The organism is Streptomyces sp. NPDC001108, from assembly GCF_053598535.1.
Map to the genome: position 1 here is coordinate 115,343 of NZ_JBSFKL010000009.1, position 53,075 is coordinate 168,417.

General features: G+C 71.4%; 58 protein-coding genes, 1 tRNA gene, 1 pseudogene and 1 riboswitch (2 of these 61 running past the window's edge). Of the genes and pseudogenes, 36 read left to right on the plus strand and 24 right to left on the minus strand.

Annotated features, from left to right (window positions below):
- A protein-coding gene (hppD, locus tag ACWC97_RS21060) for a 4-hydroxyphenylpyruvate dioxygenase (protein ID WP_352273712.1) crosses the window boundary here: on the plus strand, positions 1-401 show its 3' end. 745 nt of this gene lie to the left of the window's left edge; 401 of the gene's 1,146 nt are visible here — the last part of the coding sequence; the start codon falls outside the window, past its left edge; its stop codon occupies positions 399-401.
- A 127-nt stretch (positions 402-528) separates the two neighbouring features.
- Here the strand turns inward: hppD and ACWC97_RS21065 are convergent, their stop codons facing one another.
- Positions 529-2,046, minus strand: a complete 1,518-nt coding sequence (locus ACWC97_RS21065; RefSeq protein WP_450650847.1) for a tetratricopeptide repeat protein — start codon at positions 2,044-2,046, stop codon at positions 529-531.
- Between the two features lie 97 nt (positions 2,047-2,143).
- Between ACWC97_RS21065 and ACWC97_RS21070 the strand changes: the two genes are divergently transcribed.
- Entirely contained in the window at positions 2,144-3,511 is a 1,368-nt protein-coding gene (locus tag ACWC97_RS21070) for an FAD-binding oxidoreductase (RefSeq protein WP_450650849.1), read from the plus strand.
- Between the two features lie 53 nt (positions 3,512-3,564).
- Here ACWC97_RS21070 and ACWC97_RS21075 read toward each other — a convergent pair whose 3' ends face one another.
- Positions 3,565-4,041, minus strand: coding sequence for an SsgA family sporulation/cell division regulator (locus tag ACWC97_RS21075; RefSeq protein WP_352273715.1), 477 nt, complete (start codon positions 4,039-4,041; stop codon positions 3,565-3,567).
- A gap of 211 nt (positions 4,042-4,252) precedes the next feature.
- Here ACWC97_RS21075 and ACWC97_RS21080 point away from each other — a divergent pair, with 211 nt between their 5' ends.
- Together ACWC97_RS21080 and ACWC97_RS21085 are read left to right on the plus strand one after the other, a co-directional pair.
- Positions 4,253-5,875, plus strand: coding sequence for an RDD family protein (locus ACWC97_RS21080; protein WP_450650851.1), 1,623 nt, complete (start codon positions 4,253-4,255; stop codon positions 5,873-5,875).
- 92 nt (positions 5,876-5,967) lie between these two features.
- Positions 5,968-6,627: an RDD family protein gene (locus ACWC97_RS21085; RefSeq protein WP_352273717.1), complete on the plus strand. Its 660-nt coding sequence runs from the start codon at positions 5,968-5,970 to the stop codon at positions 6,625-6,627.
- A gap of 85 nt (positions 6,628-6,712) precedes the next feature.
- Here the strand turns inward: ACWC97_RS21085 and ACWC97_RS21090 are convergent, their stop codons facing one another.
- Entirely contained in the window at positions 6,713-7,075 is a 363-nt protein-coding gene (locus ACWC97_RS21090; RefSeq protein ID WP_450650852.1) for a hypothetical protein, read from the minus strand.
- A gap of 400 nt (positions 7,076-7,475) precedes the next feature.
- Between ACWC97_RS21090 and ACWC97_RS21095 the strand changes: the two genes are divergently transcribed.
- Both ACWC97_RS21095 and ACWC97_RS21100 read left to right on the plus strand, forming a co-directional pair.
- Positions 7,476-9,872 carry an immune inhibitor A domain-containing protein gene (locus ACWC97_RS21095; protein WP_352273719.1) on the plus strand — a complete coding sequence of 799 codons (2,397 nt, stop codon included), beginning with the start codon at positions 7,476-7,478 and terminating at the stop codon, positions 9,870-9,872.
- Between the two features lie 124 nt (positions 9,873-9,996).
- A complete protein-coding gene (locus tag ACWC97_RS21100) occupies positions 9,997-10,338 on the plus strand; it encodes a hypothetical protein (protein ID WP_385209818.1) in 342 nt (113 codons plus the stop codon).
- 43 nt (positions 10,339-10,381) lie between these two features.
- On the opposite strand, the gene ACWC97_RS21105 is transcribed toward ACWC97_RS21100, so the two are convergent.
- Positions 10,382-10,966, minus strand: coding sequence for an isochorismatase family protein (locus ACWC97_RS21105; protein WP_352273721.1), 585 nt, complete (start codon positions 10,964-10,966; stop codon positions 10,382-10,384).
- A gap of 159 nt (positions 10,967-11,125) precedes the next feature.
- Positions 11,126-12,454, minus strand: coding sequence for a nicotinate phosphoribosyltransferase (locus tag ACWC97_RS21110; RefSeq protein ID WP_450650854.1), 1,329 nt, complete (start codon positions 12,452-12,454; stop codon positions 11,126-11,128).
- Positions 12,455-12,532: 78 nt separating this feature from the next.
- On the opposite strand from ACWC97_RS21110, the gene clpS reads away from it, so the two are divergent.
- From clpS to ACWC97_RS21145, 7 genes are all read left to right on the plus strand, one after another.
- Entirely contained in the window at positions 12,533-12,847 is a 315-nt protein-coding gene (gene clpS, locus ACWC97_RS21115) for an ATP-dependent Clp protease adapter ClpS (RefSeq protein WP_352273723.1), read from the plus strand.
- A 67-nt stretch (positions 12,848-12,914) separates the two neighbouring features.
- Positions 12,915-13,499, plus strand: a complete 585-nt coding sequence (locus ACWC97_RS21120) for a DUF2017 domain-containing protein (RefSeq protein WP_352273724.1) — start codon at positions 12,915-12,917, stop codon at positions 13,497-13,499.
- Positions 13,500-13,733: 234 nt separating this feature from the next.
- Complete coding sequence (locus ACWC97_RS21125) at positions 13,734-15,182, plus strand: amino acid permease (RefSeq protein WP_450650857.1); 1,449 nt, start codon at positions 13,734-13,736, stop codon at positions 15,180-15,182.
- Positions 15,183-15,262: 80 nt separating this feature from the next.
- The gene (locus ACWC97_RS21130) at positions 15,263-15,694 is read left to right on the plus strand and encodes a M67 family metallopeptidase (RefSeq protein ID WP_366296309.1); all 432 of its coding nucleotides are present in this window, start codon (positions 15,263-15,265) and stop codon (positions 15,692-15,694) included.
- A 133-nt stretch (positions 15,695-15,827) separates the two neighbouring features.
- Entirely contained in the window at positions 15,828-15,953 is a 126-nt protein-coding gene (locus ACWC97_RS21135) for a putative leader peptide (protein WP_352273727.1), read from the plus strand.
- A 117-nt stretch (positions 15,954-16,070) separates the two neighbouring features.
- Positions 16,071-16,382: a MoaD family protein gene (locus tag ACWC97_RS21140; RefSeq protein WP_352273728.1), complete on the plus strand. Its 312-nt coding sequence runs from the start codon at positions 16,071-16,073 to the stop codon at positions 16,380-16,382.
- Positions 16,382-17,332, plus strand: coding sequence for a PLP-dependent cysteine synthase family protein (locus tag ACWC97_RS21145; protein ID WP_385209833.1), 951 nt, complete (start codon positions 16,382-16,384; stop codon positions 17,330-17,332). The genes ACWC97_RS21140 and ACWC97_RS21145 overlap by 1 nt, the downstream gene beginning before the upstream one ends.
- A 75-nt stretch (positions 17,333-17,407) precedes the next feature.
- Here ACWC97_RS21145 and ACWC97_RS21150 read toward each other — a convergent pair whose 3' ends face one another.
- On the minus strand, positions 17,408-17,920 hold the full coding sequence (locus ACWC97_RS21150) for a type II toxin-antitoxin system PemK/MazF family toxin (protein ID WP_352273730.1): 513 nt from the start codon (positions 17,918-17,920) through the stop codon (positions 17,408-17,410).
- Between the two features lie 177 nt (positions 17,921-18,097).
- Between ACWC97_RS21150 and ACWC97_RS21155 the strand changes: the two genes are divergently transcribed.
- Positions 18,098-18,850 (plus strand): MBL fold metallo-hydrolase, encoded by a 753-nt coding sequence (locus tag ACWC97_RS21155; RefSeq protein ID WP_352273731.1) that lies wholly within the window; start codon positions 18,098-18,100, stop codon positions 18,848-18,850.
- 77 nt (positions 18,851-18,927) lie between these two features.
- On the opposite strand, the gene ACWC97_RS21160 is transcribed toward ACWC97_RS21155, so the two are convergent.
- Together ACWC97_RS21160 and ACWC97_RS21165 are read right to left on the minus strand one after the other, a co-directional pair.
- Positions 18,928-20,193 carry a PTS transporter subunit EIIC gene (locus ACWC97_RS21160; RefSeq protein ID WP_385209839.1) on the minus strand — a complete coding sequence of 422 codons (1,266 nt, stop codon included), beginning with the start codon at positions 20,191-20,193 and terminating at the stop codon, positions 18,928-18,930.
- Positions 20,194-20,466: 273 nt separating this feature from the next.
- Entirely contained in the window at positions 20,467-21,777 is a 1,311-nt protein-coding gene (locus ACWC97_RS21165; RefSeq protein ID WP_352273733.1) for a PTS transporter subunit EIIC, read from the minus strand.
- A 233-nt stretch (positions 21,778-22,010) separates the two neighbouring features.
- On the opposite strand from ACWC97_RS21165, the gene ACWC97_RS21170 reads away from it, so the two are divergent.
- The 4 genes from ACWC97_RS21170 (at position 22,011) to rdgB (ending at position 24,299) form a co-directional block, all read left to right on the plus strand.
- Complete coding sequence (locus ACWC97_RS21170; protein WP_014156020.1) at positions 22,011-22,244, plus strand: glucose PTS transporter subunit EIIB; 234 nt, start codon at positions 22,011-22,013, stop codon at positions 22,242-22,244.
- 167 nt (positions 22,245-22,411) lie between these two features.
- The gene (gene rph, locus ACWC97_RS21175) at positions 22,412-23,149 is read left to right on the plus strand and encodes a ribonuclease PH (RefSeq protein ID WP_352273734.1); all 738 of its coding nucleotides are present in this window, start codon (positions 22,412-22,414) and stop codon (positions 23,147-23,149) included.
- 136 nt (positions 23,150-23,285) lie between these two features.
- On the plus strand, positions 23,286-23,675 hold the full coding sequence (locus ACWC97_RS21180) for a hypothetical protein (RefSeq protein ID WP_352273735.1): 390 nt from the start codon (positions 23,286-23,288) through the stop codon (positions 23,673-23,675).
- Positions 23,676-23,696: 21 nt separating this feature from the next.
- Complete coding sequence (rdgB, locus tag ACWC97_RS21185; protein ID WP_450650862.1) at positions 23,697-24,299, plus strand: RdgB/HAM1 family non-canonical purine NTP pyrophosphatase; 603 nt, start codon at positions 23,697-23,699, stop codon at positions 24,297-24,299.
- Positions 24,300-24,352: 53 nt separating this feature from the next.
- On the opposite strand, the gene ACWC97_RS21190 is transcribed toward rdgB, so the two are convergent.
- From ACWC97_RS21190 to bcp, 4 genes are all read right to left on the minus strand, one after another.
- Positions 24,353-24,428, minus strand: a tRNA-Leu gene (locus ACWC97_RS21190).
- Between the two features lie 12 nt (positions 24,429-24,440).
- Positions 24,441-25,280 carry an HNH endonuclease signature motif containing protein gene (locus ACWC97_RS21195; protein WP_450650864.1) on the minus strand — a complete coding sequence of 280 codons (840 nt, stop codon included), beginning with the start codon at positions 25,278-25,280 and terminating at the stop codon, positions 24,441-24,443.
- On the minus strand, positions 25,277-25,903 hold the full coding sequence (locus tag ACWC97_RS21200; RefSeq protein ID WP_450650866.1) for an HNH endonuclease signature motif containing protein: 627 nt from the start codon (positions 25,901-25,903) through the stop codon (positions 25,277-25,279). The genes ACWC97_RS21195 and ACWC97_RS21200 overlap by 4 nt, the downstream gene beginning before the upstream one ends.
- A 163-nt stretch (positions 25,904-26,066) precedes the next feature.
- Entirely contained in the window at positions 26,067-26,534 is a 468-nt protein-coding gene (bcp, locus tag ACWC97_RS21205; protein ID WP_352273739.1) for a thioredoxin-dependent thiol peroxidase, read from the minus strand.
- A gap of 128 nt (positions 26,535-26,662) precedes the next feature.
- Here bcp and ACWC97_RS21210 point away from each other — a divergent pair, with 128 nt between their 5' ends.
- From ACWC97_RS21210 to ACWC97_RS21220, 3 genes are all read left to right on the plus strand, one after another.
- Positions 26,663-26,983, plus strand: a complete 321-nt coding sequence (locus ACWC97_RS21210; RefSeq protein WP_352273740.1) for a DUF3618 domain-containing protein — start codon at positions 26,663-26,665, stop codon at positions 26,981-26,983.
- A 61-nt stretch (positions 26,984-27,044) separates the two neighbouring features.
- Positions 27,045-27,383, plus strand: coding sequence for a GroES family chaperonin (locus tag ACWC97_RS21215; RefSeq protein ID WP_352273741.1), 339 nt, complete (start codon positions 27,045-27,047; stop codon positions 27,381-27,383).
- A 72-nt stretch (positions 27,384-27,455) separates the two neighbouring features.
- Positions 27,456-27,526: riboswitch (guanidine-III (ykkC-III) riboswitch) on the plus strand.
- Positions 27,527-27,566: 40 nt separating this feature from the next.
- Positions 27,567-27,887, plus strand: a complete 321-nt coding sequence (locus tag ACWC97_RS21220; RefSeq protein WP_385209857.1) for a DMT family transporter — start codon at positions 27,567-27,569, stop codon at positions 27,885-27,887.
- On the opposite strand, the gene ACWC97_RS21225 is transcribed toward ACWC97_RS21220, so the two are convergent.
- A complete protein-coding gene (locus ACWC97_RS21225) occupies positions 27,881-30,355 on the minus strand; it encodes a transglycosylase domain-containing protein (RefSeq protein ID WP_352273743.1) in 2,475 nt (824 codons plus the stop codon). The two genes, ACWC97_RS21220 and ACWC97_RS21225, sit on opposite strands and share 7 nt — an antisense overlap.
- Before the next feature lie 181 nt (positions 30,356-30,536).
- Between ACWC97_RS21225 and ACWC97_RS21230 the strand changes: the two genes are divergently transcribed.
- From ACWC97_RS21230 to ACWC97_RS21245, 4 genes are all read left to right on the plus strand, one after another.
- Entirely contained in the window at positions 30,537-31,337 is an 801-nt protein-coding gene (locus ACWC97_RS21230; RefSeq protein ID WP_352273910.1) for an ABC transporter permease, read from the plus strand.
- Between the two features lie 19 nt (positions 31,338-31,356).
- Positions 31,357-32,226, plus strand: coding sequence for an ABC transporter permease (locus tag ACWC97_RS21235; RefSeq protein WP_450651064.1), 870 nt, complete (start codon positions 31,357-31,359; stop codon positions 32,224-32,226).
- 169 nt (positions 32,227-32,395) lie between these two features.
- Positions 32,396-33,364, plus strand: a complete 969-nt coding sequence (locus ACWC97_RS21240; protein WP_352273911.1) for an ABC transporter ATP-binding protein — start codon at positions 32,396-32,398, stop codon at positions 33,362-33,364.
- A 31-nt stretch (positions 33,365-33,395) separates the two neighbouring features.
- Positions 33,396-34,094: a DUF1707 SHOCT-like domain-containing protein gene (locus ACWC97_RS21245; protein ID WP_385209866.1), complete on the plus strand. Its 699-nt coding sequence runs from the start codon at positions 33,396-33,398 to the stop codon at positions 34,092-34,094.
- Positions 34,095-34,188: 94 nt separating this feature from the next.
- On the opposite strand, the gene ACWC97_RS21250 is transcribed toward ACWC97_RS21245, so the two are convergent.
- On the minus strand, positions 34,189-35,442 hold the full coding sequence (locus tag ACWC97_RS21250) for an SGNH/GDSL hydrolase family protein (protein ID WP_450650870.1): 1,254 nt from the start codon (positions 35,440-35,442) through the stop codon (positions 34,189-34,191).
- 160 nt (positions 35,443-35,602) lie between these two features.
- Between ACWC97_RS21250 and ACWC97_RS21255 the strand changes: the two genes are divergently transcribed.
- Complete coding sequence (locus tag ACWC97_RS21255) at positions 35,603-37,006, plus strand: DUF445 domain-containing protein (RefSeq protein ID WP_352273747.1); 1,404 nt, start codon at positions 35,603-35,605, stop codon at positions 37,004-37,006.
- 164 nt (positions 37,007-37,170) lie between these two features.
- On the opposite strand, the gene ACWC97_RS21260 is transcribed toward ACWC97_RS21255, so the two are convergent.
- Positions 37,171-37,473 (minus strand): hypothetical protein, encoded by a 303-nt coding sequence (locus ACWC97_RS21260; protein WP_352273748.1) that lies wholly within the window; start codon positions 37,471-37,473, stop codon positions 37,171-37,173.
- Positions 37,474-37,657: 184 nt separating this feature from the next.
- Between ACWC97_RS21260 and ACWC97_RS21265 the strand changes: the two genes are divergently transcribed.
- From ACWC97_RS21265 to ACWC97_RS21275, 3 genes are read left to right on the plus strand one after another with little or no spacing between them, the layout of a single operon-like run.
- Positions 37,658-39,163: an MFS transporter gene (locus ACWC97_RS21265; RefSeq protein ID WP_450650872.1), complete on the plus strand. Its 1,506-nt coding sequence runs from the start codon at positions 37,658-37,660 to the stop codon at positions 39,161-39,163.
- On the plus strand, positions 39,160-39,801 hold the full coding sequence (locus ACWC97_RS21270) for a TetR/AcrR family transcriptional regulator (RefSeq protein ID WP_352273750.1): 642 nt from the start codon (positions 39,160-39,162) through the stop codon (positions 39,799-39,801). Before ACWC97_RS21265 ends, ACWC97_RS21270 begins: the two co-directional genes overlap by 4 nt.
- A gap of 3 nt (positions 39,802-39,804) precedes the next feature.
- Positions 39,805-40,662, plus strand: coding sequence for a PhzF family phenazine biosynthesis protein (locus ACWC97_RS21275; RefSeq protein WP_352273751.1), 858 nt, complete (start codon positions 39,805-39,807; stop codon positions 40,660-40,662).
- 33 nt (positions 40,663-40,695) lie between these two features.
- Here ACWC97_RS21275 and ACWC97_RS21280 read toward each other — a convergent pair whose 3' ends face one another.
- The 5 genes from ACWC97_RS21280 to ACWC97_RS21300 form a co-directional block, all read right to left on the minus strand.
- A complete protein-coding gene (locus ACWC97_RS21280; protein WP_352273752.1) occupies positions 40,696-41,049 on the minus strand; it encodes a hypothetical protein in 354 nt (117 codons plus the stop codon).
- A gap of 303 nt (positions 41,050-41,352) precedes the next feature.
- A complete protein-coding gene (locus ACWC97_RS21285; protein ID WP_450650875.1) occupies positions 41,353-41,829 on the minus strand; it encodes a GNAT family N-acetyltransferase in 477 nt (158 codons plus the stop codon).
- A 143-nt stretch (positions 41,830-41,972) separates the two neighbouring features.
- Positions 41,973-42,788, minus strand: coding sequence for a hypothetical protein (locus ACWC97_RS21290; RefSeq protein ID WP_450650876.1), 816 nt, complete (start codon positions 42,786-42,788; stop codon positions 41,973-41,975).
- A 112-nt stretch (positions 42,789-42,900) separates the two neighbouring features.
- Entirely contained in the window at positions 42,901-44,133 is a 1,233-nt protein-coding gene (locus ACWC97_RS21295) for an MFS transporter (RefSeq protein ID WP_450650878.1), read from the minus strand.
- Positions 44,134-44,227: 94 nt separating this feature from the next.
- Positions 44,228-44,539: an ArsR/SmtB family transcription factor gene (locus ACWC97_RS21300; protein ID WP_352273756.1), complete on the minus strand. Its 312-nt coding sequence runs from the start codon at positions 44,537-44,539 to the stop codon at positions 44,228-44,230.
- 240 nt (positions 44,540-44,779) lie between these two features.
- Between ACWC97_RS21300 and ACWC97_RS21305 the strand changes: the two genes are divergently transcribed.
- Positions 44,780-45,523 carry an LPXTG cell wall anchor domain-containing protein gene (locus tag ACWC97_RS21305; RefSeq protein ID WP_450650879.1) on the plus strand — a complete coding sequence of 248 codons (744 nt, stop codon included), beginning with the start codon at positions 44,780-44,782 and terminating at the stop codon, positions 45,521-45,523.
- 157 nt (positions 45,524-45,680) lie between these two features.
- On the opposite strand, the pseudogene ACWC97_RS21310 reads toward ACWC97_RS21305, so the two are convergent.
- The 4 genes and pseudogenes from ACWC97_RS21310 to ACWC97_RS21325 all read right to left on the minus strand — a co-directional run.
- Positions 45,681-46,061, minus strand: a pseudogene (locus ACWC97_RS21310) (DUF5753 domain-containing protein); the annotation flags it as partial.
- 159 nt (positions 46,062-46,220) lie between these two features.
- On the minus strand, positions 46,221-46,955 hold the full coding sequence (locus tag ACWC97_RS21315; RefSeq protein ID WP_450650880.1) for an HNH endonuclease: 735 nt from the start codon (positions 46,953-46,955) through the stop codon (positions 46,221-46,223).
- Between the two features lie 20 nt (positions 46,956-46,975).
- Positions 46,976-47,530, minus strand: a complete 555-nt coding sequence (locus ACWC97_RS21320) for a GNAT family N-acetyltransferase (RefSeq protein WP_450650882.1) — start codon at positions 47,528-47,530, stop codon at positions 46,976-46,978.
- Between the two features lie 104 nt (positions 47,531-47,634).
- Positions 47,635-48,636: an SEC-C metal-binding domain-containing protein gene (locus tag ACWC97_RS21325; protein ID WP_450650884.1), complete on the minus strand. Its 1,002-nt coding sequence runs from the start codon at positions 48,634-48,636 to the stop codon at positions 47,635-47,637.
- A gap of 78 nt (positions 48,637-48,714) precedes the next feature.
- On the opposite strand from ACWC97_RS21325, the gene ACWC97_RS21330 reads away from it, so the two are divergent.
- The 6 genes from ACWC97_RS21330 to ACWC97_RS21355 form a co-directional block, all read left to right on the plus strand.
- The gene (locus ACWC97_RS21330; protein ID WP_450650886.1) at positions 48,715-49,521 is read left to right on the plus strand and encodes a class E sortase; all 807 of its coding nucleotides are present in this window, start codon (positions 48,715-48,717) and stop codon (positions 49,519-49,521) included.
- Positions 49,522-49,576: 55 nt separating this feature from the next.
- Positions 49,577-49,735, plus strand: a complete 159-nt coding sequence (locus tag ACWC97_RS21335; protein WP_124723383.1) for a DUF3311 domain-containing protein — start codon at positions 49,577-49,579, stop codon at positions 49,733-49,735.
- Entirely contained in the window at positions 49,732-51,231 is a 1,500-nt protein-coding gene (locus ACWC97_RS21340; protein ID WP_450650888.1) for a sodium:solute symporter family protein, read from the plus strand. Before ACWC97_RS21335 ends, ACWC97_RS21340 begins: the two co-directional genes overlap by 4 nt.
- A gap of 136 nt (positions 51,232-51,367) precedes the next feature.
- Positions 51,368-51,700, plus strand: a complete 333-nt coding sequence (locus ACWC97_RS21345; RefSeq protein WP_450650890.1) for a DUF6412 domain-containing protein — start codon at positions 51,368-51,370, stop codon at positions 51,698-51,700.
- 143 nt (positions 51,701-51,843) lie between these two features.
- Positions 51,844-52,614 (plus strand): YidC/Oxa1 family membrane protein insertase, encoded by a 771-nt coding sequence (locus tag ACWC97_RS21350; RefSeq protein WP_352273775.1) that lies wholly within the window; start codon positions 51,844-51,846, stop codon positions 52,612-52,614.
- 160 nt (positions 52,615-52,774) lie between these two features.
- Positions 52,775-53,075 carry the 5' portion of a fumarylacetoacetate hydrolase family protein gene (locus tag ACWC97_RS21355; RefSeq protein WP_352273776.1) on the plus strand. Its footprint extends 557 nt past the window's final position, so 301 of the gene's 858 nt are visible here — the first part of the coding sequence; its start codon is at positions 52,775-52,777; its stop codon lies beyond the right edge, outside the window.

Here is a 53,075-nt window from a genome sequence, read left to right on the forward strand (position 1 = left end):
TCGCCAAGAAGAAGTCCCAGATCGACGAGTACCTGGAGTTCTACGGCGGCGCCGGTGTCCAGCACATCGCGCTCGCCACGAACGACATCGTCGCCTCGGTACGGGCGATGCGGGCGGCGGGCGTGCAGTTCCTGGACACCCCCGACTCGTACTACGACACCCTCGGCGAGTGGGCGGGCGAGACCCGGGTGCCGGTGGAGATCCTGCGCGAGCTGAAGATCCTCGTCGACCGCGACGAGGACGGCTACCTGCTCCAGATCTTCACCAAGCCGGTCCAGGACCGTCCGACCGTCTTCTTCGAGATGATCGAGCGCCACGGTTCGATGGGCTTCGGCAAGGGCAACTTCAAGGCCCTGTTCGAGGCGATCGAGCGCGAGCAGGAGAAGCGCGGCAACCTCTGACGCCTCGCGGCGGGGGTACCCCTGCCGTCCGGATGTGACACTCCCGTGCCGAGTGTCACATCCGCGAACGGCCCCGCCCCGCCGGGCCCCCAGCCTCCCCGCGAAGGCGCCCGGCGGTCGGGGCGGCCTACGCGTCCTGCGGGCCGTCCGCCGGCGGGGCGGCCAGGTCGTCCAGCGCCTTACGGGCGACCGGTCCCCCCAGCGGCGAGAACCCCGGACCGGCGCTCAGCGCCCGTTCCAGACTGCGGCGCGCCGGACCGTACTGCCCCAACTCCCGTTGGACCATCCCCAGGTGGTACGCGTACGAGGCGTTCCCCCCGCCCGCGTCGACCGCCCGTCCCGCGTACTCCAGCGCCCCCGAGGGGTCGCCCGCGCGGTAGCGGGCCCACCCCAGCGCGTCCGCCACCGCGGCACTGCGGTGCCCGCGCGCCCACTCCGCCTCCAGCAGCCCGACCGCCGCGTCCGGATCACCGTGGTCGGCCTCGAACCGCCCCCTCAGCAGCGCGTTGTCCACGCCGCGCTCCTCGTCCCGGTCGAGCGCGTCGCGCAGCCGCGCGTACTCCTCGTCGGCCTCCCGGTGCCGCCCCAACGACTCGTAGAACTCACCCAGCTCCAGCAGGTACGCGGGGCGGGGCTGCCGGGCCAGCACCGCCCGATAGGCGCGCAGCGCCTCCTCGGTGCGGCCGAGCGCCGCCAGCGCCCCGGCCCGGCCCGCGAGCGCCGGACCGTGGTCCCGCTGCGCCCGCAGCGCCGCGTCGTACCGGGCCAGCGCCTCCTGCGGCTCGCCCCGGTCCCGGGCCAGCTCCCCCAGGAGCGACAGGCACTCCGCCTCCTGCGCGGGCGTGGCCGCCCGGCCCGCCGCGGCCAGCGCACCGTCCAGCGCCTCCGCGGTCCGGCCCCGGTCCCGGGCCGTCCGGGCGGCCCGGACCAGCGCGGGCGTCCCCGCGCGCAGCGCCGCGAACCTCGCCACCGCCGCGTCCGCCGCCCGCCGGTCCCCGAGACCGTCGTACGCCTCGATCAGCGCCGGGTACACCGTCCACCGCTCCGGCTCCCGGGTCCGCACCGCCTCGCCCCACTTCCGGGCCTCGGCGAAGTCGTTGCGGGCGTCGGCGAGCGCCGCGAGCCCCGCCCAGGCCGCGGTGTTGCCCCGCTCGCCCGGCTGGACCTCCAGCGAGCGCTCCAGCGCCCGCTCGGCCCGCCCGTAGTACGAGGAGTCCGCGGAACGCCGCCCCCACTCCACGTACGCCGTACCGAGCACCGCCCAGGACCCGGCGTCGGCGGGGTGCGCCTCCACCCACCGCCGCCGGTCCCCGATCAGCGCCGTCAGATCGGAGAGCGAGGCCGGCGCCCCCGCCGCGGCCGCCGCCATCGCCCGCGAGACCGGCCCGCCCGGAACGGGCGAGGCGGAGGTGGCGGGCCCGCCCCCGTCCGGCACGGCCACCACCGCCCCCGTCAGCAGCACCGCCCCCGCCACCACACCCAGCGCCGTCCTGCGCAGCGCCGTACGCAGCGTGAGCGGCGGCGGCTCGGACGACGGCGGACCGGTGAGCGCGGAGAGCGCGGTCGCACCGGAGAACGCGGAGGCGTCGAGAGGCGGACGGTCGGGGTCGGAGGGGCGCGGAGGCTGCTGCGGCATGACATCCATGCCGATCACTCTGCGTCAGTCATACGAGCACACCACGGTGTGCGAAGGGCACGGCAGACGGGTTCACACCAATGGGCCCGGGTGCCACGCTTGGATCATGAACGGACTTCTCGAAGCACTGCGCGCCGGGCTGCCTGCCGAAGCCCTGATCGCCGACCCCGACGTCACCGCCTCCTACGCCCACGACATGGCGAGCTTCTGCGAGGCGGGCGCCCCGGCGGTCGTCGTGCTCCCGCGCACGGTCGAACAGGTCCAGCACGTCATGCGCACCGCCACCGCCCTGCGCGTCCCGGTCGTCCCGCAGGGGGCCCGGACCGGCCTGTCGGGCGCGGCCAACGCCACCGACGGCTGCATCGTGCTGTCCCTGGTGAAGATGGACCGCATCCTGGAGATCGACCCGGTCGATCGGATCGCCGTCGTCGAACCCGGAGTCGTCAACGCGGTGCTCTCCCGGGCGGTCGACGAACACGGCCTGTACTACCCGCCGGACCCCTCCAGCTGGGAGATGTGCACCATCGGCGGCAACATCGGCACCGCGTCCGGCGGCCTGTGCTGCGTGAAGTACGGGGTCACCGCCGAGTACGTGCTCGGCCTGGAGGTCGTGCTCGCCGACGGGCGCCTGCTCACCACCGGCCGCCGCACGGCCAAGGGCGTCGCCGGGTACGACCTCACCCGGCTCTTCGTCGGCTCCGAGGGAAGCCTCGGCATCGTCGTCCGGGCCTTGCTCGCGCTGAAGCCCAGGCCGCCGCGCCAGCTGGTCCTGGCCGCGGAGTTCCCGAGCTCGGCCACCGCCTGCGACGCGGTCTGCCGGATCATGGAGCGCGGTCACACCCCGTCACTCCTCGAACTGATGGATCGCACGACGATCCAGGCCGTCAACCGGATGGCCGGCATGGGCCTCCCCGACACCACCGAGGCGCTGCTGCTCGCCGCCTTCGACACCCCCGACCCCACGGCCGACCTGGCCGCCGTCGCCGAACTCTGCGCCGCGGCGGGCGCCACCGAGGTGGTCCCGGCGGAGGACACCGCCGAGTCCGAACTGCTGCTCCAGGCGCGAAGGATGTCGCTCACCGCGCTGGAGACCGTCAGCTCGGCCACGATGATCGACGACGTCTGCGTACCCCGCTCGCGGCTCGGCGCCATGCTGGAGGGGACCGCCGCCATCGCCGGGAAGTACGGCCTCACCATCGGCGTCTGCGCCCACGCGGGCGACGGCAACACCCATCCCGTCGTCTGCTTCGACCACACCGACGCCGACGAGTCCCGGCGGGCCCGCGAGTCCTTCGACGAGATCATGGCGCTCGGCCTGGAACTCGGCGGCACGATCACCGGCGAGCACGGCGTCGGCGTCCTGAAGAAGGAGTGGCTGGCGCGCGAAGTCGGCGAGGTGGGCGTCGAACTGCACCGGGGCATCAAGCAGGCGTTCGACCCCCTGGGCCTGCTCAACCCGGGCAAGGTGTTCTGACGGGCCCGCGGGGGCGGGACCCCGCGCACCGCCCGCCCCCCGCCGCCGGCCCCTCACGCCTCGCCGTCCTGCGGCTCGTCCGAGGCCCACGGGTCGCGCATCCACAGGTCGTCGGCCGGCAGCGGGGCGAGGAGCTCGGCGAGGGCCTCGTCCAGCCCGAGCAGTTCCGCCTCCGTACCGGGCGGGACCACCCGCAGCGTCCGCTCCACCCAGGCGGCCACCTGGGCCGACGGCATCTCCAGCAGGGCGTCGCCGTCGGGCGAGGTCAGCGCGACGAAGATGACGTTGCGCCGGTCGACCTTGGTCGGCCAGATCCGCACGTCCCCGTGGCCGCAGGGCCGGAAGACCCCCTCGACCAGCAGATCGCGGGCGAACGTCCAGTGGACCGGGCAGTCGGAGCCGATGTGGAAGGTGATGTGCACGGCGTACGGGTCCGCCGCGCGGTACATCAGCCGGGCGGGTACGGGGATGCTCCGCTCGGGCGACAGGACCAGCTTGAGTTCCAGCTCGCGTTCCACGACGGTGTTCATGAGTACGTCCTTCCGGTGCCTGTGGACCGGTCTCCTGACCGGCCCGCACAGGGAGAGAGCGCCCTTCCCGCGATCCATTACGCGACTTCCGGAAAAAATTTCCGGGCGGCGGGAGAGCGGCCAAAGCCCCGGAGTGGCCCGGCGGTACGCGGGTGTCTGGTAGATGTGGACCCCTTGCAATCAGGCCTCGAAGAGATACGGGACCACGGTGATGAGCGCCCCAACCCCGGCACCCGGTGAAGAACGCCCCCACGAGGGGTACTACCCCGATCCCTCCATCCCTGGATATGTCCGGTACTGGAACGGTGCCTCGTGGGTGCCCGGCACGAGCCGTCGCGCGCCCCAGCAGGGCGAACCGATGCCTGAGACACCACCCGCGACGCCTGATCCCGAACCCGGGCCCACCGCACCGGAGGCCGCCGCCGGGCCCGTCGGCGGGCCCGCCGCGCGGACGGCCGAGCCGGATCCGGCGCCGGTGGAGGAGACCGGTCCGGTCTTCCTGGACGAGGGGCCGTCCGGGAACGACCGCCCGGAACCGGCCACCGCCTGGCAGGCCGACGCCTCCCGGCAGACCGGCTTCGGCGCCGACCGCGACCGCCGGGTCTCCTGGGGCGGTACGGCGGACTCCCCGGCCCCGGGCGCATCCGCGTCCCCCGCAACCCCCGTGGCCCCGGGCGCCCCTGACGGCCCCGCGGCTCCGGTCGACCCCCGGCGGCCCACCGCACCGGCGCCCACGCCCGCCCCCGAGGCCGCCCCCGCCGCGGCGGCCGGGCCCACCCCGCCCGTCGTACCGGCCCCGGCCCCCGCCCCCGAGCCGGCTCCGGAACCGGCCCCCGGCCCGGCCGCGGGCCAGGCGCCCGAGCACACGGTGGCGATCCGGATGACCCGGCCCGGCCGCCGGGACGCCGAACCGGCCTCCTCGGACGGGACGATGTCGATCCGCGCCGTCAGCCCGGGCGCGGCCCCGCAGCCCCCCGCCGCCCCCGTACCGAACCAGGCCCCGGTACCGAACCAGGCACCCGCGCCGCACCGGCCCCCGGCGCAGGGCCAGGTACCGCCCCAGGGCCAGGCCCCCGCCCCCTGGGCGCAGCAGGCCGGTCCCCCCGCCCCGTACGCGGGCCCGCCCGCCCAGCAGGCCCGCCCGCAACTCCCGGCCCAGCAGCAGCACTCCCAGCTCCCGGCCCAGCAAGTCCCGCAGCCCCCTCAGCCCCAGCAAGCCCACCCGTTCCAGCAGCCCCCGCAGTCCGTCCCGCCGCAGTTCGGTGCGCAGGCGGCCGGGCCCGACCAGCCGGTCGTCCCGTGGAAGCCGCCGGTCGACGACCCCTTCCAGCAGCTCGCGCGGGCCCAGGCGGCGGCCCGGCCCGCCGGGCTCGGCAAGCGGCTCGCCGCCCGGCTGATCGACTCCGTCGTCCTGATGGCGCTCGTCGGCGCGGTCGGCTTCCCGCTCGTCACCCGGGCGCTGGACCACATCGACGGGAAGCTCGAGGCGGCGCGGCGGTCCGGCGAGACGGTCACCGTCTGGCTGGTGGACTCCACCACGGCCGTCCTGTTCGGTGGTGTGCTCGCCGCGTTCCTGGTGCTCGGCGTCCTGCTGGAGGCGCTGCCCGTGGCCAAGTGGGGCCGTACGCTCGGCAAGAAGCTCTGCGGGCTCGACGTGCGGGACATCGAGTCCCACGACACCCCGTCCTTCGGCGCCGCGCTGCGCCGCTGGCTGGTCCACGGCGTGCTGGGGCTGCTCGTGATCGGGGTGGTCGACATGGCCTGGTGCCTCGTCGACCGGCCGTGGCGCCAGTGCTGGCACGACAAGGCGGCGCACACCTTCGTCGCCGGCTGATCCGCGCCGGGGAAGGGGCGACCCGGGCGGGCCGGTCCCTCGAACGCACCTGAGCCGTTGCGGGCACCCCCGGACCGGGGTGCACTGCCCCCATGAGCAACGATCAGCCGGCGTCCGGTCAGCCGCCCGAGGACGACCCGTTCCTCAAGAAGCCGCACGAGCAGCCGCCGTCATCGGGATCGCCGTACGGCAGCGGTCCGCCCCCGCCGCCGCCGTACGACCCCGGTCCCTACGGCGGCGGCCCGTACGGCGGTGCGGACCCGCTCGCCGGGATGCCCCCGCTGGCGGAGCCGGGCAGGCGCATCCTGGCCCGGCTGATCGACTTCCTGATCATCTCGATCCCGCTCTACCTGATCTCCCTGCCGTGGGGCGGCGCGGTCGAGGTGACCAACGACAACGGCAACGGCAGCGGGGTCGGCGACGTCTTCAGCCAGACCTACAGCGGGCACCAGCTGATCTGGTCGCTGATCGGCCTGGTCGCCTACGTCGCGTACGACACGTACTTCACGCACAAGGACGGCCGCACCCTCGGCAAGCGGATGCTGAAGATGCGGGTCGCCATGCTCAACGACGGCCGGGTCCCGGACAGCGGCACGTCGTTCCTGCGCGCCGTGGTGCTGTGGCTGCCGGCGCTGCTGTGCTGCCCGTGCCTGTGGTGGCTGATCAACATCGTGCTCATGTTCACCGACAAGCCGTACCGGCAGGGCCTTCAGGACAAGGCGGCGAAGACGGTGGTCGTCCAGACCAACTGAGTCCCCAGGAACCGGTCGTGACGCCGGGTCCGGGCCCGTGGCCGTACACCCCCGTGGCCCCGTGGCCCGCGACCGGGCGCCCGGCTCAGCGCCGCAGGGACGACGACCGGTCCACGGGCTTCGCGGAGGGGGCGGTGGGCCCCGGCGCGGGCTCGGCGGCCGGGCCCCGCTCCCCGTCGCGCGCGAGCCCCTCGGCCGCGACGGCCTCGGAGACCGGGTCGGGCTGCACGGGCACCGCGCGCCGCCGCGCCCCGGCGCGCCGCGCGGCCGTCGAGGGGACCGGCCGGGGCACGGTCATGGCCACCAGCAGGCCGAGCAGTAACCCGGCCGTACCGGCGACGGCGATGCCTGCGGTCGAATCCGTACGGGAGAGCAGCAGCATCGCGACGGTCGAGAGGACCACGGTGAGCGAACCGTAGGCGAACTGTGCGGGGGTGGGACGAGGCATGGCGGAATCCGTCCTCGGGGCGACGAAGGCCGGTCGCCCGACACGGTCACCCGGCCAAGCGGCGCGGGAGGACGCCCGATCGGCCGGGCATCCCCTACGACGGTGGATGCCCGGGGGCGGCATTGGATAAGCCCGGCCCACCCCCTGGTTCCGGTGCACGGGGGGCGCACGGAGTCATGTCCGGCCCCGATTCCGGCCCCTGACGCGCTGGCCACCCGTGCGACCGGCGTCCGGATAGCGGAAGGGCGCTCCTGCATAGTGCACTTGGCCTGCACAAGTCAAGGTCTGTCTTTTCTCGCTTAACTCCGGTCGAATGTCGTCACTTGTGACGCGTATTCGCGCGCGCGGCCCCACACCTCACCCTGGCCGCAGCGGCGAGTGCCGGGGAGGACTACATCAAGTGACCACAAACAGACGTGCGCTTCGCGCTGCCGCGGTTGTCGTGACCATGGCCGCGACCGTCGCCACGGCCTCGGCCTTCACGGCCCAGGCGGACGACCAGGCGCCGGGTGCCAAGGGCACCACGGTCGAGCGCCGCGACCCGGGTTCGGCCAAGGGCAACGAGCACGACCTCAAGGGCCCGTTCACCAAGCAGCAGGACGCACAGCGTCAGGCGGCCCTGGAGAAGGTCATATCCGGCGACAAGAAGGTCGCGAAGCGCGGCGGCTCCAAGGTCGTCAAGCTCGACGACAAGAAGTACGTCGAGCTCGGCCGCGAGAAGACCGACAAGATCTTCACGGTCCTCGTCGAGTTCGGCGACAAGGTCGACAACAGCACCATGTACGACCCGGACGGCGAGGGCCCGAAGCCGCCCGTCGTGAAGTACGGCGGCACCCCCGGTCCGCTCCACAACACGATCGCCAAGCCGGACCCGAAGAAGGACAACAGCACCGCCTGGCAGGCCGACTACAACCAGGCCCACTTCCAGGACCTGTACTTCGGCGAGGGCGCGGGCAAGAACTCCCTGAAGACGTACTACGAGAAGACGTCCTCCGGGCGCTACTCGGTCGACGGCGAGGTCTCCGACTGGGTCAAGGTTCCCTACAACGAGGCGCGCTACGGCTCGAACTACTGCGGTTCGACCAACTGCGCCAGCGTCTGGGACATGGTCCGCGACGGCGTGAACGCCTGGGTCGCCGACCAGAAGGCCAAGGGCCGTACGCAGGAGCAGATCAAGACCGATCTCGCCCAGTACGACCAGTGGGACCGGTACGACTACGACAACGACGGCGACTTCAACGAGCCCGACGGCTACATCGATCACTTCCAGATCGTCCACGCCGGCGAGGACGAGTCCGCGGGCGGCGGCGCCGAGGGCACCAACGCCGTCTGGGCCCACCGCTGGTACGCCTACGGCACCGACGCCGGTGCGACCGGCCCGTCCTACAACAAGGCCGGCGGCACCCAGATCGGTGACACCGGCATGTGGGTCGGCGACTACACCGCGCAGCCCGAGAACGGCGGCCTGGGCGTCTTCGCCCACGAGTACGCCCACGACCTCGGTCTGCCGGACCTCTACGACACCACCAACACCGCCGAGAACTCGGTCGGTTTCTGGTCGCTGATGTCGGCGGGTTCCTGGCTCGGCACCGGCAAGAACGAGATCGGTGACCTGCCCGGCGACATGACCGCCTGGGACAAGCTCCAGCTGGGCTGGCTCGACTACGCCGAGGCCAAGGCCGCGACGAAGTCCACCCACAAGCTGGGCGTCTCCGAGTACAACACCAAGAACAAGCAGGCGCTCGTCGTCACGCTGCCCGAGAAGGCCGTCACCACCGCCGTCACCAAGCCGGCGGAGGGCTCCAAGCAGTGGTGGAGCGACATGGGTGACAACCTGAACAACACCCTGAGCCGCTCGGTCGACCTGACCGGCAAGTCCAAGGCCACCCTCGACCTCGCCGGCTGGTGGGACATCGAGAAGGACTACGACTTCCTCTACACCGAGGTGTCGGACAACGGCGGCGCCAGCTGGACCGCGATCGACGGCACGGCCGACGGCAAGGCGATCCCGCGCGACGCCAGCGACAAGCCGGCCCTGACCGACGTCTCCGGCAAGTACCAGAAGCTCTCGTACTCGCTGGACGCCTACGCGGGCAAGAAGATCGACATCCGCTTCCGCTACTCCACCGACGGTGGCGCGGGCGGCGCCGGCTTCGCGGCCGACACCATCGCGGTCACCGCCGACGGCGCCGTGCTCTTCTCGGACAACGCCGAGGGCGACGACAACGGCTGGGCCGCCAAGGGCTTCTCCCGCGTCGGCGAGTCCTTCACCAAGGACTACCCGCAGTACTACATCGCGGAGAACCGCCAGTACGTCAGCTACGACAAGACCCTCGAGGTCGGCCCGTACAACTTCGGCTTCTCCAAGACCCGCCCCGACTGGGTCGAGCACTACCCGTACCAGACCGGCCTGATGGTCTGGCTGTGGGACAAGTCGCAGAAGGACAACAACGTCTCGGTCCACCCGGGTCAGGGCCTGATCCTTCCGGTCGACGCCCACGCCAAGCCCCTGAAGTGGGCCGACGGCACGATCATCCGCAACAAGATCCAGCCGTTCGACGCCCCGTTCAGCCGGTTCGCGACCGACGCGTTCACGCTGCACAACGCGGACGTCCCGGTCCGGATCAAGTCGCAGGCCGGCGTTTCGGCCTTCGACGACCACAAGGGCACGTACTGGTACGCGGAGAACCCGACCGGCAGTGTTCAGGTACCTGACACGAACACCCGGATCTCGATCGTCAACCAGCCCGCCAGCGGCAAGACGATCACCGTCCAGGTCGGTCCGTCCAAGAAGTAATCTCGCATAACCGCAGGTCAAAGCATGATCGGCCGTCGCCCTCTAGCGGGCGGCGGCCGATCGTGTTTAGGTGCGTCTTGTTCAGATACTTATTGACGCGATGTCTCACGGGGGAGCACGGAGCATGGCAGGCGGCGGATTCTGCACATTGCCGAACGGCAGCGTGGTGGTGGCGATCACGCTGCCCAGCCCGAAGGGCGGGGCGGCGCCGGGGACCCCGGTCCGGGTCCTGGTGCACGCGGCCAACCGGCCCCGCGCCCTGACCCGGCTGCGCAACGCGGGCCTCAGTTCGGTCTACCTCCGGGGCAACGCCGAGCCGCCCACCCCCGACGAGATCACCGCCGTGCTGCACCACCCCGACGGGCTGCTGTGGCGGGCGCGCCCGGAGCGGGCCCAGGAGCTCTGGCACCCGATCCGCGCCCTGCTCCGCCCGGCCCGGGCCGTCCCGGCCGGCGGAACCGCCTGAGGCGCGTGCCCCGCGGAACGGCCCAGGGGCCGAAGGAGAGGGCTCAGACCACCGGCTTGCCGGTGAGCCTCACGCCCGCCCGGCGGAGCTCCTCCAGGGCCCGTTCCGTGGTCTCCTCGGCGACGCCCGCGGTCAGGTCGAGCAGGACGTGCGTGGTGAAGCCCGCCCGGACCGCGTCCAGCGCCGTCGCCCGAACGCAGTGGTCGGTGGCGATGCCCACGACGTCGACCTCGGTGACGTGGTGGGCGTGCAGCCAGTCGGCCGGGCCCGCGCCGTTCTCGTCGATCCCTTCGAAGCCGCTGTACGCCGCCGCGTAGGCGCCCTTGTCGAACACCGCGTCGATCGCTCCGGAGGCGACCGCCGGGGCGAAGTTCGGGTGGAAGCCCACCCCCTCCGTCCCGGCGACGCAGTGCGCGGGCCAGGAGTCCTCGAAGTCGGGCCGGTCCGAGAAGTGGTCGCCGGGGTCGATGTGGTGGTCCCGGGTCGCGATCACATGGCGGTACCCGGCCTGGGCGTCACCGATCAGGTCGGTGATGGCGGCGGCGACATCGGCGCCGCCCGCCACGGCGAGGCTGCCGCCCTCACAGAAGTCGTTCTGAACGTCGACGACGATCAAGGCGCGGTGCATGACGGGTGTCCTTAGCGGGTGGGGGCGGTGGCGGTGGTGGGAGATTCGTTTTCGAGCCTAGGCACTCCGGCCCCGACCCGGGAGGGGGCGGGGCCGAAGTCGTGCCGCTTTCGACGCCCGGCCGGGGCGTACGGCGAGCGGGCGGACGCGGGGCGGCGCTCAGACGTACTCGGTGGGGATCACCGGCTCGCCCCGCGACAGCTGCACCGCCGACATCGGCAGCCCGGACCGGGCCGTGATGTGCCGCTCGCGCGCCGCGTCCAGCGGCTCCCGGGCGACCACCTCGCCGCCCCGGACCAGCTCGACCAGCAACTGCCGGTCGGCCAGCTCCACGGGCACGGGGCCGGTGCCGACCACCTCCGCCTCGGCGACCCCGTTCCCGTCCAGCCGGCGCGCGGCCCACTTGCGGCCGCCCATCGACGACTTCGAGCCGAGCGACTTCTTCGCCACCGGGCGCAGCGGCGCGGCGGGGTCGGCGCTGTCGGCGCGGGCGACGAGCTTGTAGACCATCGAGCAGGTGGGCTGCCCGCTGCCGGTCACCAGCTGCGTGCCCACCCCGTACGCGTCGACCGGGGCGGCGGCCAGTGAGGCGATGGCGTACTCGTCCAGGTCGGAGGTGACCACGATCTTGGTCTCGGTGGCGCCCAGCTCGTCGAGCTGCTGGCGGACCCGGTGCGCGACCAGCAGCAGGTCGCCGGAGTCGATCCGTACCGCGCCCAGCTCCGGTCCGGCGATCTCGACCGCGGCCCGGACCGCCTCGGCGACGTCGTACGTGTCGACCAGCAGCGTCGTTCCCCGGCCGAGCGAGTCGACCTGGGCCCGGAAGGCGTCGCGCTCGGTGTCGTGGAGCAGGGTGAAGGCGTGGGCGCTGGTCCCGACGGTGGGGATGTTGTAGCGGAACCCGGCCGCCAGGTCGGAGGTGGTGTCGAAGCCGCCGACGTACGCGGCGCGCGCCGAGGCCACCGCGGAGAGTTCGTGGGTGCGGCGCGCGCCCATCTCGATCAGCCCGCGCCCGCCGGCCGCGGCGGACATCCGCGAGGCCGCGGCGGCGATCGCCGAGTCGTGGTTGAGGATCGAGAGGATCACCGTCTCCAGCAGCACGCACTCGGCGAAGGAGCCCTCGACCCGCAGGACCGGCGAGCCGGGGAAGTACACCTCGCCCTCGGGGTAGCCCCAGATGTCGCCGCTGAAGCGGTGGTCGGCCAGCCAGTCGAGCGTGGGCCCGTCGACGATCGAGCGTTCGCGGAGGAAGGTGAGCATCTCGTCGTCGAAGTGGAAGTTCTCCACCGCGTCCAGTACGCGCCCGATGCCCGCGACGACGCCGTAGCGCCGCCCCTCGGGGAGCCGGCGGGTGAAGGCCTCGAAGACCGAGCGCCTCTCGGCCGTGCCGGCCTTCAGCGCCGCCTGCACCATCGTGAGCTCGTACTGGTCGGTGAAGAGCGCGGTCGAGGGCACGCCGACCCGTCGACCAAGGTCCGCAGAGTTCATGTTCCGGATGCTACCCCTATTTCGTCAGAGTGACGAGATGTCGGGTCGTTTGTGCGATGCGCCCTCCCGGGTGGCAGCATGGGGTGGGTGAGTGTCGCCCCCGTAGAGATCGAGCGTCCCGAATCGGCCGAGGAGAACCTCGTCGTCCCCGAGCCCGACGTGCCCTGGGTGACGCTGGTCCACAACGACCCGGTCAACCTCATGAGCTATGTGACCTATGTCTTCCAGACGTACTTCGGCTACTCGAAGGACAAGGCGCGCAAGCTGATGATGGACGTCCACCAGAAGGGCCGCGCGGTCGTCTCCAGCGGCAGCCGCGAGGAGATGGAGCGCGACGTGCAGGCCATGCACGGCTACGGGCTGTGGGCCACCCTCAGCCAGGACCGCAACTGACCGGAGCCCCGCGCCCCCCGTCCCCGTCCGTCCCCGCCCCGACCGACCCATCAATCGGAGAAGATCCATGGCCGGCCATTTCGAGGCCACCCCCGGCGGCGGCGCGTCCGTCGTGCTCGACGAGGTGGAGATCGCGATCCTGCGGTCCCTCGCCGTCCAGTTGCTGGAGCTGATCGGCCCCGGCGACGAGCCCGCCGAGGGCGCCGACCCGCTCGCCGCGCTCTTCGCGGAGGGGCCCAGCGAGCCGCCCGCCGACCCCGCCCTGGCCCGCCTCTTCCCCGACGCGTACGGCACCGACGACACCGAACTGCGGGCCGCCTCCGCCGAGTTCCGCCGGTTCACCGAGAACGACCTGCGCGCCCGCAAGCGCACCGACGCCCTCGCCGTCGTCCGCGCCCTGGACGCCCTCAAGGCGGACGAGGACGGCGAGGCCGTGCTCGAACTCGACGCCGACGCGTCCCGCAGCTGGCTCGGCACCCTCAACGACCTCCGGCTCACCATCGGCACCCGGCTGGAGATCACCGAGGAGGACGACGGCGACGCCGGCTCGCTCTACCGGCTCCCCGACAGCGATCCGCGCAAGCCGATGGTCATGGCCTTCCTCTGGCTCGGCGCGCTCCAGGAGACCCTGGTGGAGACGCTGATGTCCTGAGGGACGCCCGGCAGGCTCCGGGGCCGACGCCGGCCCCCGAACCGCGAGCCCGGTACCGCCCTCCATCACGGCCCGTGATTTCCGGGCCGTGAGTAAACCGGGGACGGCGAACAGATGACAACGAACACCTCACCTGAATGGCCGCCATTACGGCGACTGGGTGGGTCTATCGGCTTTTCCTTGTGCTGACCGCCACATCATTCCCGGTGGGCAGCACGGCGAAAGGCGCGGCGCATGACATCGGCACAGCTCGACGAGGGCCAGGACGGCCGCCGCCCGCAGGATGCCACGGGAACGGGGACCGGCGCGGCGGCGGGGGAGGGCTACCGGCGCGCCCTCGGCGCCCGGCAGATCCAGATGATCGCCATCGGCGGGGCCATCGGCACCGGCCTCTTCCTCGGCGCGGGAAAGGCGATCGCCAAGGCCGGACCCAGCCTCGTCCTGGCGTACGCGGTCGCCGGGCTGGTCGTCTTCTTCATCATGCGGGCCCTGGGCGAACTCCTCATGTACCGCCCGGTGTCGGGCTCCTTCTCCGAATACGCCCGGGAATTCGTCGGCCCCTTCGCGGGATTCGTCACCGGCTGGACGTACTGGCTCTTCTGGGTCGTCACCGGAATCACCGAAGTCACCGCCGCCGCGCAGTACATGACGTACTGGTTCGCCGCCCCGCAATGGGTGTCGGCGCTGGTCTTCACGGTCGTCCTGTACGGCGCGAACCTCATCTCCGTGAAACTCTTCGCGGAAATGGAGTTCTGGTTCTCCCTGGTGAAGGTCACCGCCATCATCGGCATGATCCTCATCTGCGTCGGCATTCTGACCCTCGGCTTCTCCGCGGCCGGGGAGACCGCCTCGGTCAGCCACCTCTGGGCCGACGGCGGATTCTTCCCGCACGGCGTCGGAGGCACCCTGGCGACGCTGCAGATCGTGATGTTCGCCTTCGTCGCCGTCGAGCTCGTCGGCGTCACCGCGGGCGAGTCCAAGGACCCCGCGACCGTGCTGCCCAGGGCCATCAACGCCGTGCCGTGGCGCATCGCCGTCTTCTACGTCGGCGCCCTGGTCATGATCCTCTCCGTGGTCCCGTGGACCGCGTTCGGCCCCGGCGTCTCCCCGTTCGTCGCCGCCTTCCACACCATGGGCCTCGGCATCGGCGCCGGGATCGTCAACTTCGTCGTCCTCACCGCCGCGCTCTCCTCCTGCAACTCCGGGGTGTACTCCACCGGCCGGATGCTCCGCGACCTGGCGCGCAACGGGCAGGGGCCGCGGGCCTTCACCCGGCTCACCCCCGGCGGCACCCCGCTCGCCGGCACCACCTTCTCCGCCGCCCTGATGCTCGTCGGCGTCTGGATCAACTACCGCTGGCCCGGCGACGCCTTCGGCTACGTCGTCTCCTTCGCCACCGTCTCCGGCATGTGGGCCTGGATCATGATCCTGGTCTGCCAGCTCCGCTACCGGCGCCTCGCCGACCGGGGCCTGCTCCCGCGCTCGCCCTTCCGCGCCCCCGGCGCCCCGTACACCAGCGTCTTCGCGCTGGCCTTCCTCGGCCTGGTCGTCGTGATGATGGCCCTCGACGCGGAGACCAGGATCTCGCTGTACTGCGCCCCGCTCTGGGCCGCCCTCCTCGGCGTCGCGTACCGGGTCCTCAAGGCCCGCGACCCCGCCAACCGGGCCTTCGCCCGGGAGTGAACCGCACCCGCGTATCCACCATGCGGGCGGCCGCGTACCACACTCCGGTACATGGTGGCCGGCATGCCTATCCTGGCGCCATGCTGACCATCACCCAGGCGCTCCACGACCAGATCGTCGCGCACGCCCGCGCCGACCACCCCGACGAGGCGTGCGGCGTGGTCGCCGGACCGGCCGGGACCGGCCGCCCCGAGCGGTTCGTCCCGATGCTCAACGCCGCCCGCTCGCCCACCTTCTACGAGTTCGACTCCGCCGACCTCCTCAAGCTCTACCGCGAGCTGGACGACCGCGACGAGGAGCCGGTGATCATCTACCACTCGCACACCGCGACCGAGGCGTACCCCTCCCGCACCGACGTCACCTACGCCAACGAGCCCGGCGCCCACTACGTGCTCGTCTCCACGGCGGACACCGACGACGCGGGCCCCTTCCAGTTCCGCTCGTACCGCATCGTGGACGGGGAGATCACCGAGGAAGAGGTCCGGGTCGTGGAGGCGTACGAACCCGCCTGACCAGGGCCTTGCCGGTGCCGCACAGGTGGACGGGGCCGGGGCGCACACCGCCCCGTCCACCTGGCGAACGGCATACGTCCGACAGCTGAGATCACACTCGGGATCGCGGACCGGGAATCGATACGATGAGCCCATGGTTTCCCATGACGTGAGCGAGAACACGCCGGGCACACTGCTCGTCGCGCGGCTGCACGTCGACCTGTGCAGGCTGGCCAGCGCGATCTGTCCAAGCTGCCCGCCCGCCGGACGCAGGGCCTGACCGGGTCCTGAGCAGGGCCGCGGCACCGGCCGCACCATCACGCACCAACCCCCGCGCGGGGGTCGAGCCGCGCGCCCACGCCACTTCCGCAACTCCCGCATCCGACAGGAGCCCGTCATGGCCATCGAGGTCCGCATCCCGACCATCCTCCGCACCTACACCGATGGTGCCAAGGCCGTCGAGGGCAACGGCAAGACCCTCGCCGACCTCCTCACGGACCTGGAGAGCCGCCACACCGGCATCCGCGAGCGCATCGTCGACGGCGAGGAGCTCCGCCGCTTCGTGAACGTCTACCTCAACGACGAGGACGTCCGCTTCCTCGACGGCATCTCCACCGAACTGAGCGACGGCGACAGCGTCACGATCCTCCCGGCCGTCGCCGGTGGAGCCGCCGACGCGGTGGACGGCCGACCGGCGGGCATGCGCTGATGCGGTACGACAGTCCGCTCGCCGCGGTGGGCAACACCCCGCTCGTCCGCCTGCCGCGGCTGTCGCCCTCGGACGACGTCCGCATCTGGGCCAAGCTGGAGGACCGCAACCCCACCGGCTCGGTCAAGGACCGCCCGGCGCTCCACATGGTCGAGCAGGCGGAGAAGGACGGCCGGCTCACCCCCGGCTGCACCATCCTGGAGCCCACCAGCGGCAACACCGGCATCTCGCTCGCCATGGCGGCCAAGCTCAAGGGCTACCGCATCGTGTGCGTCATGCCGGAGAACACCTCCCAGGAACGGCGCGACCTGCTCACCATGTGGGGCGCCGAGATCATCCCCTCCCCGGCGGCCGGCGGCTCCAACACGGCCGTGCGCGTCGCCAAGGAACTGGCCGCCGAGCACCCCGACTGGGTCATGCTCTACCAGTACGGGAACCCGGACAACGCGGGCGCCCACTACGCCACCACCGGCCCGGAGATCCTCGCCGACCTCCCCTCCGTCACCCACTTCGTGGCGGGGCTCGGCACCACCGGCACCCTGATGGGCGTCGGCCGCTACCTGCGCGAACACAAGCCGGACGTCAAGATCGTCGCCGCCGAGCCGCGCTACGACGACCTGGTCTACGGACTCCGCAACCTCGACGAGGGCTTCGTCCCCGAGCTGTACGACGCCTCCGTCCTCACCACCCGCTTCTCCGTCGGCTCGGCGGACGCGGTCACCCGCACCCGCGAACTCCTCCAGCAGGAGGGCATCTTCGCGGGCGTCTCCACCGGCGCCGCGCTGCACGCCGCGATCGGCGTCGGGAAGAAGGCCGTCAAGGCGGGGGAGAGCGCCGACATCGTCTTCGTCGTCGCCGACGGTGGCTGGAAGTACCTGTCGACGGGCGTCTACACCGCCCCGTCCACCGAAGCGGCCATCGAAACCCTGCACGGCCAGCTCTGGGCGTAGAACCGTTTCCTCAGGAGACGGCCCAAGGGCCCCTCCGGCGGGCCGGTCCCGGCGACCGGCCCGCCGGGGACCGCCTCACCCCAGCTTCCGCACCCGCTTCCACACCGCCGCGTCCACCACACCCACCCGCCGCCGGAACGCGCGCACGGCCACGTCCCTGAGCTCGTCCGTCTCCAGGTAGCTCGCCCGGCCCCGCGCATCGCCCACCGCCCCCGCGGGCAGCGCGATCACCCCCGGCCGCTCCGCGTGATGCTTACTGGTGATCTTCGCGACGCGCGCCGAACCACCCCGCACCGACAGCACCAGGCACGGCCGGTCCTTCGCCCCGGGCCCGTCCTCGTACGGCACCTCGGCCCACCAGATCTCACCCGCCCGAGGCCCGCGCCCCGCCCCTTCCGCCCGGTCGGGACCGCGACCCGCACCCTCAGCCCGGCCCGGACCGCGCCCCGCACCGCGCCCGGGACCCGTCGGCGGACGCGTCCGGCCGCGCGGGCCGCGCCCGCCCCGCCCCCGTCCGTCGGACACCGCCGCGACGAGCGCGAGCAGCACGACCAGGGCCAGAGCGATCCACCACCAGGGCATGTCCATGCCCCGACCGTACCGGTGGCCCCGCCGCTTCCATCGAACCGGTGACAGCGCAGGTGAGTTCCCCCACAACGGGCGGCCGTGAAGGAGCGACCGGCCGATTCGCGCCTTACGCTCGACGAACCGCTCAACCGACCGCACGAACCCTCCCCGTTCCCACGCCCCGGAGGTTCACGCTCCATGAAGCTCACCGTCGTCGGCTGCTCCGGCTCGTTCCCGTCCCCGGGATCGGCGTGTTCGAGCTACCTCGTAGAGGCCGACGGCTTCCGGCTGCTCCTCGACATGGGCAACGGCGCCCTGGGCGAGTTGCAGCGCCATGTGGGTCTCTACGACCTCGATGCCGTCTTTCTCAGCCATCTCCACGTCGATCACTGCATCGACATGTGCGCGTACTTCGTCGTCCGCTACTACCGGCACGACGGCGGCCGCCCCGCCCCCCTCCCCGTCTACGGACCCGAGGGCACCGAGCAGCGGCTGACCACCGCCCACGGCGACACCCCGTCCGAGCAGGCGATGGGCGAGGTCTTCGACTTCCACACGCTGAAGCCGGGCTCCTTCGACATCGGCCCCTTCTCGGTCCGTACGGAGAAGGTCCACCACCCGGTCGACACCTTCGCGATCCGGATCGAACACGGCGGCCGTTCGCTGGCGTACTCCGGTGACACCGGGGTCTGCGAGGCCCTGGACGAACTGGCGGAGGGGGTCGACCTGTTCCTGTGCGAGGCGTCGTTCGTCCACGGCAAGGAGGACATCCCGGACCTCCACCTCAACGGCCGCGAGGCGGGGGAGACCGCCGCCCGCGCCGGGGTGGGACGGCTCGTCCTGACCCACATCCCCCCGTGGACCGACGCGGAACGCAACCTGGCCGACGCCCGCGCGGTCTTCCACGGCCCGGCGGAGGTGGCGGTGGCGGGCGCGGTGTACGAGGTCTGAGGTGACGAAGGCGCGACGAAGCCCCCGTCCGGAAGGGGACGGGGGCTTCGTCACGCGCGGCCGGGGCCGGGCCGGGGCTACTTCGCCTCGGCCTTGAGCAGTTCGGCGAGTTCCTCGTCGGACTCGCGGCCCGGGGTGGGCAGGTTGAACTTGGTGATCGCGAACCGGAAGACCGCGTAGTAGACCACCGCGAAGCAGAGGCCGACCAGCACCAGCATCCAGGGCTTGCTCGCGATGCCCAGGTTCAGGAAGAAGTCGACGGCGCCCGCGGAGAAGCCGAAGCCGTCCTTCATGCCGAGCCCCCAGGTCAGGGCCATCGAGACACCGGTGAGCACCGCGTGGATCGCGTAGAGCACGGGGGCGATGAACATGAACGTGAACTCGATCGGCTCGGTCACACCGGTCACGAACGCGGTGAGCGCGAGCGAGAACATCATGCCGCCGACGACCTTGCGGCGCTCCGGACGGGCGCAGTGCACGATGGCGAGACAGGCGGCCGGGAGGGCGAACATCATGATCGGGAAGAAGCCGGTCATGAACTGCCCTGCCGTCGGGTCACCGGCCAGGAAGCGGTTGATGTCGCCGCTCTTGCCGTGGAACTCACCGGCCTGGAACCACGGGAACGAGTTCAGCAGGTGGTGCATGCCGACCGGGATCAGCGCACGGTTGGCGACACCGAAGATGCCCGCGCCGACCGCGCCGGAACCGACGAGCCACTCACCGAAGTTGTGCAGCCCGGTGCCGAGCACCGGCCAGATGTAACCGAAGACGATGCCGATGACCAGACCCGCGAAGGCGGAGAGGATCGGAACGAGGCGGCGGCCGCCGAAGAAGCCGGCCCAGGCGGGCAGCTTCGTACGGTAGAACCGCTGGTAGAGCAGGGCGACGACGATGCCCATCACCACGCCGCCGAGGACCTTGGCGTCCACGGGGGCGTCCGTCATCACGACCTTGCCGTCGACGACCGTCGCGACCTGCGGCAGGTTGCTGTCGGTGAAGGTGGCCAGCACCTTCTGGAAGACCAGGTAACCGGTGACGGCCGCGAGCGCGGTCGAGCCGTCCGACTTCTTGGCGAAACCGATCGCGATGCCGACGGCGAACAGCAGCGCCATGTTGTCGAGGATCGCGTTGCCGCCCGCGGCCATGAAGGACGCGATCTTGGTGATGAAGGCGGGGAAGGAGTCCCTGCCGAGCATGTCGTCGTTGCCGAGGCGCACCAGCAGCGCGGCGGCGGGCAGCACGGCGACCGGCAGCATGAGGCTGCGGCCGATGCGCTGCATGACCGACATCACGCCGGCGCCCTTCTTCTTGGGAGCTGCGGACGCGGCGTCTGCCGTGGACATCAACTTCCTCCATGGGGGGCAAGGCGCCGCCCAGGACGTTGATTCGGGGGGAGGCGGCGACTCGAAGAACGCGGCAGAGCGCCACGTGGTCTGGACCACTCAGTGGTGTAGACCAGTTGTAGCACGGTGAGGGTTGGATAAGGAACCTGCAAAAACCGACTACTTCGCATCAGCTATCGCTGACCCTCGGTAACACGCCGAAGGCCCTTGGACCGCATGGGTCCAAGGGCCTTCCGGGAGGCGGGCGGAGATCGTCCCCGCTCTCCTGACGTGCTACTTCGTGAGGTTCCTCTCGATCTCCTCCTCCAGCTCGTCGGGCTCCCGGCCCGGCGTCTGGAGATTGAACCGGGTGATCGCGAACCGGAAGATCACGTAATACACGACGGCGAAGGCCAGGCCGATCACGATGATCAGCCACGGTTTGGTCGCCAGGCTCCAGTTGATGACGTAGTCGATCAGCCCCGCCGAGAAGCTGAAGCCGTCCTTCACCCCCAGGGCCCAGGTCACCGCCATCGAGACACCGGTGAGCACCGCGTGGATGCCGTACAGCAGCGGCGCGACGAAGAGGAACGAGTACTCGATCGGCTCGGTGATGCCCGTCACGAACGACGTCAGCCCGACCGACAGCATCATCCCGCCGACCGCCTTCCGCCGGTGCGGCTTCGCGCAGTGGTAGATCGCCAGCGCCGCCGCCGGCAGCGCGAACATCATGATCGGGAAGAAGCCCGAGGTGAACTGCCCGGCCGTCGGGTCGCCCGCCAGGAACCGGTTGATGTCACCGTGCACGACCGTCCCGTCCGGCTTGGTGAAATCGCCGAACTGGAACCAGACGAAGGTGTTCAGGAACTGGTGCAGCCCGATCACCAGCAGCGCCCGGTTGGCCAGACCGAAGATGCCCGAACCCACCCAGTCCAGGTCCACCAGCCACTTCGAGAAGCTCGTCAGCCCGTCGCCGATCGGCTGCCACAGCCAGGCGCACAGCCCCGCGAAGAGCAGGCCGACGAACGCCATGATGATCGGAACGAGCCTGCGGCCGTTGAAGAAGCCCAGCCAGTCCACCAGCTTCACCCGGTGGAACCGCTGCCAGAACCAGGCCGACAGCAACCCCATCACGATGCCGCCGAACACCCCGGGATTCTGGTACGCCGCTGCCGTGACCTTGGCGTCCGTGGTCACGCACGTACCGGACCAGATGCCGCCGGGGGTGAACGTCGAGCCCGGACCGCAGTCCACCGGAAAGGCGTGCAGCACCGCGTAGTAGACGAGGAAACCGGCCACCGCCGCGAGCGCCGTCGAACCGTCGGACTTCTTCGCCATGCCGATCGCCACGCCGATGCAGAACAGCAGCGGAAGGCCGAGCCCCGAATCGAGCAGCGCGCCGCCCGCCGCCGCGAAGACCTTGGCGATGTTGTTCCAGCCCAGGCCCTCGTCACCGAAGACGTCCGGCTGGCCCAACCGGTTCAGGATGCCGGCCGCCGGCAGCACGGCGATCGGCAGCTGAAGGCTGCGGCCCATCTTCTGGAGCCCCTGGAACAGCCCGTTCCACCAGGTCTTCCGCGGTACTGCGGCGCTGCTCGCGCTCATCGGCGTCCTCCCGGAACAGGGCATGCTCGGCAGTCGTTGCACAATGGTGTAGACCACTTGGGTATGGTGCGTAACCCGCGTGGAAGATGGTGCATCGGTGATCGTCATCATTCGGGACGGGCCGGTCACCCGCTCGCGAAGTTGGGCCAAACGTGCGTTACGGTGACGAAACGGACCCGGAGTGGGCCGTCGCACGCCTGCGAAGAACCATGTGAACAACCAGGGAGAAGGCCATGGCCAGCAAGGCTGAGAAGATCGTCGCCGGGCTCGGCGGTATCGAGAACATCGACGAGATCGAAGGCTGCATCACCCGACTGCGCACCGAGGTCCACGACCCCAGCAAGGTCGACGAAGCCGCGCTCAAGGCCGCCGGCGCCCACGGCGTCGTCAAGATGGGCACCGCGATCCAGGTCGTCATCGGCACCGACGCCGACCCCATCGCCGCCGACATCGAAGACATGATGTGACCGGCCCCCGAAACCCCCGCTGAGCCCACCGCTCGGCCCCGCACAGGCCCCGCCCACCCCGGACGGGGCCTGCGCCGTACCCGGACGACGCACCCGCCCCGCACCGCGACCGGGGCCCGCCCCGCACCCGAACGGACGCCCCACCCGCACCCGATAGGGTCGACGCCATGTCTCGTATCGACGGCCGCACCCCCGAACAGCTCCGCCCCGTCACCATCGAACGCGGGTGGAGCAAGCACGCCGAGGGCTCCGTGCTCATCTCCTTCGGCGACACCAAGGTCTTCTGCACCGCCTCCGTCACCGAAGGCGTCCCCCGCTGGCGCAAGGGCAGCGGCGAAGGCTGGGTCACCGCCGAATACTCCATGCTGCCCCGCTCCACCAACACCCGCGGCGACCGCGAATCCGTCCGCGGCAAGATCGGCGGCCGCACCCACGAGATCAGCCGCCTCATCGGCCGCTCACTGCGCGCCGTCATCGACTACAAGGCCCTCGGCGAGAACACCATCGTCCTCGACTGCGACGTCCTCCAGGCCGACGGCGGCACCCGCACCGCCGCCATCACCGGCGCCTACGTCGCCCTCGCCGACGCCGTCGCCTGGGCCCAGCAGAAGAAGATCGTCAAGCACGGCCGCAAGCCGCTGACCGACACCGTCTCCGCCATCAGCGTCGGCATCGTCGACGGCACCCCCCTCCTCGACCTCTGCTACGAGGAGGACGTCCGCGCCGAGACCGACATGAACGTCGTCTGCACCGGCGACGGCCGCTTCGTCGAGGTCCAGGGCACCGCCGAGGCCGCCCCCTTCGACCGCACCGAACTCGGCGCCCTCCTCGACCTCGCCACCGCCGGCTGCGCGGACCTCACCGCGCTCCAGACCGAGGCCCTCTCCCGCACCCTCGGCGCATAACGGCTGCCCCGTACACGCTTCCCGGCGGAGCAACCGCGCACCCACCGCACCGCGTCGTTACGAGCACGGGCGCACGGATCGAACCGTGCGCCCGTCCACGTAACCGCACCGCATCCGCCCCCGGGAGGAACGGACCATGGCCACGGCCACCCGCCGACGCATCGCCGCCGCGCTGACCCTGAGCACGCTCGCCCTCACCGCCGCGACCGGCTGCGGCGCCGTCGACAAGGCGCTGGACTGCGTCCGCGCCGCCGACGCCATCGCCACCAGCGCCGACAACCTCCAACAGGCCGTCTCCAACGCCACATCCGACCCCACCCAGGCGTCCGAGGCCCTCGACGAGATCGACAAGGAGATCGGCGAACTCGGCGGCAGGACCGGCGACGCCGACCTCGGCAAGGCCATCGGCGACCTCCAGAACGGCGTCGCCAACGTCCGCGAGGCCATCGACAAGGGCGACACCACCCCCGACATCGGCCCGGTCACCGACGCCGCGGCCGAGATCGGCAAGATCTGCACCCCCTGACCACCCCCGATACTGGGGGGTATGACCCGCCTCATCCTCGCCACCCGCAACGCCGGGAAGATCACCGAACTCCACGCGATCCTCGCCGACGCAGGTCTCACCCATGAACTCGTCGGCGCGGACGCGTACCCGCACATCCCCGACGTCAAGGAGACCGGCGTCACCTTCGCGGAGAACGCCCTGCTCAAGGCCCACGCCCTCGCCAAGGCCACCGGCCACCCCGCGATCGCCGACGACTCCGGCCTCTGCGTGGACGTACTCGGCGGCGCCCCCGGCATCTTCTCCGCCCGCTGGGCCGGCCGCCACGGCGACGACCGGGCCAACCTGGACCTCCTCCTGGCCCAGCTCTCCGACATCGACGCCCCCCACCGCGGCGCCCACTTCGCCTGCGCCGCAGCCCTCGCCCTGCCCGACGGCACGGAACGCGTCGTCGAGGGCCGCCTGACCGGCACCCTGCGCCACGTCCCCGCCGGAACCCACGGCTTCGGCTACGACCCGATCTTCCAGCCCGAGGGCGAGACCCGCACCTGCGCGGAGCTGACCCCGGCCGAGAAGAACGCCATCAGCCACCGGGGCAAGGCCTTCCGGGCGCTGGTGCCGGTGGTGCGGGAGTTGGTGGGCTGAAACAGCGAGCGGCCGTCACCTTCGGAACGAAGGTGACGGCCGCTCTGCGGATGTGGGCCCGGTGGGACTCGAACCCACGACACACCGGACCTAAACCGGCGCCCTCTTGGCCAGCTGGGGTACGGACCCATCGGCCCCACTCTACTGTGCGGCGCCCCGCCGCTTCGAGAAGGTCGCGGTCTGGCTGTGACAGGACGGGCACAAGTACCGGAGGTTCTCCGGGCAGTTGTTGAGCCGGTCGCCGTCGATGTGGTCGATCTCCAGGACGAGGCGGTTCCCGCGCCATGTCTCGCCGGTCCCGCACCGTGTGCACCTGTGAGGGACACCGATGTCGTCGAGGGCTCTCCGCAACAGGGTCGTTCTCGTGCGGGACGCTCCGGGTCCCAGGCGGCACAGGATCTCTGCCGAGGACCTGCGGGACCGAGAAGGCGTGCCCCGGGGATGCCCTTGACCAGAGAAATGGGCAGTCGACAGGCCGTGCGCTTCGATATCCCGCTTCAGCTGGGCGCGGGCTCCGCCGCTGTCGGTCTGCCCCAGGGCCCTCAGAGCACCGGCAAGGCTGTGGGAAGCGGCGATGGCAGCCGCCAGCTCCTGGCCGGGAGTGAGGCGCGATGCGTACCTTCGTCCGCCGGTGAAGTGGGACGTGTCGATGCCGAGGCGGTCCATCTTCCTGCGCAGGTAGCCGTAAGGGCTGTCGCTCGGTGGCAGGCCCATGTACTCGAACATCTCCCGGATGCTGTGCGTGTGGGCGGCCGCTTCGATGAGCAGTTCTTCCGGGTACGCGTGCGGCGCTCGGCCCGGCAGGGCTTCCTCGGTGAAGTGGGAGGTGTCGATGTCGTAGTGCCTGAGCCGGGCGCGTACATAGCGGAGCGTCTTGCTGCCCAGAGGCGCATCGAGCCGCCGCAGGACGTCGACGAGACTGCTTGCCGTGGCTGCCGCTCGCTCGAGCGCGTCGCGAGGGTAGGTGTTCCGGCTGCTCATGCTGTCGCCCGGCGTTTGCGGCCGCGGTAGGTGTCGGTCGCCGCGTGGCAGTTGGGGCAGAGGAGCCGGAGGTTCTCCGGGCGGTTGTCCCACCAGTCGCCGTTGACGTGGTCTACTTCGAGCCGGAGCGGTTGCCCCAGCCACTGCCCGCCATTGCCGCAGTCGGCACAGGAATCGTCGACGCCCCGCCGGACGAGTTCGCGGCGCAGCCGCTGCCCCGGAACCCGGCCGTTCGACGGGGCGCCGAGAACCAGCGGATTCCCCAGGGATCCCTTGGGTCCATGCGGTGTCGTGCCCGGGAAATGCGACGTGTCGATGCGGAGCTTGGCCGCGCGACGGCTGATGTGCGCATGATTGCCACCGACGGGGCTGATGCCCAGTTTGCGTACCACCTCGGCCATGCTGCTGGAGCAGGCGATGACCTCGCGCAGTCTCTCTTCGGTGTGGCGCACCCGCGTGTCGGTGAAGTGCGAGACGTCCACCCCCGCCTCGGCCGTCTTCCGGCGCAGATAGCTTCGGCTCCCAGGTGTGGGCGTTCCCCCGCACCAGCGGACCGCGTCGTTCGCGTTGGTGGTTTCCCGCGCGGCCTCTTCGAGCAGCTCGCGGGTGTATCGAGTAGCCATGCTCCGCCCCTCCGTATCCGGCCGTGTGTTCGTGGCCTCGTACGGATCAACGCTCCGGATACCGGTGAGTCACGTCCGAATTCCGACAAGATGCGGAATGCCCCGCACCGCTTCGGCCGGAGCTGAAGTGGCGCGGGGCATTCCGAAAAAGAGCGGGACCCGGTCAGATGCCGAGGTCCTTGATGATCTTGGCTACGTGGCCGGTGGCGCGGACGTTGTAGAGGGCGCGCTCGACCTTGCCCTCCTCGTCCACGACGATCGTGGAGCGGATGACGCCCGTCACCGTTTTGCCGTAGAGCTTCTTCTCGCCGAAGGCGCCGTACGCCTCAAGGGTCTCCTTGGACGGGTCGCCGACCAGGGTGACCTTCAGGTTCTCCTTCTCGCGGAACTTGGCGAGCTTCTCCGGCTTGTCGGGGGAGACGCCGATGACGTCGTACCCGGCGCCCGTGAGCAGGTCCAGGTTGTCGGTGAAGTCGCAGGCCTGCTTGGTGCAGCCGGGGGTCAGGGCGGCCGGGTAGAAGTAGACGATGACCTTGCGGCCCTTGTGATCGGCGAGCGAGATCTCGTTGCCGTCGGCGTCGGGGAGGGTGAAGGCGGGGGCGGTGTCGCCGGGCTGGAGTCGCTCGCTCATGGTTCTCCTCGGGTGGCACGTGGGGTGTACGGGACCGAGAGTAATAGGGGTGCCGCCGGGTGTGTGGAGGGTCGAGCTGACAGACTGTCGATGAAGGTTTACCGGACGAGGACCACGGAGGCGGCGCAGTGTCGGATGCCAGAACCCCTGCGCAGATCGAGGCGGACATCATCAGCAGGCGGGAGCAGCTCGCGGTGGTGCTCGACGAGATCGGGGTGCGGGTGCACCCCGATACGATCATGGGAGACATGAAGGCCAAGGCTGCCGAGGCCGTGGACCGGACGGCCGGGCGGGCTTTCGTCGCGGTGAACCGGGCGGTGTCGGACGTGCGGGCCCGGTTCGTGGACGAGGAGGGCGCCCCGCGGCTGGAGCGGGTGGTTCCGGCGGCGCTGCTCGCGGTGGGTGTCGTGGGGCTGATCGTGGCGTCGAAGCGGCGCCGGAAGGGCTGATGCGGCGGCCCGCGCACCCCGGAGGGGTGCCGGGCGGCGCCGGGCAGGTAGGTTGCGGGGCGTGAGCGAGAACACCGACGACAAGCTGCCCATCCGCATGCTGCACGACCGTGTGCTGGTCCGGACCGATACGCCCGAGGGCGAGCGGCGTTCCGGTGGCGGCATTCTGATTCCGGCGACGGCCGCGGTCGGCCGTCGGCTGGCCTGGGCCGTGGTGGTGGCGGTGGGGCAGAACGTGCGGACGGTGGAGCCGGGCGACCGGGTGCTGTACGACCCCGAGGACCGGGCCGAGGTCGAGGTGCGCGGGGTGGCGTACGTGCTGATGCGGGAGCGTGATCTGCACGCGGTGGCGGCCGACCGGTTCGAGGGTTCGGTGGATTCGACCGGGCTGTATCTGTAGTTCTCCGGCCCGGCGCCGATTCGACGTGGTGGAAGGGCAAAGGGCCTGGTGACCGTTGTCACCAGGCCCTTTGCCCTTCCTTTGCTAGGCTGGGGGTACCCCGACGAGACGCGCCGTACCGGGTTCCGCAAAGACGACGCACCCGTTGTCCGCTTGTTCTGTCTCGCCGGAGGTGCTGTTGTCATGGCGTGGGTTCTGCTGGTTGTCGCCGGTCTGCTCGAAGTGGCCTGGTCGATCGGGATGAAGTACACCGAGGGGTTCACCCGGCTGTGGCCGAGCGTGTTCACCGGTGCCGGGATCGTGGCGAGCATGGTGCTGCTGTCCCATGCGGCCCGGACGCTGCCGATCGGTACGGCCTACGGGGTGTGGGTCGGGATCGGTGCGGCCGGTGCGGCGGTGCTCGGCATGGTGGTGCTGAACGAGCCGGTGACCGCCGCCCGGATCTTCTTCGTCTGTCTGCTGCTGGTCGCCGTCGTCGGCCTGAAGGCGACCTCGGGTCACTGACCGGGGATGCTTCCCGGACCGGGTACGGGGGTGCCCGGGCTGCCGGGCCGGGCGCCGGGGCCGTAACCGTAGCCTCCGGCGCCCGCGCCGCCGCCGTTGTCACCGCCGCCCGGGCCCCCGCCGCCGGTCTCGCCGCCGGGTCCGCCGTTGTCGCCGCCGCCGTTCTGCGCCCCGCCGTTCCCGGCGCCCCCGGTGTCGGTCCCGCCGCCGTTCTGGTTGCCGGTGTCGGTGCCGGTGCTGGGCGGTTCCTCGCTGCCGGGGGGTGAGGGGATCTCGGGCGGGGTGGTTCCGGGGGTGTTCGGGCCGGTACTGGAGGCGGGGCCGGAGGGTTTCGTGGTGCCGCCGGGGGTGGTCTGACCGTTGGTCGGGGTGGACTGCCCGGTGCCGCTCTCGACGGTCAGGTCGAAGTCGGTGGCCGGGGTGTTGCGCAGCGCCGCCTCGGTGTACTGCGCCCAGACCTGGGCAGGGGCGCCGCCGCCGTTGATGCGGGCGAGTCCGAGGGCCCCGTACAGCGGTTTCTGCGCGCCGGTCTCGGGGTCCTGGCCCATGACGGCGACGACGGTGGTGAGGTCGGGGGTGTATCCGGCGAACCAGGCGGCCTTGTCCTCCTCGGCGGTGCCGGTCTTGCCGGCGGCGGGGCGTCCGGCGGCCTGGGCGGCGGTGCCGGTGCCGCCCTCGACGACGCTGCGGAGGATCGCGGTCGTGGTGTCGGCGGCCTCGCGGTCGACGGCCTGGCGGGTGGGGCCCCGGCCGGGGACGTCGAGGTCCTCGCCGCCCTTGCTGACCCGGTCGACCAGGACGTACGAGCCGTGCCGGCCGTGGTTGGCGAGGGTGGCGTACGCCTCGGCCATGTCGAGGACGCTGGCGGTGGCGACGCCGAGGGCGATGGACGGGGTGGCGGTGAGGTCGGGGGTGCTCTTGGGGAGTCCGAGGTCGATGGCGGTCTGTCGGACCTTCTCGGGGCCGACGTCCTCGGCCATCTGGGCGTAGACCGCGTTGACGGACTTGTCGGTGGCCTCGGTGACGGTGATGGGTCCGTAGCTGCGGTCGTCCTCGTTGGCGGGGGCGTATCCGGTGGAGCCGTTGGGGCCCTGGACCGTCCGTTTGTTGGTGCCGTCGTAGACGGTGTCGGGGGTGATGGTCCGGCCGTCCTGGGTGGTGGAGTGGTTGGCGACGGCGGAGGTGAAGACGAAGGGTTTGAAGGTGGAGCCGACCTGGTAGTCGCGCCGGGTCGCGTTGTTCACGTACTGCTTGGTGTAGTCGACGCCGCCGTACATGGCGACGACGCGGCCGGTGCCGGGTTCGACGGAGGCGCCGCCGACGCGGACGTCGCGGTCGGCCGGGCGGTCCGGGCTGGTCTGCGACATGACGTTGTCGTCGACCGCGCGGACCAGGGCGTTCTGCTTCTTCTTGTCCAGGGTGGTGGTGATCCGGTAGCCGCCGGTGGCGAGGGTGTTCTCGTCGACGATGTCGTGGTCGGCGAGGTAGTCGTCGATGGCCTGGACGAGGTAGCCGCGCTGTCCGGAGAGCCCGGTGGGCGGGTGGACCTTGCCGGGGACGGGGAACGTCATCGCGGCGCGTTCGTCGGCGCCGAGCCACTTCTCCTTGACCATGCCGTCCAGGACGTAGTTCCAGCGGGCGACGGCGGCGGACTTGTTCTCGGGGTGGACGACGACGTCGTAGGCGCTGGGGGCGTTGAGCAGGGAGGCGAGGTAGGCGCCCTGAGCGGTGGTGATGTGGTCGACGTCCTTGGCGTAGTAGGCCTGGGCGGCGGCCTGGATGCCGTAGGCGTTGCGGCCGAAGTAGCTGGTGTTCAGGTAGCCCTGGAGGATCTCGTTCTTGGACTGCTCGCGGTTGAGCTTGATCGCGATGAAGAATTCCTTGAACTTGCGGACGACGGTCTGCTCCTGGCCGAGGTAGTAGTTCTTGACGTACTGCTGGGTGATGGTCGAGCCGCCCTGTTTGCCCTTGCCGGTGAGGGTGTTCCAGGCGGCGCGGACCATGGCCTTGAGGTCGACCGCCCGTTCGGAGTAGAAGTCGCGGTCCTCGGCGGCGAGTACGGCGCGCTGGACGGTGAGCGGGACCTGGGCGAGGTCGACGCTCTCCCGGTTGACCTCACCCGAACGGGCGATCACGCTGCCGTCCTTGTAGAGGTACACATTGGCCTGCGCGGTGGCGCTGGAGTTGGCGGCGGGGATGCCGACGAGCTGGTACCCGGCGATGAAGCCGCCGACCAGGAGGACGGCGACGACCAGAAGTCCGCCGAGCGTCATCCGCCAGGTGGGTACGGCGCGGCGCCAGCCGGTGCGCCTGGGCCGGCGGGGCTTTCCGGCAGGTCCGGCCGCGGATCCGGCCCCGTCGCCGCCGCTCCCGCCGTCACCGGGGGTGTCCGGTCGCTGTCTGGGGGCCCAGCCCTGGGGGCCGTCGCCGCTCTCGTTCCCGCCGGGCTGCTGTGGCTCGTCGCTCATGTCCGTGCAGACTCCTCGACTGCGATCAGTTATCCCATACTGCCCTTTTTTAGGGAATAAGCACCGGATCGACCTCGCCCCGCCCCGGAAAAACCGGTCGCGACGGACGATGCCGCCGCACTAGGGTCGTGCGCTTTGGTGCCCGCGACCGTGCGGCACCCGGACCATGGGGGTGCATGCGGTGCGGCTCTACGCGGTGGTGGCGGCGGGCGGGTTCCGGCGCCACGCCACCTACCGGATCGCCACGGCGTCGGGGGTGTTCACCAACACCGTCTTCGGTTTCATCCTGACGTACACCTATGTGGCGCTGTGGGACGAGCGCCCGCAGCTCGGCGGCTACGACATGCCGCAGGCGCTCAGCTACGTGTGGCTGGGGCAGGCCCTGCTGATGACCTGTTCCATGATGGGCGGCGGCTTCGAGGACGAGCTGATCGAACGCATCCGCACCGGTGACGTGGTGGTCGACCTCTACCGGCCGGTCGACCTCCAGTTCTGGTGGCTGGCGGGCGACCTGGGCCGGGCCGCCTTCCATCTGCTGGGCCGAGGCATCGTGCCGATGCTGGTGGGCTCGCTCGCCTTCGAGCTGGCGATGCCCTCGTCCGGGTGGACCTGGCTGGCCTTCCTCGGCTCGGTGACGCTCGGGGTCGTGGTCAGCTTCGCGATCCGCTACCTGGTGGCGCTCTCCGCGTTCTGGCTGATGGACGGGGCGGGGGTGGCGCAGATGGCCTGGCTGTTCGGGATGTTCTTCTCCGGGATGCTGCTCCCGCTGACCCTCTTCCCCGGGCTGCTGGGGGACGCGGCGCGGCTGATGCCGTGGTCCTCGCTGCTCCAGGTGCCCGCCGACGTGTTCCTCGGCAAGTACCCGGGGTGGGAGCTGGCGCGGGCGTACGGCTTCCAGGCGGGCTGGGCGGTGGTGCTGCTGCTGGTGGGGCGGATGGTTCAGTCGGTGGCGACGCGACGGGTGGTGGTCCAGGGTGGCTGACGCGAGCGGTGCGGTGGAGGTGGCCGGGGGCCGGTCCGCCGACTGGTCCCAGGAGGCGTTCGCCCGGCGGGGGTGGCCCCGGCGGTTCGGCGAGGGCGTGCGGGCCTACGGGCTGATCGTGGCGATGTGGCTGCGTTCGACGATGGCCTACCGGGCGTCGTTCGCGATGGCGGCACTCGGCAACTTCGCGGCCACCGCCTTCGACTTCGTCACGATCCTGCTGATGTTCACGCACGTGGACCGGCTCGGCGGCTACAGCCTCTCCGAGATCGCCCTGCTGTACGGGGCGTCGGGCACCGCGTTCGGCCTGGCCGACCTGCTGATGGGGTCGATGGACCGGCTGGGGCGGCGGGTGCGGGACGGGACGCTGGACACCCTGCTGGTGCGGCCGGTCCCGGTGCTCGCCCAGGTCGCGGCGGACCGGTTCGCGCTGCGCAGGCTGGGGCGGGTGCTCCAGGGGGCGCTGGTGCTGGGGTACGGGCTCGCGACGGTGGACGTCGAGTGGACGGTGCTGAAGGTGGCGGTGGTGCCGCTGATGCTGCTGGGCGGGGCGGGGCTCTTCGGTGCGCTCTTCGTGGCCGGGGCGGCGTTCCAGTTCGTCGCGAACGACGCCTCCCAGGTGCAGAACTCCTTCACGTACGGCGGCAACGCCCTGCTCCAGTACCCGCCGTCGATCTTCGCGAAGGAGTTGGTGCGCGGGGTGGTCTTCGTCGTGCCGCTGGCCTTCGTGAACTGGCTGCCCGCGCTGTATGTGCTGGGGCGGCCGTTGCCGGTGGGGCTGCCGGGGTGGGTGGCGTTCCTGTCCCCGGTGGTGGCGGTGGGGTGCTGTCTGCTGGCGGGGCTGGCGTGGCGCGCGGGGCTGCGCGCGTACCGCAGCACCGGCAGTTGACCGGCCGGGCCGGGACATCGGGCATGGGCTTCGGACTTCGGGCTTCGGGCGGAGGCGGCGGAGCAGCCGCCATGAAAGGGGCAGGGACGTGAATACGAGCACGAGCACGAGCACGAGCACGAGTACGAGTACGAGTACGGGCGCGGGCACGGGCGGCGACCCCGGGTTCATCGAGCTCGACGAGGTCGAGAAGGTCTTCGACGTACGCCGCAGGACCGGCTTCCTGCGCGGTGAGCGGCGCCAGGTCCGGGCGGTCGACTCGATCAGCTTCCGGGTCGCCCGCGGCGAGATGGTCGGCTACATCGGCCCGAACGGCGCCGGGAAGTCGACCACGATCAAGATGCTGACCGGCATCCTCACCCCGAGCGGCGGCCGGCTGCGGGTGGCGGGCATCGACCCGTCGCGGGAGCGTACCCGGCTGGCGCACCGGATCGGTGTGGTCTTCGGCCAGCGCACCACGCTCTGGTGGGACCTGCCGCTGCGCGACTCGTACCGGCTGATGCACCGGATGTACCGGATCCCCGACGCCCGGTTCCGGGAGAACCTGGACCGGTGCGTCGAACTCCTTGATCTGGGCGATCTGTTGGAGGTTCCGGTGCGTCAGCTCTCGCTGGGGCAGCGGATGCGCGGGGACATCGCGGCGGCGCTGCTGCACGATCCCGAGGTGCTGTACCTGGACGAGCCGACGATCGGTCTGGACGTGGTCTCCAAGGCGAAGGTCCGTGGATTCCTGCGGGACTTGAACGCCGAGCGTGCCACGACCGTGCTGCTGACCACCCACGACCTGACCGACATCGAGCAGCTCTGCTCGCGGGTGATGGTGATCGACCACGGCCGTCTGATGTACGACGGTGCCCTGGAGGGGCTGCACGAGCTGGGGGAGAGCGAGCGGACGCTGGTGGTCGACCTGGAGCGCGAACTGCCGCCGATCCGGCTTGAGTCGGCGCCCTCGGTGCGGACCGTGAAGGTGGAGGGACCGCGCCAGTGGCTGGCCTTCCCGGCGGCGGAGTCGGCGGCGGCGCTGGTCGCCCGGATCGCCGCGGAGTACCCGCTGGTCGACCTTTCGGTACGGGAGCCGGACATCGAAACGGTCATCGCGAGGATGTACGCCTCGACCTCGGAAGCGGGCGTTCAATAGGGTTCGCGGTATGACAAGTGAGAGTCCGGAAATGCGTGCCTCCGATGCCGAGCGCGAGCGTGTGGCCGAAACCCTGCGCGAGGCGGTCGCCGAGGGCAGGCTGGGGATGGAGGAGTTCGACCAGCGTCTGGAAGCGGCCTATACGGCGCGTACGCACGGGGAGTTGGAGCCGCTGGTGCGGGATCTGCCCGCGCCGGGCGCGGTGGTGGCGCCGGTGGGCGGTGCGGCTGTGGCGCCGACCGGTTCGGGGAAGCGGTGGGCGGACCGGATCGGCCGGCCCGCGACGTCGAACGGCGCCTTCGCCTTCTGGGGCGGTTTCGGGCGCCGGGGCAACTGGACGGTGGGCCGGAAGTTCACCGCGTTCGCCTTCTGGGGCGGCGGTGAGATCGATCTGCGCGAGGCGAACTTCGAGGACCGCGAAGTGGTCATCCGGTGCATCGCGATCATGGGCGGGATGCAGGTGACGGTTCCGCCGGAGCTGAACGTCGAGGTCCGGGGCATCGGCATCATGGGCGGCTTCGGCGAGCGCGCGAAGGACGAGGGCGTCCCGTCGCCGGACGCCCCGCGGGTGCGGATCACCGGGTTCGCGCTGATGGGCGGTGTCGGGGTGGAGCACAAGCGGAGCAAGGCGGAGCGCAAGCGGCTGCGGGACGCGGAGCGGGAGCGGTCGAAGGGGCTGGACGGCGGCCGGGAGCGCGGCCGCCTGGAGAAGGGCCCGGACGGCGCCTGACGCCGACGCCGGGAGCCGCCCGTCCCCGGCGGGACGCGCCCGCCCCGGCCGGCCCCTGATCGGTATGTCCCGCCCCGGCCCTCTCCCTCGCCTCTCAGAGCTGGTCGGAGACGGTTTCCTCGTGCTCCAGCGACGCCAGGTCCACCAGTGAGCCCAGCCGCTGGTAGCCCGCGTCGTTGAGGTGGAGGTGATCGCCGCTGTCGTACTCCGGCCGGAGCCGGGTCGGGCGGTGCGGGTCGCGGGCCGCCGCGTCGAAGTCGATGACGTCGTCGTAGACGCCGCCCGCCCGGATCAGTTCGTTGACCCGCTGCCGTACGGCTTCGCGGGCCGGGGTCCAGGTGCGGTAGCCCTCGAACGGCATCAGGGTCGCCCCGACCACCCGCAGTCCGCGGGCGTGGGCGCGCTCGGTCAGTTGGCGCAGGGCGTCCGAGATGTGCTGCGGGTGGGTCTCCTGCGGTGAGCGCTGCACGTCGTTGATGCCGAGCGCGACGACGACCGTACGCACCCCGGCGACGTCCAGTGCGTCGCGCTCGAAGCGGTCGAGGGCCCGTACGCCGCTGCCGTCGAGCAGGAGGCGGTTGCCGGCGATGCCCGCGTTGGCGACCCCGTACCGGCCGTGCAGCCGGTCGGCGAGGACGTCGGGCCAGCGGTTGTTGGTGTCGGTGCTGGAGCCGGTGCCGGCGGTGAGCGAGTCGCCGATCACGGCGATGGTCCCGACGGCGGTGAGGGTGTGGACGTCGACGGCGGTGAGGTAGCGCCAGTCGTCGGTCCGCCGGGTGCCCCACGCGGTGTCCAGGTACGAGGTCTGGTGGCTGCGCTCGTGGACGGTGACGGGTCCCTCGGGGCTGCGGACGCGCAGGGTGACGACGAGGTCGGCGTCGGGGGCGACCGGTCCGGGCACGGCGTCGCTGACGACCTGCCCGCCGGTCGGGACGGTCACGGAGCGCGCCCCGCCGAAGGTGGCGGGGCGGCCGCCGACCCCGGCCTGCTCCACGACCAGCGGATGGGTGCCGAAAAGATTCGAAAGAGTGATGCGGGCCGCGCTCCCGCCGATGCTCGTATGGACGACGTTACGAATGGTGCGGCGGTGCAGGGTGCTGCCGGTGGTGGAGTCGGCCATCCCGGTGACGGGGGAGGCCGTCCAGGTGGCGGCCCAGAGCCCGGTGGTGTGCGCGGGGGCGGCGGGCGTCCGGGGCGCGGACCGCGGCCCGGGTACGGCCACCACCGCGCCCGACTGGTCGCCGGGGCCGGAGAACAGCAGGGAGCCGGCGAACGCCACCGTGGCGGCGAGCGCGGCGGTGCCCGCCACGGGGGCGATGAGCGGGGGGAACCCCTGGCGCCTGGGCATGGGCGGTGTCTCTCCTCAAGATCAAACGGACTGGTCCCATGATGGGGCAGGACGGGAGGGGCGCGGCGCCGGGAACTCGGCGTGCGGCCCGGGAGTAGGTCAGGTAGGGACGTTGCGTACGGTTTTCCGGGCGCGAGGAGTGCGCGGACAGGTGGAGCGGATGGAACGGAACGATCGGACCGGCCCCGGGGAGCCGGGGGCGCGGCAGCCGGCGCGTACGGGCGAGCGGAACGGCAGCGGGGCCGGGGAGGGCTCCGGGGCCGGGGAGGGGCCCGGGCGCCCCCGGCCCGCGCCGCTCGGCTCGTTCGCGTACACCGCGGCCGACGAGGAGAAGCGGCGCGGGGTGCGCCGGATGAAGACCACGGCCACGGGCCTCCTTCTGCTGGTCGCGCTGGTGTACGCGCTCGCCACCTGGGCGAGGAGCGCGGGGGTGGGCGGCTGGCCGGGCTTCGTCGCCGCGGCCGCCGAGGCGGGGATGGTGGGCGCGCTGGCCGACTGGTTCGCCGTCACGGCGCTGTTCAAGCGCCCGCTCGGCCTGCCGATCCCGCACACCGCCATCATCCCCACCAAGAAGGACCAGCTCGGGGCCTCACTGGGTTCCTTCGTCGGGGAGAATTTTCTCTCCGGTGACGTGGTCCGGGGCCGGATCCACGCCCTGCGCGCCGGGCGGCGGCTCGGTGCCTGGCTGGCCGATCCGGCCCATGCCGACCGGGTGACCGCCGAGTTGTCGACCGCGCTGCGCGGGGCGATGCGGGTGCTGCGGGACTCCGACGTGCAGGCGGTGGTGGGTGAGGCGATCACCCGGCGGGCCAACGCGGCGGAGGTCGGTCCCGGGCTCGGGAAGATGCTGGAGAAGATCGTCGCCGACGGGGGACACCGCAAGGTGGTGGACCTGGTCTGTGTGAAGGCCCACGACTGGCTGGTGCGGCACGGCGATTCGGTGATGGACGCGGTGCAGGGCGGGGCGCCGGGCTGGACGCCCCGGTTCGTCGACAAGCGGATCGGGGAGCGGGTCTACAAGGAGCTGCTGCGGTTCGTCACGGAGATGCGGGACATGCCGGGCCATCCGGCGCGCGCCTCGATCGACACCTTCCTGACGGACTTCGCGTCCGACCTCCGGACCGATTCGGACACCCGGGCCCGGGTCGAGCGGCTGAAGTCGGAGATCCTGGGGCGCGGCGAGGTCCAGGACGTCATCGCCTCGGCCTGGTCGTCGGTCCGCGCGATGATCATCGCGGCGGCGGAGGACGAGCAGAGCGAGCTGCGGCTGCGGGCGCGGGCCTCCCTGATGGCGCTGGGTGCCCGGCTGTCCACGGACGAGCGGCTCCAGGCGAAGCTGGACGGCTGGCTGGAGGACGCCGCGGTCTACGTCGTCACGACGTACCGCACCGAGATCACGTCGCTGATCAGCGACACCGTCGCGGGCTGGGACGCGGACCAGACGTCGAGGAAGATCGAGGCGAACATCGGCCGCGACCTCCAGTTCATCCGGATCAACGGCACGGTGGTGGGCGCGTTGGCCGGTCTGCTGATCTACACGGTGTCCTGGGCGCTGGGCGCGTAACGGGGCGGTGTCCTGGGGGCCGCCGGGCGCTGGGCGCGCAACGGGGCCGGTGTGCGTCGCGTGCGCGAAAGGGGCGGGGCTTCCGGATCTCTCCGGGAGCCCCGCCCCTTTTCGTGTTCCCGTACGCGGGGAGGCCGCCCCGCGCCCGTTCCCGTACCAGGCCCTCAGGCGGCCCGGCGGGTGACCGCCCACGAGGCGACGGCCATGGAGCCCGCCACGGCGAAGACGGAGGGCCAGGCGCCGATCTTCTTGGCCAGCGGGTGCGATCCGGCGAACGCGGCGAGGTAGGCCGTCGTCAGTCCGGCCGCCGCCCGCGGCCCGGCCTGCCGGTTCCACTCGTACGCGGCGACCGTGCCCGCGGCGGCGAGGGCGACCCCGCCCAGCGGCCGCTTCCTGGTCCACCGGGCCACGGCGTATCCGCCGACCAGCCCGCCCGCCGCAACCGCCGCTGCCGGAACCTTCGCCATCGCAGCCACCCTCGCCTTCTCGTCTCGGTGATCCGGGCCCCGTGGGCGTGTCCGACACGTCCCGGCCCGGGTCTTCGAGGCTAACGCGGTTGCCGGGGTACCGGTCGTCGAGGGGGTGCACACGCGTTTACCCTGGGGTGAACGCGCGTACACCCCAGCAGTCCCGGACCCTGTACGGAGAGCCATGCCAGCGGACATACCCGCCGACCCGACCCCCGCCGCGAAGCAGCCCGCACACCCCCGGTTCGCCGTCAGCGTCCTGGCGTTCTGCGGCGTCGTCGTCGCGGTGATGCAGACGATCGTCGTCCCTCTGCTCCCGCACATCCCGGCCCTCACCGGCGCGAGCCCGGCCGCCGCGAGCTGGCTGGTCACCGTCACCCTCCTGACCGGCGCCGTCTTCACCCCCGTCCTGGGCCGGGTCGGCGACATGTACGGCAAGCGCCGGGTGCTCGTCGCCTCGCTCGGGGTGCTGGTGGCCGGTTCGGTGCTGTGCGCGGTCAGCTCCCACATCGGCGTACTGATCGCCGGACGCGCCCTGCAGGGCGCCGCGCTGGCCGTACTGCCGCTGGGCATCAGCATCCTGCGCGACGAACTCCCGCCCGAGCGCGTGCTGTCCGCCGTGGCACTGATGAGCTCGACGCTCGGCATCGGCGCGGCGGTCGGCCTGCCGGTCGCGGCCCTGGTCGTCGAGAACTTCGACTGGCACACGATGTTCTGGGTCTCCGGCGCGATCGGCGTCCTCGACATCGTGCTCGTGCTGTGGTGCGTGCCGGAGTCGCCGCTGCGCAGCCGGGGCCGCTTCGACGCGCTCGGCGCGCTCGGGCTCTCCGCGGCCCTGGTCTGCCTGCTGCTCGCGGTCACCCAGGGCGCCGACTGGGGCTGGACCTCGGCCCGGACGCTCGGGCTGCTGGTCGCGGCCGTCGTCGTGGCGCTGTGCTGGGGGGCGTACGAACTCCGGGTCGCCTCGCCCATGGTCGACCTGCGGATCTCGGCCCGCCCCGCCGTCCTGCTCACCAACGTCGCCGCCCTGCTCATCGGCTTCGCCTTCTACGCGAATTCCCTGGTCACCGCCCAGATGGTCCAGGAGCCCAAGGAGACCGGCTACGGGCTCGGCGCCTCGCTCGTCGTCAGCGGCCTCTGCCTGCTGCCGGGCGGCGTGATGATGGTCGCCCTCTCCCCGGTCTCGGCCCGGATCTCCGGGAAGCACGGCCCCAAGGTCAGCCTGGCCCTGGCCGCCGCGGTGATCGCCACCGGCTACGGGGTCCGCTACTTCACCAGCCACAACCTCTGGCTGATCATCGCCGGAGCGACGGTCGTCGCCTCCGGCACGGCCATCGCGTACTCCGCCCTGCCCGCCCTGGTCATGCGCGGCGTCCCGATGAGCGAGACCGGCGCGGCCAACGGCCTCAACACCCTGATGCGCTCGATCGGGCAGGCGTTCTGCAGCGCGACGGTCGCCGCCGTCCTCGCCAACCTCACCTTCCGGGTGGGCGGCCGGACCGCCCCGACGCTCCACGCGTACCAGCTCGTCTTCCTGATCGCCGGGGGCGCGGCGCTCCTCGCGCTGCTGGTCACCCTGTTCCTGCCGGGCGCGCGCACCTCCGCGACAGGTACGGTCGAAAGCAGCCGCGACGTCCCGGGCGACCGGAAGGACGGTGTGCGGACGATGCCGATCCAGGAGAGCACATGACCAGCGGGCAGGCCGCCGTACCGGCCCCGGTCCGGTCCGACACCGACCCGGGCGGCCCCGGCACGCGCGAGCCGCGCACGGGGGACCCGGGTACGGGCGATGCGGGCACGGGCCGCGACGCGATCCTGCGCGCGGCCCGCCGGGCGTTCACCCAGCGCCCGTACGCCGACGTCACCATCCGGGGCATCGCGGCCGACGCCGGAGTGAGCCCCTCGCTGGTGGTCAAGCACTTCGGCCGCAAGGAGGAGCTCTTCAACACGGTCGCCGACTTCGGCCCCGCCGCCGCCGAGCTCTTCGACGCCCCGCTGCCCGTACTGGGCCGCCACATGGTCGTCACGCTCGTCCGCCACCGCCGCACACTCCAGTCGGACCCGCTGCTGCGCGTCGTCTTCTCGCTCGGCAACCGCGACGAACGCTCCCTGCTGCGCGACCGCTTCCAGGAGCAGGTCACCGACGCCCTCGCCGCCCGCCTCACCGGCCGCGAACGCACCCTGCGCGCCGAACTGATCGCCGGTCACCTCCTCGGCCTCGGCGCCACCCTCGGCCTCCACCGCTCCGGCGCCGGGGCGGACGCCACCCCCGAACACCTCGCCGACCTGTACGCGCCCGCGCTGCAGGCCCTGATAGACGGGTCCTGATCCATGGAAATCCTCGAATACGTGGCGTTCAGCACGGACCCCTCCGGCGGGAACCCCGCGGGCGTGGTCCTCGACGCGTCCGGGCTGGACGACGCGGCCATGCTCCGGATCGCGGCCGAGGTCGGCCACTCGGAGACCGCGTTCGTCCTCCCGCCGCGGGGCTCGGCGCAGCCGGGACGGGAAAGCCACCTCGACGTCCGGTACTTCAGCCCGCTGGCCGAAGTGCCGTTCTGCGGGCACGCCACCATCGCCACCGCCGTCGCCCACGCCCGGCGGCACGGGGTGGGCGAGCGCACCTTCCGCACGAAGGCCGGCGAGGTGCTGGTGGCCACGGAGACCGGGCCGGACGGATCGGTCATGGCCACCCTGGTCAGCGTCCCGCCCCGGTCCGAGCCGATCCCGCAGGACGTGACGGACCGGCTGCTCGCGGCGCTGCGCTGGTCGGCGGAGGACCTGGACCCCGCGCTGCCCGTGCGGGCCGCGTACGCGGGGGCCTGGCACCCGGTGGTCGCGGCGGCGGACCGCACCAGGCTCGCCCGGCTGGACTACGACCGGGAGGCACTCGCCGCCCTCATGGCGCACCACGGCTGGACCACCGTCGATCTGGTCTGGCGCGAGTCCCCCTCGGTCTTCCACGCCCGCAACCCGTTCCCGCCCGGCGGCGTCGTCGAGGACCCGGCCACCGGCGCCGCGGCCGCGGCCTTCGGCGGCTACCTGCGCACCGAGGGCCTCGTCGACACCCCCGCGACGCTGACGGTGCACCAGGGGTACGACATGGGGCGGCCGAGCACGATCCGGGTACGGGTGCCCGCCGGGGCGGACACCGGTATCGAGGTCAGCGGCACCGCGGTGGCGATCTGAACCGGACCGCCCGCCCCGGCGCCGCCCGGATGTTCAGCTGAAGACGACCGAACGGAGCTTCAGCCGGCTGGAGGCGTAGCCGCCGTGCGGCCGGAGCGAGAAGTGGTCGCCCTCGCAGTCCGGGCCGGTGAAGACCGTCGCGGTGGAGCCGGTGAGGTTCAGCGGGGTGGTCGCGGGCAGCGACGAGGACGGGTCGGCCACCTCGGGCAGCGTGATGCACATCCGGCTCGGCGGGTCGACCAGGTAGCCGGGCCGCAGCGAGCCGTCGAGGCCGGAGTAGACGTACGTGAAGTCTCCGGTCGCCGCGCTCGCCGAGGCCGGGACGGCGACGACGAGCGAGAGGGCGCCGAGGGCGGCGGCAACGGCGGAACGTGGACACAGGCGCATGGGGAACTCCTTGTGCGAGGGGTGGGAAACGGCCCAAGTCTGTGCCCTCGGCATGCGGTTACTCGTCGCGTTCCGGCCTCCGTCACCTGGACGGCAACTGCTGAATCGGTTCTGCTGACGCCAACCGGGTCATGATCCGCCGTATCGGCCCCGGACGCCCGGACCGTCCGGACGCCTTCTGGACCGACCCCACCGCCATTTCCGGCCACAGCACGACACGCGCACCCACGAACATCACACCGCGCCGCTGCGCGCGTACCGCTGTACGGGCGCCGCTGTACCCGTACTGCCGCGCGCGTACCGCTACGCGTCGCCGAGGTCCAGTTCGGCGACGACCTGGTCCTCGCTGGTCTCCCCGGTCGGCTCGAACCCGAGACCGCGGTAGAACCCCTCGGGACCGTGCTCACCGGGAACGAAGGTCACCGTGGCCCGGGTGCCGCCCCGCCGCCGGATCTCCTCGCACACCGCCGTCACGGCGAACCGCCCGTACCCGCGTGCCTGCTGGTCGGCCGCGATGTTCAGCCGCCAGAGCCCGGAGCGCGTCCCCGCGTCCTTCGGGTCGAACTCGACGTCGAAGAAGGCCATGACGAAGCCGACGAGCCGGTCCCCGTCGAAGATCAGCCGGGGCCAGGCGATGTCGGGGGTCGTGTACGCCTGGGCCAGCGACCAGGCGACCGGCTTCACGAGCCCTTGCTGGTCGGGGCGGACGGTCAGCGCACAGGCGGCCTCGACGTTGTCCGCCGTGACCTCTTCCAGGCGCAGTGATGACGATGAAGACATGGGCTCAACCTAACGACCGGCACCGGCTCCATCGAACGGGTTGTTTCCGCCCCTGGGCGCCGCCGCACCGGCGCTCTCGCGCGGATGCCCGGCCCCGCGGTGGGCGGGGGCGGGCATCCCAGCGAACTACCTTTGTCGGTACGTCAGTTGACGGGCGACTGGTAGAGGCCCCGGCCGGCGCGGTGGGCCCGGGAGGTGGCGACGAGCCGGTCGAGGGTGCTGCGCACGGTGTTGATGCCGTTGGGCGTGAGCTCGCGCCCGAGCGCCTCCGTCACGTCACGGGCGCGCACGGGGGCACCGGCCTCCGCGAGCACCTTCAGGGTCAGCTCGGTGAGGCTGCCGCTCTCGTCCTCGGCCGTCGCCTTCTTGGCGGCCCGGGGCTTCGTCGCCTTGGCCTTCGCGGGCTTGGCGGCCTTGGCGGTGGTGGCGCTCTTCGGCGCCTTGGCCGCCGGGGCCGAGTCCACGACGGTGTCCTCGGCGGCGTTCTTGGCGGTGTCCTTGGCGACCTTGGCCCGGCCGCGCTGCTGGGCCTTCGGCTTGGCGGTGGCCCGCTTGCGGCTCTTGGGCGCGGCGGAGGTCCTGCGCGCGGTGGAACGGCGTGCGGGGGTGGCGGCCGGCTCCTCGGGCGCCTGCTCCTCCTCCGCCCGCGCGACGGACTCGGCGGATTCGGCGGATTCGACGGGCTCGGCGGAAGTCCGCGCCTGCTGCGGGATCGCGGGCGCCTCGACGGCCGCGTCGGCATCGGCCGTCACCCCGGACGCCTCCCCGGCGACGGGCGCGGACGAGCCCGACAGCGCCCGCAGCGCGGTCAGTGCGGTCCGTACCGAACCCAGGCGCTCGGTGACGGCCGCGAGTTCCTTCTCCAGCGTCTGCTGGTGCTGCTCGAGGCGGGGAAGTTCCGCCTCCAGCAAGGAAGTTGTGGCGTCGATGGTGACCAATGTGCTGGTCTCGGAAGTCATGGAGGTGCCCTTCTGTCCCTGCTGACCGTTAGTGACCGATGTACCGCAGGGTAAGGGGTGTTGTGTTGTGGCCGGAAATCGACCTTCAAGCGAGACTTCTCCCGAACCACCGTCAGCTCTCCTGGCCAGTCTCCTGAACAGCGCTTCCGCGCACCCCGCACTCCGTACGGTTGCCACTCGTTCGGCCGTATCGGTTCACCCGTGCCCCGAGCCCCAGCCGCAGAGCCATCACCACCACGGCGGCGACCGCGAATCCCACTCCGACCCAGGGAAGTTGACGCGCCCCGTACGCCGCCAGGGCCCATCCGCCGACGGCGGTGCCGAGCGTGATGCCCAGGTTGGAGAAGGAGATGAAGAGGCTGTTGCCGAACTCCGGTGCGTCGGTCGCGTCCCGCCCCAGCCAGTTCTGGCTCACGACGAGCCCGCCCGAGTGCACGACGCCCCACACCAGGACCACCGCCGCCATCGGCGCGAACAGCGGGCCGACGGCGTACACCAGAACGTAGACCAGCAGGCAGAGCACCGGGTAGGCGACGGCGGTACGGACGGGGGAGCGCCGCAGCAGGCCGCCGAAGGCGAAGTTGCCGAGGATCATCACCACGCCGAAGGCCATCAGCATCGCGCTGACCCACGTACCGCCCATCTCCGTGACCTGCCCCAGGTACTCCGCGAAGTAGCCGTAGACCGAGAACATCGACGCGAAGACGAGAACGACGGAGACGATGCTCAGCCAGGTACCGGTGCGCTTGAGCAGGCTCAGTTGTGCGCCGTAGGAGGAGCGCCGTTCGACCGGCATCGGCGGCACGAACCGCAGGATGCCCAGCAGGGCGAGGAGATTGACGAGTGCTCCGAACCAGAAGGCCGCGGCCAGCGAGAGGTGGTCGGCGAGGTACGAGGTCAGCGGCACGCCGAACGCGAAGCCGACGGTGACCCCGCCGAACACCGTCGTCGTGGCCCGGGTCGCGTTCTCCCCGGATGCCAGTCGGGCGGCGGAGGCGAGCGCGACCGCGAAGAACACGGGATGGAACAGGGCGGGCACGATCCGGAAGGCGAGCATCACCCCGTACTGCGTGGTGAGCGCGTAGACGGCGTTGGACACGGCGAACACCGCGATCGAGGCGGCGAGCACCTTCTTGCGGTCGATCCCGGAGGCGAGCAGCGTGGTGAACGGTCCGGAGACCGCGATGACCAGGGCGAACGCCCCGACGAGCCAGCCGGCGTCGGACGGCGTGACGCCGAGTTCGGCCGAGACCCGGGGGAGCACGCCGACCATGCCCATCTCGGTGGTGATGATCCCGAACACGCCCAGGGCGAGTACCGGAACGGCGAGCGAGGCCCTTCTCATCGAGACGACCAAGTCCTTTCGTTAAATCGCGAAATCTAGATGTATGCGGTGTCGGCGCGACGCCGCACCCGGTGGGGGCGGGCTCGCGCTCGTCCTACAGTTCGTCCCGTACGTGGGCGGCGAACTCGGCGATCGCCGCTTCGTCGCGGCGGTAGTAGGTCCACTTGCCGATGCGTTCCGAGGTGAGCAGCCCGGCGTCCTTGAGGGTCTGCAGATAGCCGGAGACCACGGACTGCGCCAGCCCGGAGCGCTTCTGGATGTCGCCGACGCAGACGCCGATGTGGAAGCCGAGTCCCTGCTGCCGGTAGGAGTCCTCGTCGAAGTGCTTCCCGGGCTCCTTGAGCCACCGCATGAACTGGAGGCGCGCGGGGTTGGCGAGCGCCTTGTGCACGGCCAGGGGGTCCATCGCTCCGCCTCCTCGTGGCGCTCATCAGGTACGCATCTATCTTTCGCGATACGTAGCGTCGAGTCAAATGCGGCCGCGCGCCCGCCCCGGCCCCCGCCGGGCCCCAATCGTTATACGGCGCCGGGAGGGCAAAGGAGGAATAGGCGACAAGCGGGCATCTATGTGCCTTGACGGGATCATGCGACCGCAGGAGGCTGAGGCGCCCCCCACGGAAGCCCTTCTTCAGATGTTGGATTGTTCATGCGACCACTTGCTTCCGCAGGCACGCTCACCGCTGCCGTAGCCGCAGCGATGATTTTCGCTCCTGCCGCCCACGCCAACCCTCCCGGCGACAACGGCACCGTGAAGATTCACGATGCCAAGACCGGCGAGGAACTCCGTAAGAACGAGCCGCACGTCTGCACGTTCTACCTCGACGCCTTCGGGTTCGACGGTGGTCAGAACGTCGACTGGCGCATCGCCGCCTGGGCCCCGACCGCCGCCGTCAAGGGCGAGATCGTGAAGTCCGGTTCGCTGAAGCTCGACGCCGACGGCCACGGCCGGACGCCGGACCAGACGCTGCCCGACGGCCACTACAAGCTGTACTGGAACTTCGACGGCGAGCACGGCAAGGCCAAGCAGAAGGTCTTCTGGACCGACTGCAGCGGCGAGAAGCCGGGCGAGGAGAAGCCCGGTGAGGAGAAGCCGGGTGAGGAGAAGCCCGGCGAGAAGCCGACGCCCTCCGAGTCCACCCCCGGCACCGACACCTCCACGCCGGCGACGCCGACCGGGACCCCGGGCTCGTCCGCCCCCACGGACGCCACCCCGTCCGCCTCGACCTCGTCCCCGGCGGCGGCCAAGCCGACCTCCGACGACCACGCCGAGGGCGACCTCGCCGAGACCGGCACGGGCGCCCCGGTGGCCCTGCTCTCCGCAGCAGCCGCCGCCCTCGTGGCCGCCGGCGCCTACCTGGCCCTCCGCCGCCGCAAGGCCGCCCAGCACTGACCGGGCCCCGACATAGCCCCGTGGTCCCCGCACTCCACACCGTGGAGTGCGGGGACCACGTCGTGCACGGGGTGCGTTTCGGTCGTGCTCGCGCCGCTGTATGACGACTTGAACCAGTAGAGGTCTTCCGAGGAGCGGGGAGGTACTGGAAGCACTGCAACTCCTTGCGGACGCGCTCGATCATGGCCGAAGAGAATGCCATGTCCAACGCTTGTGTACGCAGGTAGTCGAACGCAATTCTGGTTCGGTCGAGTTCTTCGTCCTTCTCCATGAAGAGCGGACCGACGTGCAGATCGACGTACACGACGTCCAGAATTACTTCGGCTCCGCCGAGAATCACGAAACTACCCTGGGCGGCACCGTGCGCGCCCTTGGAGAATGGCAGTACCTGCAGGGTGATGTGCTGCGACGCGTTGGCTTCCACTAGGTGGCCCAGTTGGTCACGCATGTGCTGAGGGGGTCCGACCACACGTCGGATTACCGATTCATCGAGGATCGCCCGTAGATGGGGCGGGTTCGGTCGACTCAGGCACTGGCGAAGTGGTTCTCACGCACAGCCTCCTCCTCAAGCGTCAACGGCCATCCCAGCAGGAATGGGGTCGGTGTGGGCCGGCGATCCGACCGGCTTCCTCTAGTGTCGTGCACCTTCGGTGCGTACAGCTGGGGCGGCCCTGGCTGGCCGATTGGTGTTGTCGGCTCAGGTGGATTTCCCTATTTCAGCCCGGAGGGCTGTTGGGGTACGCCATACCGTGCCGCGATGGCTTCTGTGGCACATTCGGTGGCAGTTCGCGCAGAGAAAGGCAAGATCCTCCAGTCTGGTCTCGCGAGGTCCCGAGAGGTGGAGGGGGAGCGTATGGTGCACTTCGATATAGCCTTCACCGAGAGAGCCGTACGTTTGGTCGAAGCGGAAATCGCATACAGAGCACTGGAGAGGAGTTCCATTTCTGTGCGCCTGGGCAATTTTGCGCTTACGCAGTGCGGGATTCCGCTCGCGGAACGTGGCCCAGCGGGCAAGAAGCTGTCCCTCGGTGGCGGGCACCCCATTCTCGGCCACCTCGTCGGGCTGTTCGGGGATGAGGAAGAGTTCACCTGACGCGATCCCATCCTCTATAGCCTTGGCCGCGAGCAACATCTCTGTTTCGTGTTCCACGAACGCCTTGGCTACCAGCCTGGTCAGCTGACCTCCCTTGGTAGCGGGTCCGGAGTGGTCGGGGCGGCCTGTGATGAGATCCGCGCTCTTGCGGCTGACGCTGGCAGCAGAACGGAACGCGGGTACATCGCGTGGAACGTCTCTGTGAAGCGGCAGGGAGCGGAGAAGCTCAGCGAGGTCTTGCGTGGGTTGTTGATAGGCCCTGAGCTGGCGCCAGTCGTTCTTCACGACGTGCGAACAGATCAGTAGCAACTCGTCCCAGGTCCAGTCAGGGCTACGCATGGGAAATTTCGTATGAGTGTTCACAGCTGTGGGTGGCCGTCTGAGGAACGCCGACCCGCGCCACACACTGGACGACGGTCGAGGCGACCTTCTCGGTCTTCGCGGACATAAGCGAGGGCGGGCCGGCCGTCGAGGTGGAGGGTTTCGCCGGTGGGGGTGAAGCCGGTGCGGGTGAGGACGGTGCGGGAGGGGGTGTTGGTGACGGCGGCTCTGGCTCGGAGGGTGTGCAGGGCGTAGTCGGTGGCCGCCAGGGTGCAGAGGTGCTGGACGGTGGCGGTGGCCAGGCCGCGGTTGGTGGCCTTCTCGGCCATGCGGAAGCCCAGTTCGGCGGCGCCGTCGACGGCGTCCATCAGGTTGAAGCGGCCCAGCACCTCGCCGTCGGGGTCGATCAGGACGTGGAAGTGGCTGATGTCGGCGGACTGCTCGGCCAGGAGGGCGGCGTGGCGGGCGTCGAAGTCGGTGAAGTAGGCGTCGCCCCGGTCCGGGACGGACGCGGCGAAGAACGCGCGGTTCTCGCGCTCGAAGGCGAGCAGGGCGGGCGCGTGGTCGGGGCGGAGGCGCTGGAGTTCGGGCATGGCGTCACCCTACGGATCGGCGGGCGTGCGGCCGATGTGTTTTGTCGTGGCGCGCGGATGTGACACATCGGGGGCGATGTGTCACATCCGTTCGCAGGGGGGTGTCAGTCCGCGCCGTGGCACTCCCGGTAGGTGCGGCCGGAGCCGCACCAGCAGGGGGCGGTGCGGGCCGGGGGCCAGGGGATGGCGCGGCCGCGGGCGGCGAGGGTGGTGGCGTACTGGGGGAGGAGGTCCGGGTCGGACGGGGACGTGGCCTCCGAGGCGGCGAACGCCTCGTACGACGGGACCGTGCCGGTCACGATGCCGAGGTTCGGGGTGCCGGCCTGGTGGAGGTCGCGCAGGGCGGATTCCAGGCGGGCCAGGTGTTCGGTGTGTGAGGGGTACTCGCCGCGCAGCTCCGGGTAGCCGGCGAGGAGTTCGGTGAGTTCGTCCTCGGTCCAGTGCAGCACCGCGACCGGGAAGGGCCGGGACAGGGCGTCCCGGTACGTGCCCAACTCGGCGCGCAGGCGGGTGATCTCGGCCTTCAGCTCGGCCGGGTCGGACGAGCCCAGGGACCACAGGCGCTTGGGGTCGTGGAGCTCGTCCAGGGGGACGGACGCGGTGTGGAGGGTGTCGGCCAGCTCGTCCCAGGCGTCGTGGCCGGTGCCCATCAGCCTGCGGACCCGGTGGCGGCCGAAGAGCAGGGACCGGGTGGCGTACGGCACTTCCTCGCCGGGGGTCAGGAGCAGGGCCAGCGCGGCGGAGAAGAAGTCGTGGGCGGACTCCAGCTCGTCGTGGGCCTCGAAGGTGAGGGCCGCGATCTCCCAGGGGCCGGGGTCGAGGGGGCCCGCGGTGCGGACGCCCTCGATGATCGCGCGGGCCTCCGCCTCGTGGCCGTACTCCCACAGGTTGGCCGCGTTGAGGGCCTTGACCAGGTGGGGCCGGACGAGGTCGGGGGAGGCGAGGAGGTCTTCGTAGAGGGTGGTGGCGCGGGTGCGGTCGCCGGCGAGTTCCAGATGGGCCGCGGCCTGGATGAGCAGTGGCTCACGGTCCTCGGGGTACCGCGCCGCGGCGCGCAGCAGGCGCTCGGCTTCGGCGGTGTGGGCGGCAGGCGTGTCGGGGCGCATGGACCACACCGTACTGCCGTGCGGGTCATGGGCGGAGGGTCGTTCGGACCCTGGAGAGTTACGGGCCGGGGGCCTATCGTGCGGCCCGTGCGGGAGCGGATACCGGTGGTGACACAACGGAGCGCGCGCGGGCGCAGGGCCGTCGCGCGCGGTCTCTGGACCGGCGCCGAGCTGGTGGTGACCCTCGGCGTCGTCCTGTTGTTGCTCGTTGTTCATCAGCTCTGGTGGACCAACCGGCAGGCCCGCGCCGGGGCCGGGGACGAGGTGCGGTCGCTCCAGCGGGAGTGGGCGGTGGGGCGGGCGGACCCGGACGGGGACGGAGACGGGGACAGGGGCGGGAACGCGGGCGGGGGCGGGGACGGGCGCGCGGGCGGGGGCAAGCACGGGGGAGGCGGGGGCGGTGGGGGGCCCGGCGGGCGTACGGAGCCGCGGGGCGACCAGGCGTACGCCGTCATCCGCATCCCGCGGCTCGGGCTCGTCGCCCCCGTGGCCCAGGGCATCGACAAGCGGGGCGTCCTCGACAAGGGGTACGTCGGGCACTACCCCGGCACCGCGCAGCCCGGCCGCCCCGGGAACTTCGCCCTCGCCGGGCACCGCAACACGCACGGCGAGCCCTTCCGGTACATCAACCGGCTGCGGCGCGGCGACCGCATCGCCGTCGAGACCCGGGACGCCGTGTACACGTACACCGTCGACCGGACGCTGGCGCGCACCAGCCCGCGCGACGGCGGGGTCGTCGCGGCCGTTCCGCGCAGCAACCTGGCCCCGTACCCGGGGTACCACCGGGCCGGTTCCTATGTGACGCTCACGACGTGTACGCCCGAATTCACCTCCCGGTACCGGCTCGTGGTCTGGGGAAAACTGGTGGAGACCCGGTCGCGGTGACGCGGAGGGCCTAAGGTTCCCTGACGTGCTCAGACGACGTCCGCAGTTGTTGTGGTTGCTGGTCCCCTACGTGCTGTACCTGGGGGTGCTGCCGCTCGTGAACCGGGTCCACCCGGTGATTCTCGGGCTGCCGTTCCTCTTCGTGTGGCTGCTCGGGGCGACCCTGCTGACCCCCGTCGCCGTATGGCTGACCCGGCGGGGGGACCGCCGGTGAACGCCACGGTCGCGACCTCCGTCTTCGGCGCCTTCATGGTCGTCACCGTCGCCCTCGGGCTGCTCGCCGCGCGCGGGCGGCGGAAGGGCGGCGAGGGCGGCGGGCTCGCCGAGTGGTCCGTCGGCGGGCGCAGCCTCGGCACGGTGTTCATCTGGGTGCTGATGGCCGGCGAGGGCTACACCAGCTTCAGCTACCTGGGCGCCGCGGGCTGGGGCTACAACTACGGCACCCCGGTGCTGTACGTCGTCGCGTACATGTCCTGCGGGTACGCGGTCGGCTACGTCGTCGGCCCCATGCTCTGGGCGTACGCGCGCGAGCACGGGCTCGTCGGGATCACCGACATGGTGGCGCACCGCTTCGGGCGGCCCTGGCTCGGGGCGTTCCTCGCCGTGCTCGTCACCGTCTTCCTGCTCCCGTACATCCAGCTCCAGATCACCGGCATGGGCGTGGTCGTCTCGACGATCTCCTACGGGTCCATCAGCCTGAACTGGGCCTATTTCATCGCCTTCGCCGTCACCACCGGCTTCGTCGTGGTGAGCGGGCTGCGGGGCAGCGCCTGGGTCTCCGTGCTCAAGGACGTGCTGGTCATCGCCACCCTCGGCTTCCTCGCGTTCTACGTGCCGGCGCACTACTTCGGCGGGTACGGGCCCTTCCTCGACCGGCTCGTCACCGAGAAGAGCGAGTGGCTGACCTTCCCCGGGCACGGCGACAGCGGGCTCGGCCAGGCGTGGTTCATCACCACCTCGTTCCTCAACTCGCTCACCGTGGTCATCTTCCCGACCACCGTCGCCGGCTACCTCGGCGCGAAGAACGCCGACGTGCTGCGCCGCAACGCCATGCTGCTGCCCGCGTACAACGTGCTGCTGTTCGTGCCGATGCTGCTCGGCATGGCGGCGCTCTTCGTCGTGCCCGGACTGGTGGGCGCCGAGTCCAACCTGGCGCTCTTCAAGCTGGTCGTGGACTCGCTGCCGGCCTGGGCGGTCGGGGTCGTCGGGGTGGCCGCCGCGCTCTCCTCGATCGTGCCGATGGCCGTCTTCATGCTGGTCATCGGCACCATGTGGGGGCGCAGCGTGGTCTCGCTCGTACCGCGCCTGGAGCGGCGGCAGAAGGGGGCCGCGCAGAGCGTCGTGGTGGTCGCGGGGAGCCTCGCGCTGCTGCTGACGTACACCGCGCCGAACACCCTGGTCCGGCTCTCCCTCATCTCGTACGAGGCGATGGCGCAGCTGCTGCCGATGGTGCTGCTGGGGTTGGTGTGGCGGCGGCTGACCCTGTGGGGGGCGTTGAGCGGGCTGGCCGTCGGTGTCGCCCTGGTGTGCGGGTTCGTGTTCACGGACCACGATCCGGTGTGGGGGGTGAACGCGGGGATCGTGGCGCTCGCCGCCAACCTCGCCGTCGCGCTCGCCGTGACGTACGCGGGGCCGCGCGAGCGCGACGACCGGCCGGACGAGGAGGTGCTGGCGCGGGACGAGGTCCGTCCTCCCGTGGCGGCGGAGTGAGGGCCGGGGCCCACGGCGCGGGCGTGGACCGGTCCCGCGGGTCGGCCTCGTAGGCCGGTCGTCACGGCCGGTCGTGTATAACGGCTGGAGAGCACCGGACGACGCGTCCGGCCGGAGGGAAGAGGGGGAGGGGCCGATGAACGGTGACATGAACCGTCTGCGCGGTGGCCTCGCCCGGCTGCTCCGCCCCGCCGGTCTGCTGCTCTTCCTCCTCACCGAGGTGCTGCTCGCCGAGGGCGGCAGCCTCTCCGCCGCGGTCGCGCTGGCCGCCACCGCGGCCGCCGGTTCCGCGCTCGCCGTCGCCTCCCTCATCAGCGCCCGCTGCGCGCCCCCGGTGCCCCGCACCCGGATCCGCACCGCCATCCGGGACCGGGAGAAACGCACCGCGTTCCTTCCCCAGCGCGACCCCGACGCCAAGGGGAGCAGACGCCCCCGAGCCCCCGGACACGCCCTCCCGACGACCGCGTAGGGGCTCGTTCCCGCCGCCGTCCCGGCCGTTCCGGTTCCCCCGGACACCGGCCGGAGCAGGCGCCGTTCGCCGCCCCGCCGCGCGGTCCGTCATGCCGATCCCGTACTTCTCCCGGCACGACGAGACCCCCGGAGGGCTCACCCATGTCCGTCTTCATGTCCGCGTTCGCGGCCCTGGTCGGCGCGCTGGCCGACGCGCTGCACCCGCTCTTCCAGACCGCCTCCACCGCCGCCGCGATCGTGCTGTTCACCGCACTCGTACGGCTCGCCGTCCACCCCCTGTCGCGGGCTGCGGCGCGGGGGCAGAAGGCCCGCACCAGGCTCCAGCCGAAGATCGCGGAACTGCGCAGGAAGCACGGCAAGAACCCCGAACGGCTCCAGAAGGCGATGATGGAGCTTCACCGCGAGGAGAAGGTCTCGCCGCTCTCCGGCTGCCTGCCCAGCCTGCTCCAGATGCCCGCCTTCTTCCTGCTCTACCACCTCTTCTCCAGCCACCGCATCGGCGACGCCCCCAACGAACTCCTCGGCCACCAGCTCCTCGGCGCCCCGCTCGGCGCGCGCTGGCACGACGCGCTCGCGCACGGCGGGCCGTTCGGTACGCAGGGGCTGGTCTACCTCGCGCTCTTCGTGGTGGTCGCCGCCGTGGCCACGTTCAACTTCCGGCGCACCAAGCGGCAGCTGGCCGCCAACCCCGTCACCCCGGCCACCGGCCCGGACGGGCAGCCGGTGCCCGGCATGGGCGCGATGACCAGGCTGATGCCGCTGATGTCGTTCTTCACCCTCGTCACCGTGGCCGTCGTCCCGCTCGCCGCCGCGCTGTACGTCGTCACCAGCACCACCTGGACCGCGGTCGAGAGGGCCGTCCTCTACCGCGACATGCCGGCCGCCGGGGCCGCCGTGGCCAGCCCGGTCTGAGCGGGCGGGACGGGTACGGCGCCACCGGGAAGGCGGCCGTCGCGGTCCAGGTGGTGAACAGGGTCTTGTGGAGTGATCGGATGTCTTGGACGATCGGACAAGCCTGCGATGGCCGCCACCCATTCGACGGGCCCGATCTCGACCAAGGGGAGACAGAGAGTTGAAGCTGCTTCGTGTGGGTACGGCAGGGGCGGAACGACCGGCGCTGCTGGACGGGAACGGAACCCTGCGCGACCTGTCGGGGCTGGTCACCGACATCGACGGCGCCCTGCTCGCCGACGAGCCGGCGCTCGCCCGGGTGCGGGCCGCGGCGGCCGCCGGTGACCTGCCCGAGCTCGACGCCGAGGGGCTGCGGATCGGGCCGCCGCTCACCGGGATCGGCAAGATCCTGTGCATCGGGCTGAACTACCACGACCACGCCACCGAGACCGGTGCGGAGATTCCCACCGAGCCGATCCTGT

What these genes read in the sequence shown, in the direction of transcription:
- ACWC97_RS21065 (WP_450650847.1), bottom strand. Translation starts at nt 2,046, where the DNA reads ATGGATGTCATGCCGCAGCAGCCTCCGCGCCCCTCCGACCCCGACCGT.
- ACWC97_RS21070 (WP_450650849.1), top strand. Translation starts at nt 2,144, where the DNA reads ATGAACGGACTTCTCGAAGCACTGCGCGCCGGGCTGCCTGCCGAAGCC.
- ACWC97_RS21075 (WP_352273715.1), bottom strand. Translation starts at nt 4,041, where the DNA reads ATGAACACCGTCGTGGAACGCGAGCTGGAACTCAAGCTGGTCCTGTCG.
- ACWC97_RS21080 (WP_450650851.1), top strand. Translation starts at nt 4,253, where the DNA reads ATGAGCGCCCCAACCCCGGCACCCGGTGAAGAACGCCCCCACGAGGGG.
- ACWC97_RS21085 (WP_352273717.1), top strand. Translation starts at nt 5,968, where the DNA reads ATGAGCAACGATCAGCCGGCGTCCGGTCAGCCGCCCGAGGACGACCCG.
- ACWC97_RS21090 (WP_450650852.1), bottom strand. Translation starts at nt 7,075, where the DNA reads ATGCCTCGTCCCACCCCCGCACAGTTCGCCTACGGTTCGCTCACCGTG.
- ACWC97_RS21100 (WP_385209818.1), top strand. Translation starts at nt 9,997, where the DNA reads ATGGCAGGCGGCGGATTCTGCACATTGCCGAACGGCAGCGTGGTGGTG.
- ACWC97_RS21105 (WP_352273721.1), bottom strand. Translation starts at nt 10,966, where the DNA reads ATGCACCGCGCCTTGATCGTCGTCGACGTTCAGAACGACTTCTGTGAG.
- ACWC97_RS21110 (WP_450650854.1), bottom strand. Translation starts at nt 12,454, where the DNA reads ATGAACTCTGCGGACCTTGGTCGACGGGTCGGCGTGCCCTCGACCGCG.
- clpS (WP_352273723.1), top strand. Translation starts at nt 12,533, where the DNA reads ATGGGGTGGGTGAGTGTCGCCCCCGTAGAGATCGAGCGTCCCGAATCG.
- ACWC97_RS21120 (WP_352273724.1), top strand. Translation starts at nt 12,915, where the DNA reads ATGGCCGGCCATTTCGAGGCCACCCCCGGCGGCGGCGCGTCCGTCGTG.
- ACWC97_RS21125 (WP_450650857.1), top strand. Translation starts at nt 13,734, where the DNA reads ATGACATCGGCACAGCTCGACGAGGGCCAGGACGGCCGCCGCCCGCAG.
- ACWC97_RS21130 (WP_366296309.1), top strand. Translation starts at nt 15,263, where the DNA reads ATGCTGACCATCACCCAGGCGCTCCACGACCAGATCGTCGCGCACGCC.
- ACWC97_RS21135 (WP_352273727.1), top strand. Translation starts at nt 15,828, where the DNA reads ATGGTTTCCCATGACGTGAGCGAGAACACGCCGGGCACACTGCTCGTC.
- ACWC97_RS21140 (WP_352273728.1), top strand. Translation starts at nt 16,071, where the DNA reads ATGGCCATCGAGGTCCGCATCCCGACCATCCTCCGCACCTACACCGAT.
- ACWC97_RS21145 (WP_385209833.1), top strand. Translation starts at nt 16,382, where the DNA reads ATGCGGTACGACAGTCCGCTCGCCGCGGTGGGCAACACCCCGCTCGTC.
- ACWC97_RS21150 (WP_352273730.1), bottom strand. Translation starts at nt 17,920, where the DNA reads ATGGACATGCCCTGGTGGTGGATCGCTCTGGCCCTGGTCGTGCTGCTC.
- ACWC97_RS21155 (WP_352273731.1), top strand. Translation starts at nt 18,098, where the DNA reads ATGAAGCTCACCGTCGTCGGCTGCTCCGGCTCGTTCCCGTCCCCGGGA.
- ACWC97_RS21160 (WP_385209839.1), bottom strand. Translation starts at nt 20,193, where the DNA reads ATGTCCACGGCAGACGCCGCGTCCGCAGCTCCCAAGAAGAAGGGCGCC.
- ACWC97_RS21165 (WP_352273733.1), bottom strand. Translation starts at nt 21,777, where the DNA reads ATGAGCGCGAGCAGCGCCGCAGTACCGCGGAAGACCTGGTGGAACGGG.
- ACWC97_RS21170 (WP_014156020.1), top strand. Translation starts at nt 22,011, where the DNA reads ATGGCCAGCAAGGCTGAGAAGATCGTCGCCGGGCTCGGCGGTATCGAG.
- rph (WP_352273734.1), top strand. Translation starts at nt 22,412, where the DNA reads ATGTCTCGTATCGACGGCCGCACCCCCGAACAGCTCCGCCCCGTCACC.
- ACWC97_RS21180 (WP_352273735.1), top strand. Translation starts at nt 23,286, where the DNA reads ATGGCCACGGCCACCCGCCGACGCATCGCCGCCGCGCTGACCCTGAGC.
- rdgB (WP_450650862.1), top strand. Translation starts at nt 23,697, where the DNA reads ATGACCCGCCTCATCCTCGCCACCCGCAACGCCGGGAAGATCACCGAA.
- ACWC97_RS21195 (WP_450650864.1), bottom strand. Translation starts at nt 25,280, where the DNA reads ATGAGCAGCCGGAACACCTACCCTCGCGACGCGCTCGAGCGAGCGGCA.
- ACWC97_RS21200 (WP_450650866.1), bottom strand. Translation starts at nt 25,903, where the DNA reads ATGGCTACTCGATACACCCGCGAGCTGCTCGAAGAGGCCGCGCGGGAA.
- bcp (WP_352273739.1), bottom strand. Translation starts at nt 26,534, where the DNA reads ATGAGCGAGCGACTCCAGCCCGGCGACACCGCCCCCGCCTTCACCCTC.
- ACWC97_RS21220 (WP_385209857.1), top strand. Translation starts at nt 27,567, where the DNA reads ATGGCGTGGGTTCTGCTGGTTGTCGCCGGTCTGCTCGAAGTGGCCTGG.
- ACWC97_RS21225 (WP_352273743.1), bottom strand. Translation starts at nt 30,355, where the DNA reads ATGAGCGACGAGCCACAGCAGCCCGGCGGGAACGAGAGCGGCGACGGC.
- ACWC97_RS21245 (WP_385209866.1), top strand. Translation starts at nt 33,396, where the DNA reads ATGCGTGCCTCCGATGCCGAGCGCGAGCGTGTGGCCGAAACCCTGCGC.
- ACWC97_RS21250 (WP_450650870.1), bottom strand. Translation starts at nt 35,442, where the DNA reads ATGCCCAGGCGCCAGGGGTTCCCCCCGCTCATCGCCCCCGTGGCGGGC.
- ACWC97_RS21255 (WP_352273747.1), top strand. Translation starts at nt 35,603, where the DNA reads ATGGAACGGAACGATCGGACCGGCCCCGGGGAGCCGGGGGCGCGGCAG.
- ACWC97_RS21260 (WP_352273748.1), bottom strand. Translation starts at nt 37,473, where the DNA reads ATGGCGAAGGTTCCGGCAGCGGCGGTTGCGGCGGGCGGGCTGGTCGGC.
- ACWC97_RS21265 (WP_450650872.1), top strand. Translation starts at nt 37,658, where the DNA reads ATGCCAGCGGACATACCCGCCGACCCGACCCCCGCCGCGAAGCAGCCC.
- ACWC97_RS21270 (WP_352273750.1), top strand. Translation starts at nt 39,160, where the DNA reads ATGACCAGCGGGCAGGCCGCCGTACCGGCCCCGGTCCGGTCCGACACC.
- ACWC97_RS21275 (WP_352273751.1), top strand. Translation starts at nt 39,805, where the DNA reads ATGGAAATCCTCGAATACGTGGCGTTCAGCACGGACCCCTCCGGCGGG.
- ACWC97_RS21280 (WP_352273752.1), bottom strand. Translation starts at nt 41,049, where the DNA reads ATGCGCCTGTGTCCACGTTCCGCCGTTGCCGCCGCCCTCGGCGCCCTC.
- ACWC97_RS21285 (WP_450650875.1), bottom strand. Translation starts at nt 41,829, where the DNA reads ATGTCTTCATCGTCATCACTGCGCCTGGAAGAGGTCACGGCGGACAAC.
- ACWC97_RS21290 (WP_450650876.1), bottom strand. Translation starts at nt 42,788, where the DNA reads ATGACTTCCGAGACCAGCACATTGGTCACCATCGACGCCACAACTTCC.
- ACWC97_RS21295 (WP_450650878.1), bottom strand. Translation starts at nt 44,133, where the DNA reads ATGAGAAGGGCCTCGCTCGCCGTTCCGGTACTCGCCCTGGGCGTGTTC.
- ACWC97_RS21300 (WP_352273756.1), bottom strand. Translation starts at nt 44,539, where the DNA reads ATGGACCCCCTGGCCGTGCACAAGGCGCTCGCCAACCCCGCGCGCCTC.
- ACWC97_RS21305 (WP_450650879.1), top strand. Translation starts at nt 44,780, where the DNA reads ATGCGACCACTTGCTTCCGCAGGCACGCTCACCGCTGCCGTAGCCGCA.
- ACWC97_RS21315 (WP_450650880.1), bottom strand. Translation starts at nt 46,955, where the DNA reads ATGCGTAGCCCTGACTGGACCTGGGACGAGTTGCTACTGATCTGTTCG.
- ACWC97_RS21320 (WP_450650882.1), bottom strand. Translation starts at nt 47,530, where the DNA reads ATGCCCGAACTCCAGCGCCTCCGCCCCGACCACGCGCCCGCCCTGCTC.
- ACWC97_RS21325 (WP_450650884.1), bottom strand. Translation starts at nt 48,636, where the DNA reads ATGCGCCCCGACACGCCTGCCGCCCACACCGCCGAAGCCGAGCGCCTG.
- ACWC97_RS21345 (WP_450650890.1), top strand. Translation starts at nt 51,368, where the DNA reads ATGAACGGTGACATGAACCGTCTGCGCGGTGGCCTCGCCCGGCTGCTC.
- ACWC97_RS21350 (WP_352273775.1), top strand. Translation starts at nt 51,844, where the DNA reads ATGTCCGTCTTCATGTCCGCGTTCGCGGCCCTGGTCGGCGCGCTGGCC.